At 73.4% G+C, this 41,933-nt stretch carries 40 protein-coding genes; 13 read left to right on the forward strand and 27 right to left on the reverse strand.

The genetic code is table 11. From position 1 onward, the window contains the following. Positions 1–67: 67 nt before the first annotated feature. From ACRYM6_RS19550 to flgB, 16 genes are all read right to left on the reverse strand, one after another. Complete coding sequence (locus ACRYM6_RS19550) at positions 68–580, reverse strand: flagellar basal body-associated FliL family protein (RefSeq protein WP_432544559.1); 513 nt, start codon at positions 578–580, stop codon at positions 68–70. A gap of 27 nt (positions 581–607) precedes the next feature. Beyond that, positions 608–1,645, reverse strand: coding sequence for an OmpA/MotB family protein (locus ACRYM6_RS19555; RefSeq protein WP_432544560.1), 1,038 nt, complete (start codon positions 1,643–1,645; stop codon positions 608–610). Then, a complete protein-coding gene (locus ACRYM6_RS19560) occupies positions 1,645–2,418 on the reverse strand; it encodes a motility protein A (RefSeq protein WP_432544561.1) in 774 nt (257 codons plus the stop codon). The genes ACRYM6_RS19555 and ACRYM6_RS19560 overlap by 1 nt, the downstream gene beginning before the upstream one ends. A gap of 3 nt (positions 2,419–2,421) precedes the next feature. Further along, positions 2,422–2,748 carry a flagellar FlbD family protein gene (locus tag ACRYM6_RS19565; RefSeq protein ID WP_432544562.1) on the reverse strand — a complete coding sequence of 109 codons (327 nt, stop codon included), beginning with the start codon at positions 2,746–2,748 and terminating at the stop codon, positions 2,422–2,424. Positions 2,749–3,001: 253 nt separating this feature from the next. Further along, positions 3,002–4,282, reverse strand: coding sequence for a flagellar hook protein FlgE (locus ACRYM6_RS19570; RefSeq protein WP_432544563.1), 1,281 nt, complete (start codon positions 4,280–4,282; stop codon positions 3,002–3,004). A 56-nt stretch (positions 4,283–4,338) separates the two neighbouring features. Further along, entirely contained in the window at positions 4,339–5,079 is a 741-nt protein-coding gene (locus ACRYM6_RS19575; RefSeq protein ID WP_432544564.1) for a flagellar hook capping FlgD N-terminal domain-containing protein, read from the reverse strand. An 88-nt stretch (positions 5,080–5,167) separates the two neighbouring features. Then, positions 5,168–7,156 (reverse strand): flagellar hook-length control protein FliK, encoded by a 1,989-nt coding sequence (gene fliK, locus ACRYM6_RS19580; RefSeq protein ID WP_432544565.1) that lies wholly within the window; start codon positions 7,154–7,156, stop codon positions 5,168–5,170. Further along, positions 7,153–8,265 (reverse strand): transglycosylase SLT domain-containing protein, encoded by a 1,113-nt coding sequence (locus ACRYM6_RS19585; protein WP_432544566.1) that lies wholly within the window; start codon positions 8,263–8,265, stop codon positions 7,153–7,155. Before ACRYM6_RS19585 ends, fliK begins: the two co-directional genes overlap by 4 nt. Beyond that, a complete protein-coding gene (locus ACRYM6_RS19590) occupies positions 8,262–8,714 on the reverse strand; it encodes a hypothetical protein (protein ID WP_432544567.1) in 453 nt (150 codons plus the stop codon). The genes ACRYM6_RS19585 and ACRYM6_RS19590 overlap by 4 nt, the downstream gene beginning before the upstream one ends. Further along, on the reverse strand, positions 8,711–10,033 hold the full coding sequence (locus ACRYM6_RS19595) for a FliI/YscN family ATPase (protein WP_432544598.1): 1,323 nt from the start codon (positions 10,031–10,033) through the stop codon (positions 8,711–8,713). The genes ACRYM6_RS19590 and ACRYM6_RS19595 overlap by 4 nt, the downstream gene beginning before the upstream one ends. A gap of 41 nt (positions 10,034–10,074) precedes the next feature. Further along, positions 10,075–10,803 carry a FliH/SctL family protein gene (locus ACRYM6_RS19600; RefSeq protein ID WP_432544568.1) on the reverse strand — a complete coding sequence of 243 codons (729 nt, stop codon included), beginning with the start codon at positions 10,801–10,803 and terminating at the stop codon, positions 10,075–10,077. A gap of 4 nt (positions 10,804–10,807) precedes the next feature. After that, on the reverse strand, positions 10,808–11,833 hold the full coding sequence (gene fliG / locus ACRYM6_RS19605) for a flagellar motor switch protein FliG (RefSeq protein WP_432544569.1): 1,026 nt from the start codon (positions 11,831–11,833) through the stop codon (positions 10,808–10,810). 3 nt (positions 11,834–11,836) lie between these two features. Further along, entirely contained in the window at positions 11,837–13,459 is a 1,623-nt protein-coding gene (fliF, locus tag ACRYM6_RS19610; protein WP_432544570.1) for a flagellar basal-body MS-ring/collar protein FliF, read from the reverse strand. Continuing rightward, a complete protein-coding gene (fliE, locus tag ACRYM6_RS19615; protein WP_432544571.1) occupies positions 13,459–13,896 on the reverse strand; it encodes a flagellar hook-basal body complex protein FliE in 438 nt (145 codons plus the stop codon). Before fliE ends, fliF begins: the two co-directional genes overlap by 1 nt. 5 nt (positions 13,897–13,901) lie before the next feature. Further along, entirely contained in the window at positions 13,902–14,297 is a 396-nt protein-coding gene (gene flgC / locus ACRYM6_RS19620) for a flagellar basal body rod protein FlgC (protein ID WP_432544572.1), read from the reverse strand. 52 nt (positions 14,298–14,349) lie between these two features. Next, positions 14,350–14,700 (reverse strand): flagellar basal body rod protein FlgB, encoded by a 351-nt coding sequence (flgB, locus tag ACRYM6_RS19625; protein WP_432544573.1) that lies wholly within the window; start codon positions 14,698–14,700, stop codon positions 14,350–14,352. A gap of 449 nt (positions 14,701–15,149) precedes the next feature. Here flgB and ACRYM6_RS19630 point away from each other — a divergent pair, with 449 nt between their 5' ends. Beyond that, on the forward strand, positions 15,150–17,240 hold the full coding sequence (locus ACRYM6_RS19630; protein ID WP_432544574.1) for a hypothetical protein: 2,091 nt from the start codon (positions 15,150–15,152) through the stop codon (positions 17,238–17,240). After that, positions 17,237–17,806, forward strand: a complete 570-nt coding sequence (locus tag ACRYM6_RS19635; protein ID WP_432544575.1) for a hypothetical protein — start codon at positions 17,237–17,239, stop codon at positions 17,804–17,806. Before ACRYM6_RS19630 ends, ACRYM6_RS19635 begins: the two co-directional genes overlap by 4 nt. Positions 17,807–17,926: 120 nt before the next feature. Here the strand turns inward: ACRYM6_RS19635 and ACRYM6_RS19640 are convergent, their stop codons facing one another. Together ACRYM6_RS19640 and ACRYM6_RS19645 are read right to left on the reverse strand one after the other, a co-directional pair. Continuing rightward, positions 17,927–18,856 carry a M56 family metallopeptidase gene (locus ACRYM6_RS19640; protein WP_432544576.1) on the reverse strand — a complete coding sequence of 310 codons (930 nt, stop codon included), beginning with the start codon at positions 18,854–18,856 and terminating at the stop codon, positions 17,927–17,929. A gap of 43 nt (positions 18,857–18,899) precedes the next feature. After that, on the reverse strand, positions 18,900–19,292 hold the full coding sequence (locus ACRYM6_RS19645) for a BlaI/MecI/CopY family transcriptional regulator (protein WP_432544577.1): 393 nt from the start codon (positions 19,290–19,292) through the stop codon (positions 18,900–18,902). Positions 19,293–19,405: 113 nt separating this feature from the next. Between ACRYM6_RS19645 and ACRYM6_RS19650 the strand changes: the two genes are divergently transcribed. The 5 genes from ACRYM6_RS19650 to ACRYM6_RS19670 all read left to right on the forward strand — a co-directional run bounded on the left by ACRYM6_RS19650 (position 19,406) and on the right by ACRYM6_RS19670 (position 26,719). Next, positions 19,406–20,842, forward strand: a complete 1,437-nt coding sequence (locus tag ACRYM6_RS19650) for a cytochrome ubiquinol oxidase subunit I (protein ID WP_432544578.1) — start codon at positions 19,406–19,408, stop codon at positions 20,840–20,842. Between the two features lie 11 nt (positions 20,843–20,853). Further along, positions 20,854–21,888, forward strand: coding sequence for a cytochrome d ubiquinol oxidase subunit II (cydB, locus tag ACRYM6_RS19655; RefSeq protein ID WP_432544579.1), 1,035 nt, complete (start codon positions 20,854–20,856; stop codon positions 21,886–21,888). Continuing rightward, positions 21,885–25,211 carry a thiol reductant ABC exporter subunit CydD gene (gene cydD, locus ACRYM6_RS19660; RefSeq protein WP_432544580.1) on the forward strand — a complete coding sequence of 1,109 codons (3,327 nt, stop codon included), beginning with the start codon at positions 21,885–21,887 and terminating at the stop codon, positions 25,209–25,211. Before cydB ends, cydD begins: the two co-directional genes overlap by 4 nt. A gap of 89 nt (positions 25,212–25,300) precedes the next feature. Continuing rightward, positions 25,301–26,017 (forward strand): hypothetical protein, encoded by a 717-nt coding sequence (locus tag ACRYM6_RS19665; RefSeq protein WP_432544581.1) that lies wholly within the window; start codon positions 25,301–25,303, stop codon positions 26,015–26,017. Between the two features lie 9 nt (positions 26,018–26,026). Further along, complete coding sequence (locus ACRYM6_RS19670; protein WP_432544582.1) at positions 26,027–26,719, forward strand: M15 family metallopeptidase; 693 nt, start codon at positions 26,027–26,029, stop codon at positions 26,717–26,719. Positions 26,720–26,737: 18 nt separating this feature from the next. Here ACRYM6_RS19670 and ACRYM6_RS19675 read toward each other — a convergent pair whose 3' ends face one another. The 9 genes from ACRYM6_RS19675 to ACRYM6_RS19715 all read right to left on the reverse strand — a co-directional run bounded on the left by ACRYM6_RS19675 (position 26,738) and on the right by ACRYM6_RS19715 (position 37,334). Then, entirely contained in the window at positions 26,738–27,292 is a 555-nt protein-coding gene (locus ACRYM6_RS19675) for a Uma2 family endonuclease (RefSeq protein WP_432544583.1), read from the reverse strand. Positions 27,293–27,350: 58 nt separating this feature from the next. Continuing rightward, positions 27,351–27,911: a glycosyltransferase family protein gene (locus ACRYM6_RS19680; RefSeq protein WP_432544584.1), complete on the reverse strand. Its 561-nt coding sequence runs from the start codon at positions 27,909–27,911 to the stop codon at positions 27,351–27,353. Positions 27,912–28,058: 147 nt separating this feature from the next. After that, positions 28,059–29,246, reverse strand: coding sequence for a Fic family protein (locus ACRYM6_RS19685; protein ID WP_432544585.1), 1,188 nt, complete (start codon positions 29,244–29,246; stop codon positions 28,059–28,061). A gap of 78 nt (positions 29,247–29,324) precedes the next feature. Then, positions 29,325–32,180 (reverse strand): S8 family serine peptidase, encoded by a 2,856-nt coding sequence (locus ACRYM6_RS19690; RefSeq protein ID WP_432544586.1) that lies wholly within the window; start codon positions 32,178–32,180, stop codon positions 29,325–29,327. Between the two features lie 193 nt (positions 32,181–32,373). Further along, positions 32,374–32,736, reverse strand: a complete 363-nt coding sequence (locus ACRYM6_RS19695) for a hypothetical protein (protein ID WP_432544587.1) — start codon at positions 32,734–32,736, stop codon at positions 32,374–32,376. Beyond that, positions 32,733–33,134 carry a flagellar export chaperone FliS gene (fliS, locus tag ACRYM6_RS19700; RefSeq protein WP_432544588.1) on the reverse strand — a complete coding sequence of 134 codons (402 nt, stop codon included), beginning with the start codon at positions 33,132–33,134 and terminating at the stop codon, positions 32,733–32,735. The genes ACRYM6_RS19695 and fliS overlap by 4 nt, the downstream gene beginning before the upstream one ends. 148 nt (positions 33,135–33,282) lie before the next feature. Continuing rightward, positions 33,283–34,770: a flagellar filament capping protein FliD gene (gene fliD, locus ACRYM6_RS19705; RefSeq protein WP_432544589.1), complete on the reverse strand. Its 1,488-nt coding sequence runs from the start codon at positions 34,768–34,770 to the stop codon at positions 33,283–33,285. A 124-nt stretch (positions 34,771–34,894) separates the two neighbouring features. After that, complete coding sequence (locus ACRYM6_RS19710; protein ID WP_432544590.1) at positions 34,895–36,100, reverse strand: flagellin N-terminal helical domain-containing protein; 1,206 nt, start codon at positions 36,098–36,100, stop codon at positions 34,895–34,897. Positions 36,101–36,434: 334 nt separating this feature from the next. Beyond that, a complete protein-coding gene (locus tag ACRYM6_RS19715) occupies positions 36,435–37,334 on the reverse strand; it encodes a sigma-70 family RNA polymerase sigma factor (protein WP_432544591.1) in 900 nt (299 codons plus the stop codon). A gap of 245 nt (positions 37,335–37,579) precedes the next feature. Here ACRYM6_RS19715 and ACRYM6_RS19720 point away from each other — a divergent pair, with 245 nt between their 5' ends. The 6 genes from ACRYM6_RS19720 (at position 37,580) to ACRYM6_RS19745 (ending at position 41,896) form a co-directional block, all read left to right on the forward strand. Further along, complete coding sequence (locus ACRYM6_RS19720; RefSeq protein ID WP_432544592.1) at positions 37,580–37,927, forward strand: hypothetical protein; 348 nt, start codon at positions 37,580–37,582, stop codon at positions 37,925–37,927. Positions 37,928–38,031: 104 nt separating this feature from the next. Further along, positions 38,032–38,523, forward strand: coding sequence for a flagellar protein FlgN (locus ACRYM6_RS19725; protein WP_432544593.1), 492 nt, complete (start codon positions 38,032–38,034; stop codon positions 38,521–38,523). An 11-nt stretch (positions 38,524–38,534) separates the two neighbouring features. After that, positions 38,535–39,932 (forward strand): flagellar hook-associated protein FlgK, encoded by a 1,398-nt coding sequence (gene flgK, locus ACRYM6_RS19730; RefSeq protein ID WP_432544594.1) that lies wholly within the window; start codon positions 38,535–38,537, stop codon positions 39,930–39,932. 26 nt (positions 39,933–39,958) lie between these two features. Next, on the forward strand, positions 39,959–40,852 hold the full coding sequence (gene flgL, locus ACRYM6_RS19735) for a flagellar hook-associated protein FlgL (protein WP_432544595.1): 894 nt from the start codon (positions 39,959–39,961) through the stop codon (positions 40,850–40,852). Between the two features lie 63 nt (positions 40,853–40,915). Beyond that, positions 40,916–41,317: a flagellar assembly protein FliW gene (fliW, locus tag ACRYM6_RS19740; RefSeq protein ID WP_432544596.1), complete on the forward strand. Its 402-nt coding sequence runs from the start codon at positions 40,916–40,918 to the stop codon at positions 41,315–41,317. 171 nt (positions 41,318–41,488) lie between these two features. Continuing rightward, positions 41,489–41,896: a flagellar assembly protein FliW gene (locus tag ACRYM6_RS19745; protein ID WP_432544597.1), complete on the forward strand. Its 408-nt coding sequence runs from the start codon at positions 41,489–41,491 to the stop codon at positions 41,894–41,896. Positions 41,897–41,933 lie beyond the last annotated feature (37 nt).

The following is a 41,933-nucleotide window of genomic DNA, read 5'->3' on the forward strand; positions in this document are numbered from 1 at the left end:
CCGGCACCCCCCGGGCTCGGGGGGTGCCGGCCGTCCGGCGGTCAGCGGGTGGTCGCCCGGGAGGGCGTCACTGCATGACGAAGCTGGTCAGGTAGATGCCCATGACCTCGGGGACCTCGGCCCCCTCCTCGTCGTGCGTGGTGTACGCCTCGACGATCTTCGTCTGCAGCTCGTTCTTGAGGTGGTCGCGCTGCTCGGCGTTCTCCAGGTCCTTCATCGACAGGTTGGAGAACTGGGAGATGATCAGGTCGAACGCCTTGGAGCCGTCGAGGGCGTCGCCGCCGCTGCCGTGGCCACCCTCACCCTCGGCCGCGGCGACCCCCTGCAGGGCCACCCCGATCTTCAGGTAGTGCCCGTCGGCGAGGTTCACGCTGATCGGGTCCAGCGCGGTGACGGTGCCCGGGGTCAGCGTCGGGGTCGGGGTCGCCTCCGAGGCGGCGGCGGTGTCGCCCTTGGTGAGCAGGAACACCCCGGCACCGGTCCCGCCGGCCAGCAGCACGGCCGCGGCCGCGCCGATGATGATGAGCTTCTTGGCGCCGCCGGGCTTCGCCTCGCCGTCGGCCTTGTCCTTCTTGGCCATGGTGGCCTCCTTCGCGGTGGTGTCGGGTCAGTGGGCGACGTTGGACGCCAGGTTCGGCGAGATGCCCGCCGAGATGTCGGCGGTGGCGTCGCCCGTCTCGACGGTGCCCGTCGAGGAGGCGTCGGTGCTGCCGGTGGTGGTGTCGGTGGTGCCGGTCAGTTCCTGCGGGCCGTCGCCGGTGCCGGTCTGCTGCGCGACCTCCGGCAGCAGCGCCTTGACGGCGTCCGAGCTCGGCGAGGCGACGACCAGGTCGACGCGGCGGTTGCCGGTCAGGGCCTTGGGGTCCTCGGCCGGGTACAGCGGGCGGGAGTCGGCGTAACCGGTCCCGGACAGGCGCGCCACGGGCAGGCCGGCGGCGGCGAAGCGCTGCACGACGGTCATGGCCCGGGCCGCGGACAGGTCCCAGTTGTCGCGGTAGCGCGCGCTGCCGCTCAGCGGGAGGTTGTTCGTGTGCCCCTGCACGGCGACGTCGTTGGGCAGCGTCGCCAGGATCGGCGCGATCGCGTCGAGGACCTCGCGACCGGTCTGCTCCACCTCGGCGGAGGCGTTGGCGAAGAAGACGTTGTCGGCGACCAGGCCGACGACCAGGCCGTCGGCGGTGATGCGGTACGTCACCTGGTCCTGGTTGCCGTCGGCGGCCAGGGCCGCGTCGATCCGCGCCTCGATCTCGCGGTAGTCCTGGACCTCCTGCTTGGCGGCGTTGAGGTCCGCGGCGGTCTGCGCGGTGCGCGCCCGCTGCAGGACCTCGCGGTCCTCGCTGGAGATGCTCTGCTGCAGCGGCTGCCCGGTGGAGTTCGGCGCGATGTCGATGGGCATGTCGCCGTTGGTGGCCTCCAGGATCCCGGCGCTGCCGGACACCGCCTGGTTGCTGCTGCTGGTGCCCTTGGTGAGGCCGTCCTTGAACTGGGCGAACTTCAGCTGGTCGACCTGGCTGAGGGCGAAGAGGACGATGAACAGCGCCATGAGGACCGTCAGCATGTCGGCGTAGGCCACCAGCCAGCGTTCGTGGTTGGCGTGCTCCTCGTGCTCCTCGTGCTTGTGGCGCCGCTTGTGCGCTGCGGACATCAGGCCGCCTTCGCGTCCGGGACCGTGGTGCCCGGGGGCAGCAGGCTCTCGAGCTTCTTGGCGACCGAGCGCGGGTTGGAGCCGGCCTGGATGGCGAGGATGCCCTCGACGACCAGCTCCATCTGCGCGGTCTCCAGCGCCGACAGGCGCATCAGGCGGCTCTGCATCGGCAGGTACAGGATGTTGGCGCTGGCCACGCCCCAGAAGGTCGCGACGAACGCGCCGGCGATCATCGGGCCGAGGGCCGCGGCGTCGGACAGGTTCGCGAGCACGACGGTGAGCGAGATGACGGTGCCGCAGATGCCGACGCTGGGGGCGTAACCACCCATGTCGCCGAAGATCTTCGCGCCCTGCTTGTCCGCGGCCTTCTTGGCCTGGATCTGGGCGGTGAGGATCTCGTACAGCTCGTCGGGGTCGGTGCCGTCGATCGCGGTCTGGAGCCCGTTGCGCAGGAACTCGTCGTCGACCTCCTTGATGGCGTCCTCCAGGGCCAGCAGGCCCTCGCGGCGGGCGCGCTCGGCCATCTTGACGATGACGCCCACGGTCTCGCCGGCGTTCTTGGGCTTGCCCAGGAACGCCTTCTTGACCTGGTTGATGGCGCCGATCCCGTCCTTCAGGATGCCGCCCATGACCCCGACGCCGATGGTGCCGATGATCACCAGGACCAGCGGGCCGGGCAGCAGGATGTCGGAGAGCGAACCGCCCTCGTGGCTCTGCGTCCAGAGGACGGCGGCGACGGTGACGACGAGGCCGCCGATGAATGCGAAGTCCATGGCTCACGGCCTCCTGCGGTGCAGCGGGACCGGGGCCGGCAGGTCGCCGTCGGTCGTGCTGGTGGTCTGGTGGTCGGTGGAGAGGTCCTGCGGGTGCGCGGGCAGCTCGAGGACGTCGGCCGTCCCCGTCTCCTCCAGCGAGTGCGCGGTCGCGACGACGCGCGCGCGGAAGGCCATGACGCGCTCGATGACCTCGCCCAGCGGCTCGGTGACGACGAACTTCGCGCCGTCGACGAGCGTGATGACGGTGTCAGGGGTCGAGTCGACGCGCTGGATCAGATCGGGGTTCACGGCGAACACCGACCCGTTGAGGCGAGTCACGAGGATCACGTGTGGTCCGTCCTTGGCGATGGAGGCGGGGGCGCCCGTCCGTGGGCTGGGTGTTTCCACCCAGTCCATCGGCGGTGCCGGCGTGGACCTGAGAGGGGGTTGCACCATGCACCCGTTCGTGCTAACGGGCCACCGGATGTCACTCTCCGCGACGGAACCCGGGAAGCAGAACACCCTCTCGGAGCGGTTGCTCCGAGAGGGTGTCGGCAGCTGCGGGCCCGGCCTTGACCGGGCTCGCAGCGGTGGTTCAGCGTCAGCGCTTGAGGTTGACCAGCTCCTGCAGGACGTCGTCGGAGGTCGTGATGACCTTCGAGTTCGCCTGGAAACCGCGCTGGGCGAGGATGAGGTTGGTGAACTCCGCCGACAGGTCGACGTTCGACATCTCCAGCGAACCGGCGAGGATGCCGCCGCGGCCGGCCTGGCCGGCGATGCCGAAGACCGGGTTCCCCGAGTTCGTCGAGACGCTGTAGAGGGAGTTGCCCTCCTTGCGCAGACCCGCGGCGTTGTTGAACGACGCGATGGCGACCTGGCCCAGGGACTGCTTGTACCCGTTGGAGTACGAGCCGGTGATGACGCCGTCGGTGCCGAAGGAGTAGCTGGTCAGCGTCCCGATCGGGGCGCCGTTCTCGGTGCCCTGGATGGAGCTGGTGCCGGAGGTGCCGACGTAGCCGGACAGGCCCTTGAGGTCCAGGGTGATGGTGTGCGGGACACCCGCTGCGTCGTTGAACGTCACGTTCGGGTAGACCCGCGTGGCGGCAGGGGCGCCCGGGGTGGCTCCGCCGAAGTTGAGGGTGGTGACGGCAGTTCCCCAGTCACCGGCGCCGCTGTTGGCGCTCGGGTCCCAGATCTGCACGTCCCACTCGTTCGACTTGGTGTACGTCCCCGAGGCGTACGTGCCCTTGTTCTGGAAGCGCACCTGGACGGTCGTCAGGTTGCCCTGCTCGTCGTAGCCCTTGAACGTGGTCGTGGGAGCCGGGGGCGTCTTGCCGCCGACCGGGGTGTTGTCCAGGTTCCCCGTGATGGTGCCGGTGGTCGTCGCCTTGGCCGGCATCACCGTGTCGGAGGGGATGACCAGCTTCTGGATCTGGCTGTTGGTGTTGATGTCCCCGTTGGCGTCCGGCTTCCAGCCCATGACGTAGGCGCCGTCGTTGGTGACGACCGACCCGTTCGCGTCGAGGGTGAAGGAACCGTTGCGGCTGTAGAAGACCCCGTCGCCCTGCTGGACGGCGAACATGCCGTCGCCCTGCAGCATCAGGTCGGTCGACTTGCCGGTCGCCTGCGCCGAGCCCTGGGTCATGTTCTGGGTGATCGCCTGGACGCGGACACCGAGGCCGACCTGCGAGGGGTTGGTGCCGCCGTTGGCGTCGGTCGGCGCGCCGGCGGCCTTGGTGAGCTGCGACAGCGTGTCGGCGAAGACGACACCGGAGCTCTTGAACCCGGCGGTGTTGACGTTGGCGATGTTGTTGCCGACGACGTCCATCATCGTCTGGTGCGAACGGAGGCCGCTGACGCCGGAGAACATGGAGCGGAGCATGCTTCAGACCTTTCGAGGGGGCTGACGGGGAGGTACGGGAGGGACGAGCGGGCGGATCAGGCGGACTGCGAGGAGCCCGTCGGACCCGGGGTTCCGGTGGTTCCGGAGTTCGGGGTGGTCCCAGGGGCCTGGGAGGTCCCCGTGGCTCCGGAGGTTCCCGTGGCACCGGGGGTGCTCGAGCTTCCGGAGGACGCGGTGGGCGAACCGGTGGAGGTGGGCGAACCGCCGGCGGTGCCCGCGGGGGCGGTGGTGCCCGCGGCCGGGGCCTTCACCTCGGCCGCCGCGTTGACCGCGGCGGCGTCGATGGTGCCGACGCCGGTGACCTTGGACAGGACGACGCTGACGCCGCCGACGTTCAGGACCGGCTCGCCGTTGGTCCCACCGGCCGAGCCCTGGGTGAACGAGACGGACTTGACCTCACCGCTCACGACCTTGCCGTTCGGGTCGGTGTAGGACACGTGCTGCCCGACCAGGGTGCTGGCCTGCAGCTTGTTCTGCGCCGCGACCATCGTGCTGGACTGGGTGGCGACGTCCTGCATGGCCTCCAGCGCGGAGAACTGCGCCGTCTGGGCCATGAAGGCGGTCGTGTCGGCCGGCTTGGACGGGTCCTGGTACTTCAGCTGGGCGACCAGGAGCTTGAGGAACATGTCCTTGTCGTCCTTGGTCTTCTTCGTCGCCGCGGCCGAGGTGTCGGTGGCGTTGGCGGTCTTGGTCGCCGAGGCCGCCGCGAGGGCGTCGGAGTTGGCCGTGAGGGAGGCGTAGAAGCTGCTCGCCCCGCTGGCCGCATCGATCGTCATGCCTACTCCTTCGGTCGAACGGGTGAGGAGCTGTAGCCCGAACGGGGAACCACCGCGTCCGGACGGGTGGATCGGGGCCTGGAGCGGTTCAGACGCTCAGGTCCACGCGGCCGTCGGCCGCGGCGGCGAGCTCGCGGGCCGCGCGGCGCTCGGCGGCGGCGGCCGAGAACGCCGACCGGGCGCTGTGGCCGGCGCTGTGCTGCCCGGACGAGCCCTGCTGGCCCGAGGACCCCTGCTGGCCCTGACCGGTCTGCGCGTCGGCCGAGCGGCCCTGCTGGGAGCTGCCGGAGTCGGCCCGCACGTCGACGGTGGTCTGGGTGAAGCTCGTGGTCGCCAGTTCCCGCTGCAGGTCGCCGACGGCGGCCTTCAGCGCGTGCCGGGCGGCCTCGGAGGCCCCGGCGAGGGAGACGTGCAGCGCTCCCCCGCTGACCTCGGCGGTGACCTTGACCGGGCCCAGGCCCTCGGGGGTGACCTCGACGGTCATGCGGTGCACCGCGTCGGAGTGCGGGAGGTCCTCGACCTTGCCGGCGACCCCGTGCGCGAAGGCGGCCGGGTTGGTCAGCGGCAGCGGCGCGGGCGGGGTGGAGGCGGTCGCGGTGGCCGGGGCGGTCACGGTGGCGGTCCCGGTGACCGAGGGGGCCTGCGCGGGCACCAGGACGGTGGCCGGGTCCACGGCGGCGGGCCGCACCGGCGTGGCCGCGGCGGTGACCGGCGCCGCGGCCGGCGCGGCCGGGGCGGTGGCGGTGGCCGGTGCGGTCGGCAGCGGCTGGGCCGGGGCCTGGTCCGCGCCGCGGGCGGCGGACGGGAGGACCTGCGGGGCCGGGGCCTGCTGCCCGGTCTGCTGGCCGGGCTGCTGCCCGCTCTGCTGGCCGGGCTGCTGCCCGCTCTGCTGGCCGGTCTGCTGCCCGGTCTGCTGGCCGCCGCTCTGGCCGGGGGTCTCCCCCGCACCGGCGGGGACCGCGACGGCGGGCGCCGCGGTGTCCACGGCCACGGGCCCGGCCGGGGTGGACGGGGCGGGCTGGCCGGCCGGCGCGGCCGCGGCGGCCACGACGGGCGCCGCGACGGGCGCCGCAGCGGTCGCGGTCGCCGCCGGGGTGGCCGCGGCGTCCGGCCGCGCGTGCTGCGGCAGGCCGGTGACGGCGGTCTGCACCGCGGCGGGCACCGCGGCGGGGGCGGCGGGCGTCGAGGTGACGGTCGCGCTCGCGATCGCCGCGGCGACGGGGTCGGCGGTCCCGGTGGCCCCGGCCGGCGCGGTGGGCGCGCCGGGCGCGACCTGCTGCGCGGCAGCGGGACCGGCGGTGAGCGGGGTGGCCGCGGTGGCCGTGGCGGTCGCAGCGGTGGCGGTCGCGGTGGGCGCGGCGTCGACGAGGGGCTGGGTGGTCGCGAGGGCCGGGGTGGTGGCCCCGCCGACGGTGGCCTTCTCGACGGTGACGGGCGGGCCGGCGGCGGTGAGCGGTGCGGCGGTGGGCGCGACGCCGGTCGCGGCGGCGGTCGTGACCGGGGTGGCCGTGGTGGCGTCGGTGGTGCCGTCGGTGGTCCCGCTGTCGGCGGCGACCTTCGGGGTCAGCGCGGCGCGCAGGGCCGCGGGCAGCCCGAGCAGCGCGGGGTCGACGGGGATGGCCGGGGCCGGGGTCGTCCCGGTGCCCGCGGTGGCCTGCTCGTCGGTGTCGACGGCGGCGCCGTCCTCCTCGGCGGCGGTGCGGCCGGGGCGGGCCGGGCGGGCGGTCCCGGTGCGGTCCGTCCGCTCAGCGCGGTCGGCGCGGTCGGCCCGGTCGGCGCGGTGCTCGTGGGCGCGGTCGGCGGCCTTCTCCTGCGCGCGGTCGGTGCGGGCGGGGGCGTCGGGGCGCGCGTCGTCGGCGCGGCCGGTGCGGACCGCGCCGGCCGGCTGGTCGCGCTCGGTCCGCGCGGGGCGGTCCTCGCGGGGTCCGCGCTCGTCGCGGGCGGCGGTGCGCAGGTCCTGGACGGCCTGCCCGAAGGAGTCGGCGAAGTCGGCGTCGAAGCCGGCGGTGGGGCGGGTGGCCTCGCGGGGGGCGCCCACCGGGAACGGCAGGGCGGTCACGGACAGGTTGGCGCTCACGCGGCACTCCCGAGGTCGGCGGTGATCTTCTTGACGTAGTTCTGGGTCTCGGCGAACGGCGGGATGCCGCCGTGCTTCTTCACGTTGCCGGGCCCGGCGTTGTAGGCGGCCAGGGCCAGGGGGACGGACCCGAAGGTCTTCAGCTGCGTGGCGAGGTACTTGCCGGCGGCGTCGATGGAGGCGAACGGGTCGCGCGGGTCGATGCCGAGGCTGCGGGCGGTGGCGGGCATGAACTGCATCAGGCCCGTCGCGCCGGCGGGGCTCTTGGCGTTCGGGTTGAACCCGGACTCCTGCTTGGCGACGGCCCGCAGGAGGCCGGCGGGCAGGCCGTGCTGCTGCTCGGCGGCGGCGAAGGCGGCCTCGTAGGGGGCGGACTTCGCGGTCGCCTTCGCGGCGGTGGCCGACAGCGAGGCGGGCCGCACGTAGGAGGAGGAGTCGGCCTGGGTGCTCGCCACGCCGGTCAGGGCGCCGGCGGCCAGGGCGACCCCGGCGGCGGTGGTGCCCACGCCGGTCGTCAGGGCGGTCCCGAGGCGGCGGATGGTCATGGGCGTCTCCCAGACCTTGGAGATCTTCACGACGTCCCCCGCCTTCGGCGCGTGCAGCATCTTGCCGTCGCCGACGTAGATCCCGATGTGGTGGCCGTTCTCCAGGACGACGAGGTCGCCGGCCCGGGCCTGGGCCAGGGACGGCACCTCGGTGCCGACCTTGGCCTGCTGGGCCGCGGTGCGCGGCAGCGTGAGGCCGACCTGCTTGCCGGCGTACTGGACGAGGCCGGAGCAGTCGAAGCCGGCCGGGGTGGTGCCGCCCCACTTGTAGGGGGTGCCGGTGTACTGCTGGGCGACGGCGAGCAGCTGCTGGCCCGCCGAGGAGTCGTTGAGGGAGCGCAGGCCGCGGCCCAGGACTCCGGCGGCGCCCGAGGCGCCCGACCCGGTGGTGGACAGCACGTCGGCGAACGCGGACGAGGCCCCCGGGGCGGACGTGGCGGAGGAGGCGGACGAGGCGAGCACCGGGGTGGCCGTGGCGAGCGTCTGCCCCAGGGCGGTGCCGGTGAACTGCGCGATCCGGGCCTCGATGGCGGCGATGCGGGACTGGATCTCGGCGACGCTCACCGGTCACCGCCCTCGAGCTGGGCGCGGCGGCGGGCCCTGGCGGCGAACTCGGCGACCGTGCGGTCGTCGAGGGCCTTCTGGTCGGCGCGCAGCGCGGCCTCCTCCTGGGCCTGCTCGTGGCGCTCGACGATGCGCTCCAGGGAGCGCTCGGCGCGGCGGGCGCGGGCCCAGGCGGCCTGCTTCTCCCCCAGGTCGATCTCGGCGCGGGCCACGAGGGCGCGGGTGTTCTCCAGGTCGGCGACGAGGGCGGAGCGGCGGGCCACGGCGGCGGTCCAGGCGGCCATGGTCTCGTCGGTCAGGTGCGCCTCGCCGAGCTCGCGGCGCACGCGGGCGGCGCGGCGCTGCTCGTTGCGCAGCACCGCGTTCGCGGCCGCGACGTCGACCTTGATCTGGTCGGCCTGGACCTTGCGGAGCTTCAGCAGGGCCAAGATGGCCTTGGCAGCGCTCACCGGGCACCTCCGAAGCTCTGGACGAGCTGCTGCAGCTGGGCCCACGCCTGGTCGGCGGGGGTGATGTCGTGGATGTCCTGGCGCAGGAACGCGTTGATCGCCGGCAGGTGCGCGACGGCCGCGTCGACCTCGGGGTTGGCGCCGGGCTGGTAGGCGCCGACGTCGATCAGCTCCTTGGCCTCGCGGTGGGCGGCCATGACGCGGCGCAGGGCGGTCGCGGCGCTCTTCTGCTGGGGCGTGGTGACGCGGCCGGCGACGCGGGAGACGGAGTCGAGGACGTCGATGGTCGGGAAGTGCCCGGCGGTGGCCAGGCGGCGGTCCAGGACGACGTGGCCGTCGAGGATGGAGCGGGCGGTGTCGGCGATGGGCTCGTTGTGGTCGTCGCCGTCGACCAGGACGGTGTAGATCCCGGTGATGGAGCCGGTGACGCCGGGCCCGGCGCGCTCCAGGAGGCGGGGCATGAGGGCGAACACGCTCGGCGGGTACCCGCGGGTGGCGGGGGGCTCGCCGACGGACAGGCCGATCTCGCGCTGGGCCATGGAGACGCGGGTGAGGGAGTCCATCATGAGGACGACGTCGGCGCCCATGTCGCGGAAGGACTCCGAGATCGCGGTGGCGGTCAGGGAGGCGCGCAGCCGCAGCACGGGGGCCTCGTCGGAGGTGGCGATGACGACGACGGAGCGGGCCAGGCCCTCCGGGCCCAGGTCGTCCTCGAGGAACTCGCGGACCTCGCGGCCGCGCTCGCCGATGAGGGCCAGCACGGACACGTCGGCGGAGGTGCCGCGGGCGATCATCGACAGCAGCGAGGACTTGCCGACGCCGGAGCCGGCGAAGATGCCGAAGCGCTGGCCGCGGCCGGCGGGCACCAGGGTGTCCAGGGCGCGCACGCCCAGCCCCAGCGGGGTGTCGACGCGGCCGCGGGTCAGGGCCGGCGGCGGCGTGGCGTGCAGGGCGGCGCGGGGGGCGGCGACGAGGGGCTCGCCGCCGTCGAGGGGGTTGCCCATGGCGTCGACGACGCGCCCCAGCAGGGACGGGCCGACGGGGACGTCGGAGGGGCGGCGGGTGGCGACGGCGGGGGCGCCGGCGGCCAGGCCGGTGAGGTGCCCCAGCGGCAGGCAGCGCAGCTTGGAGCCCTCGGCGGCGACGACCTCGGCGGGGATGGAGCAGCGGTGGTCGCCGAGCAGGATCGTCTCCCCCACGGCGGCCTCGAGGCCGGCGACCTCGACGGAGAGCCCGACGATGCCGCTGACGCGGCCGATGACCTGGGGGGCGGCGGCCGTGGCGGCGCGGGCGACCTGGGGGGCCAGGAGCTCGCGCACGCCGGCGGCGAGGCGGGTGCTGAGCAGGTTCGTCGGGGCGTTCACGCCTGGACTCCGTCCAGGCCCTCTCCGACGAGGGCACCCAGGGCGCGGGAGATGCTGGCGCGCAGGCCGGCATCCACCTCGGTGTCACCCTGGCGGGCGATCGCGTCACCCGGTGCGATGGCGGGGTCGGGGAGGAAGCTCACGAGTTCTGTGTCGGACGATGCGTGCTTCCCCTTGAGGGCGTCACCCGTCAGGGCGCTCAAGTCGTCCGGGTGGACGCGGACGGTGACGGGCTTCTCGGCGTCCAGGGGCTTGAGGGCGCGGCGCACGGCCTCGCCGACGGGCGAGTCCATCAGCTGCACCTCGCGGTCCAGGACGGCCCCGGCGAGCTCGAGGGCGAGCTCGAGGACGGTGTCGGCCAGGGCGCCGATGGCGGGTTCGCGCTCGGCGCGCAGGGCGTCGCCGGCGGCCAGCAGGGCCTCCTCGGCCCGGCCGCGGGCCGCGCGGCGCTCCTCGCGGTCCAGCCGGGCCGCGGTGTGCGCGGCCTCCTTCTGGGCCTCCAGCTCCGCGGCGGCCTTCTCGGCGCCCTGGCGCATGCCGGCGGCCCAGCCGGCGGCGTAGCCCTCGGTGCGGGCCCGCTCGCGCAGCTGCGCCAGTTCCTCGGTGTCCTCGCGCGGGGCGAGGTCGAGGCCCACGAACCCGCGGGCGGAGGTGCTCGTCGCGGCCGGGACCGCGACGAACACCCGGGGGTCGCGCGTGGGGGCGGGCCGGGTGTCGGCCCGCACGAAACTACGCGACGAAGTCATCGTCACCGCCACGGGTCAGCACGATCTGGCCGGACTCCTCGAGCTGGCGGATGATCGCGACGACCTTCTGCTGCGACTCCTCGACCGCGGACATGCGGACCGGGCCCATGAGCTCGATCTCGTCCAGGAGGTTCTCCCGGGCGCGCTCGGAGACGTTCTTGAGGATCTTGTCCCGGACGGTCTCGGTGACGCCCTTGAGGGCGGTGGCGAGGTCGGCGGTCTCCACGCCGCGCAGCACGAGCTGGATGGCGCGGTCGTCGAGGGTGGTGATGTCCTCGAAGACGAACATGAGGCCGCGGATCTCCTCGGCCAGCGCCGCGTTCTTGGTCGCCAGGCCCTCCAGGATGGAGCGCTCGGTGCCGCGGTCGGCGCGGTTGATGATGTCGACCAGGGGCTGGACGCCGCCGACGGCGGTGTTCGTCTTGGCCTGCAGCACCGTGGAGGTGCGGCGCTGGACGACGTCCTCGACGAGGCGGACGTACTCGGAGCTGGTCGCCTCCATGGTGGCGATGCGCAGCGCGATGTCGGCCTGCATGTCGGCGCTGAGCCCGCCGAGGATCATCGAGGCCTGGTCCGGGCGCAGGTGCGCCACGACCAGGGCGATGGTCTGCGGGTGCTCGCCGGTGAGGAACGTGAGGATCTGCTGCGGGTCGGCCTGGTGCAGGAACTGGAAGGGCTGCACCACGGCCGCCTCGGCGACGCGGCCGAGGACCTCGGCCGCGCCGTCGGCGCCCAGGGCGCCCTCCAGGAGGGACTGGGCGAAGTCCAGGCCACCGAGCCCGCCGCGCAGCGGCGAGGCGATCATCCCGTGGAACTCCTCCAGGACGACGCCGGCGACCTCGGGGCTGACCGTGCGCAGCCGCAGGATCTCCGCGGTCAGCTCCTCGATCTCGGCCGGGCGCAGGTGGGAGAGCACCTTCGCGGCGTTCTCCTGCCCGACCTGCAGGAGCAGGACGGCGGCCTTCTGCGCCCCGCTGAGGGGGGCGACCTCGAGCTCGGTGGACACCACGGGTCAGGACCTCCGATCGGCGAGCCAGCCGCGGAGCAGTTCCGCGACTTCCTCGGGCTGGCGGGAGACGAGTTCGACGACCTCGGTGCGACGGGCGGCCGCGGCCTCCAGGGCCGGGTCGACCGGTGCTGCTTCGATCGCCACAGGCTTCTCGACAGCGGGGGCGATTTCCTTGAGGTCGTCCGCCGGGGCGGTGATGTCGCCCAGCTGCAGCGGGTCGACGTCCAGGACGTCCACCTGCTCCACCTTGCGGCGGCGGAAGGCGACGAGGATCACGATGAGCATGATCAGGACGAGCAGGGCCAGGGCGCCGGTCTTGGCGTAGCCGATGAGGGCGTTCTGCTCCTCGGCCTTCTCGGCCTCGGCCAGGGCGGCCGCGGCGTCGGTGGCGGCGGTGTCGTCGAAGGCGGTCTTGACGACGGTGATCTGGTCCCCGCGGGCCGCGTCCACGCCGGCGGCCTGGGTGGCGATCTGGGTGACCTGGTTGACGTCCGCGGCGGCCGCGGCGCCCTGGGCGCCGGCGTTCAGCACGACCGAGACGGTCTGCTTGGTGACCTTGCCGGGGGCCTGCTTGATGACCGTGTTGGTCTCGTTGATCGAGTTGTTGCGGGTGCTGTCTTCCTTGGCGTAGCCGCCGTCACCGGTGGTGCCGGTGTCGCCGGGGACCTGGATGTTGTCCGGCCCCAGGACGCCCGTGGCGGCACCGCCGGCGCCGGAACCCTCGTACGTCTCGGTGCTCTTCGACTCCGCCAGCGGGTCGATCTGCTGCGGCTGGGTGTACTCCTTCGACTGGACGGTCTTGTCGTCGAAGTCGAGCGTCGCCTTGACCGTGGCCTTGACGTTGCCCTTGCCGTAGATCCCCTCGAGGTAGTCCTGCAGCTCGGAGGAGGCCGAGGCGTTGTAGTCGCTGGTCTTCTCGTTCTGCGCGGTCGAGCCGGACCCGTCGGTCGACAGGGTGTTGCCCTCGCCGTCGATCACGGAGACGTTCTTCGGGTCCATGCCCGGGACGCCGCCGGCGACGAGGTTGACGATCGAGGTGACGTTGTCGTTGGACAGCGACGCGCCCGGCTTGAGCTTGACCAGGACCGAGGCGGTCGTGGGGTCCTGCTCGTCGAGGAAGACGTCCTTCTCCGGGATGGCCAGCTGGACCACGGCGGAGTCGACGCCCGCGAGGGAGCCGATGGTCTTGGCCAGCTCGCGCTTGAGGTCCTGCTGGTAGGCCTGCTGCTGCACGAACTCCGAGGCGGTGACGCCCTGGGTGGCCAGCAGCGAGCCGGTGCTGTCCTCGGTCTCGGCGGGCAGCCCGGCGCCGGCCATGGCCAGGCGCTCGGCGTCGACCTTGTCGGCCGGCACGAGGATGGACTTGCCGCCGTCGGCGATCTGGTACTGCACGCCGTCGGCGGTCAGCTTCTCGGTGATCGCGCTGGCGTCGGTCCCCGACAGGTTCGAGAACAGCGGCGCGTAGGACGGCTTGGAGGCCCACTGGGAGAACAGCACGGCCCCGCCGATGAGGGCGGCGACCACCGCGATGACGACGGCCTTCTGGCCGATCGTGAACGTCCGGAAACCGGAGACGAAGTTCTTGGCGTTCTCGACGATCGCCGCGCTTCCCTTGGCCTTGGCCATCAGACCTGCATCCTCAAGATCTCGTTGAAGGCTTCGACGGCCTTGTTGCGGACGGCGACGGTGAGCTGGGTGGCCAGCTGGGCCTCGTTGCTGGCGATCATGTAGTCGTGGACGTTGGTGAGGTCACCGGTGGCCGCCTTGACGGCCAGGTCGTCCGACGTGGACTGCAGCCCCTGCAGCTTGTCCAGGCCCCCGGACAGCAGGCTCGCGAACTCGGTGCCGGGGGTGCTCTGCACCCCGGAGCTCGCGCCGACCCCGGTGACGCCCCGGGCCTGGACGGGCGAGACCGTCCCGGTGTACGAGGTCCCGGTGCCGCCGCCGATCGAGCTGGTCATCTGCGCGTTGTCGGTGTCGGCGATGCCCTGCCCGTAGCCGGTGGCCAGCGTGCCGAGGGCGCCGGCGACGTTCCCGACGCCACCGATCGATTCGATGCTCACCTACCTCACCCCTTCCCGAGCTGCAGCGCGGAGGTGTAGGCGTCCTTCGCGGCGGTGATCGTCTGGAGGTTGGCCTGGTAGGCGCGCTGGGCCATCATCAGGCTCGTCATCTGGGTGCTCATGTCGATGTCGGGGTACTTGACGTAGCCCTGCTCGTCGGCCAGCGGGTTGGTGGGCTCGTACACCCGCCGGCCCTCGGCGCTGCCCTTGACGATGCCGGCGACCTGGGTGCCCTTGCCGTCGGCGGCCTCGGAGGCGACGACGTACTTGGCCTCGTAGGCCGGGTCGCTCGTGCGGGTCGCGGTGTTGATGTTCGCCAGGTTGTCGCTGACGGCGTCCATCCACTTGCGGTTCACGGTGACGCCGGTGCCGGCGATGCCGATCGCGTCGAAGATGCTCATGGGTCTGCTCCGGATGTCAGGTCAGGGGGACGGGGATCGGGGGTTCAACCCGTCATTGGCTGCTCATCGCGGTGCGCAGCATCGAGTACTTGGAGTTCAGCGCGCTCAGCACCGTCTGGTAGCTGAGGTTGGTCGAGATGTTCGAGATCGTCTCCTCGTCGAGGTTGACGTTGTTGCCGTCCTCGCGGGTCGGCTCCAGCGACTTCCTGGTGGAGATCTGCGCGGTGGCGGCCGCGGGGGCCGAGCCGCCGGCGACCGCGCTGGCCAGCGCGTCCTCGAACTGCACCTTGTTGGCCAGGTAGCCCTTGGTGTTGATGTTCGAGATGTTGTCGGCGATGGCCCGCTGCCGCGCCTGCAGACCGTTCAACGCGGTGTGCAGTGCGACGCTGGTGAGATCGGACACGGGGCCACCCTCCGGGTTTCGAACGTCGGTTCGTGCTGGTGATGTCGACGGGGCTCAGGCTCTTGAGGCTCAGACACTCCTTCGGCCCACCAGCCCCGCGGCTTGAGCCCGGATCGGTGCGCCGTGCCGGTGCCGGCACCGGTTCCCCGGCGCTCCCCCGGACGGGGTCGTGAGCTTCACCCGGACGGCGGTACCGCTGTCCCGCCGGGCACGTTCGGTGCGCGTGCGCGGCGGTGCCGGGGCGGGCGGCGACCGGGACGACCACCCCATCGGCCCTGCGCGCCGATCCCTTGACCACCGCACGTGCCCTCACGGTGCGTGGACCGGCTGGGCCGGACGGGTGACGCACGTCCGGCCGATCCAGCCCCTCAAGCTCCGCGGCCGGGCTGCCGAGGTAGACGGCAGCGCACACCCGTCACCTCCCACCAGACGACAGGAACCGCCACCCCATGGACGACGCAGAACGCTCCACCGCCACCGGCGAACCCGGCGAGCTGTCCCTGCTGGCCGACGAGGCCGCGCAGCTGGCGGCGACCGAACCGGCCGAGCACCGCGCCGGTGTGCTGCGGGAGCTGACGTCCGCCGTCCGGACCGAGGCCGACGGCGGGGACGGGCGGCTGGGCCGCTGGGCCGACGCCGACCTGTTCGACCTGCTGGACGTCGACGGCGCCGTCGCCGCCCCCACCGTCGAGCGCCGCAGCGTCCTGCGGTCGGGGTCGCTGCGCACCGTCCTGGTCTTCGCGCCGATCATGGTGACCTGGATCGGCCTGCTGTTCGCCGGCCGCGCCTACGGGGCCATGAGCGCCGCGGGCGAGGCCGACGGCGGGGAGTCGTTCCTGCAGCTGTGGCTGGACGGGTTCGGCGGGCGCACCTTCTTCTCCCTCGACCGCGTCGCCGAGCTGGCCGTCGCGCTCATCACCGCCGCGATCGTCGCGGCCGTCATGACCGACCGCCGCCAGCGCCTGGACGAGGTGTCGGCCCTGCAGGCCGACGAGTCCCACCGGCAGCTCCTGCGCGCCTTCGCCGCCCGCGCCACCCTGGTCCTGGCCCCGCACCGCAGCAACGCCGCCGAGCAGCTCGGCGCGCACTTCGAGCGCGGCCTGACCGAGCTGGGCCGCCTGGTCTCCGAGACGATCCGGCTGCACGCCGACACCAGCGAGCTCGTCGCGACCGTCCGCTCCTCGGCCCAGCACGCCATCACCGCCGCCGAGGCCGCCAACGCCGGCGGCGCCGACGTGGCGCGCGCCGCGACGCAGCTCAGCGGCGCCGTCACCGAGGCCGTCTCCCGCCACGGCGAGCTCATCGCCGCCGACCGCGACCAGCACACCCGCACGCTGGCCGCCTCGACGCAGACCCTCACCGAGCACCTGGAGCAGGTCCGCGCCGGCACCGCCGAGGCGCTGCGCGAGGGGCTGCAGGGCCGCGACCGCGTCCTGTCCGCCGTCGAGGGCGTCTCCTCGGCCGTGGAGGCCCTCAGCACCCAGACCCGCGAGTCGATCACCGAGCTGTCGACCGCCGCGGCGACCATGAGCAGGCACTCCGCCGACTTCGGCGAGGCCGTCACCGGCCACGTCGCGGCGCTGTCGACCACCGCCCGCGAGTCGGTGGAGACGATGCACGCCACCGTCGCCGAGAGCGTCCAGAAGGTGACGACGATGACCGGCGAGGCGTTCAGCGAGCACGTCGCCGCCTCGGCCGAGCAGGCCGCGGTGACGATGGAGACGCTGCGCCGCGACGTCGAGCGCACCTCCGAGGCCGCCGAGGCCGCCCTGGGCACCGCCAGCCGCGTCCTGGCCACCGCGGCCGAGGCCGCCGACCGCCGCGCCCGGCACGAGGAGCGGCTCGCGGACCTGCTGGCCACCCAGAACGAGGTCCTGGACTCCTGGCGGGGCATCGAGAACCGCCTGGTGGAGGCCGCCCACGACATGCGGTCGGTGCCGCGCTGGCTGGAGACCGTCCAGCACGAGCACGCCGACGCCACCGGCCGCGCGCTGCGCAGCATCGGTTCCACGCTGCGCGACGACGTCTCCGGCGCGGTGTCCCAGACGCTGGCGATGGCCGGTGAGGACCACGTCCGCCAGGTCAACCGCGCCTACCGCGACGCCTCGCGCACCCTGACCCAGGACCTGACCCAGACCCTGAACCACGAGCTGGGCAGCGTCGTCGACCAGGTGATGGACCAGCTCTCGCACCAGGTCGAGGCCCTGCCGGAGCGGATCGCGCTGGCCTCGGCCCGCCAGCAGCACCACCAGCAGCAGCACCAGCAGCAGCGCACGGCCGTCCGCCCGCCGGCCCCGGCGCCCGTCCAGCACGCCCCGGCTCCCCAGCGCCGCCCCGAGCCGCGTCCGGAGGTCCGGCCCGAGCCGCGCGCCGAGCGCGTGCCGGTCCCCGCGGCCGAGCCGCAGCGCCGGGTGCACCGCACCCCCGAACCCGAGGTCCGTCCCGAGGTCCGTCCCGAGGTCGAGGAGCAGTTCGTGGCCGTCGCGCCCCGCACGCTGCAGGACCTGGCCGCCCGTCGCTACGCGCGGGTCGGGCAGTGAGGCGCGCGGTCCGCGGCGCCCGCGCCCTGCGCGGTCGCGGCGAGAACGCCACGGTCGGCCTGGCCGGGTGGGTCTTCGCCGACGCCCTGCTGGCCCTGACGATCATCGGCCTGGCCGCCGGCGGGGCCGTGGCGGCCGGGTCCGAGGAGCCGCGGCCGGTCGCGGCCACGGTCGCCCCGGCCCCGGCGCCGACCCCGGTGCCGACGGTCACGGTGACCGCCGCGCCCGCGCCGGTGCCCTCGATGCCCGCGGGCGTCGCGCAGGCCCCGGTCGTGCTGCAGGTCAGCGTCGACGGCTCGAACGACGACACGATCCGCTCCTCGGTCGCGGCCGCGGTGGGTGAGCTGGCCGCCCAGGGCCGGCGCGCCGCGTTCGTCCTGACCTTCGGGACCGCCGGTGACCCCGGGGCCGGGACGGCGCTGGCCCGCCGGGTCAACGCCCAGCTCGACGTCGCCGCCCCGGGGGTCTTCGCCGGGTCGGCCAAGCGCGACTTCTGGCGCGCGGTCAACGCCCAGTCCCCCCGTCCCGGGGTCGTGCAGCTGGAGGTCTACCTCCTGCAGCAGTAGCCCTCCGCGCAGCAGCCCTCCGCGCAGCAGCCCTCCGCGCAGCAGCCCTGCGCGCAGCAGCCCTGCGCGCAGCAGGCCCCGAGCCCACCGGCTCGGGGCCTGCTGCCGTTCCCGGGTCCCTCAGCGCGCGAGCGCGCGGTAGCTCAGCTGCAGCCACGGCACGGCGACGGCCACGGTCGGCACGCCGAGGACGACCCCGGCGGCGGCGTAGGTCAGGACCGACACGCCGCGGCGGGCGGGGCGGGCGGCCAGTCGCCGGACGCGGGCGAGCGCGGCGGAGCCGACGGGCATCTCGGCGTCCCCCCCGGGCTGGCCGGCCATCGAGACCAGCGCGCGGGCCAGCGGCAGGGAGCCGGTGCGCCGGCGGGCGGCGTCGTCGGCGAGCATCTCGACCAGCAGCCGCACCGAGTCCAGCGCCGCCTGGCTGGAGACGAACCGCGGGAAGGCGGCGTGCAGGGCGGTGAAGCCCTCCAGCACGAGGTCGTGCCGGGCGCGCAGGTGGGCCCGCTCGTGGGCCAGGACGGCGCGGACCTCCTCGGGGGTCAGGGAGTTCAGCATGGCGTCGGAGACGACGACGCGGGAGCGGCGCCCGGGCACGCAGTAGGCGACGCGGCCGGGGCCGGTGAGCACGCGGACCCCGGTCTCGGACAGCAGCGCGGCGTCGACCTCGGAGACGGACTCCTTGCGGTGCAGCAGGTCCACCAGGTCGCGGTGCCGCCGTCGGCGGCGGCGGGTGCGGACGCCGACGAGGGTGGCGACGATCCAGAAGCGGACCGTGACGATGGCGACGAGGGTCGAGCCGAGGCCGATGAGGGTGGTCTGGACGAAGCCGTGGCGGGCCAGGAACGGGAACCCGGGTTCCTCGGTGAACAGCAGCGACAGCGAGGCCAGCCCGGCGCCGAGGGTGGCCAGCACGGCGGCCAGGGCGACGGCCTGCCACAGCACGAGGGCGGCGCGCGGGACCTGCCAGGTCCACCGGGCGCGCGCCAGCAGCGCCGGGACGGGACCCGCCAGGAGCAGCGCCAGTGCTGCGAACCAGACGGCTGTCACCCGGGAGAACCTACGGGGTCGGCCACGGGGCCCGCACCGCGCGTCAGGACGCCGGGGTCGCGTCCCCGCGGTCGGGGCCGGTGAGGGCGTCGAGGGCCTCGCGCAGGGCGGCGGCCTCGGCGGGCGAGACGCCGCCGATGAAGTGGACCAGCGCGGCCTGGCGGTCGTCGACGGTGGGCACTCCCCCGAGGGCGTCGAGCATGAGCTCGGCGACCATCTGCTCGCGGGTGGCGGCGGGGGTGTAGCGGAAGGCGCGGCCCTCGCGCTCCTGGCGCACGACGTGCTTCTTGGCGAGGCGGTCCAGGACGGTCATGACGGTGGTGTAGGCGATCTTGCGGTGCTCGGCGAGCTGCTCGTGGACCTCGCGGACGGTCAGCGGGCCGTCGGCCGCCCACAGCCGGTCCATCACGTCGCGTTCGAGTTCTCCCAGGGCCACGGCGGGATGTTACGTCAAGCACACCGGTGAACGCGACCCGTCGTACTACCGATGGACGTACTACACTCGGTCGTAAGTACGACAGGACGTCGTAGAGGAAGGCAGGACCCGCGGTGACCATCGAGGCGCTGACCCGGCTGCAGTTCGCCGTGACCACGCTGTACCACTACCTCTTCGTCCCGCTGTCGATCAGCCTGGCGCTGTTCACCGCGCTCCTGCAGACCGCCCACCTGCGCCGCGTCGCCCGCGGCGGCGACGACACCTACGGCCGCCTGTCGCTGCTCGTCGGCAAGCTGCTCATGACCACCTTCGCCGTCGGCGTCGTCACCGGCCTGGTCCAGGAGTTCCAGTTCGGCCTGTCCTGGAGCGCCTTCGCCCGCTTCTACGGCGACGTGTTCGGCCCCACCCTGGCCGTCGAGGGCATGCTCGCCTTCTTCCTCGAGGCCACCTTCCTGGGCCTGTGGTGGTTCGGCCGCGACCGGCTGCCCGCCCTGGTCCACCTCGCCACCATCTGGGTCGTCGCGATCGGCACCGCCATCAGCGCCTTCGTCATCCTCGCGGCCAACTCCTTCATGCAGAACCCCGTCGCGTACACGATCGACGAGGAGACCGGCCGGGCCCGGCTGGGGAACTTCTTCGAGCTGCTGACCAACGAGCTGAACCTCGCCGCCTTCCCGCACACCTACGCCGGCGCGGTGATGGCCGGCGGCGCCCTCGTCATGGCCGTCGGCGTCTGGCACCTGCTGCGCGGGCAGTACGCCCGCGGCACCGCCGAGTTCGCCGCGTTCCACACGCTCTCGCGCTTCGGGGCCTGGGCCACCCTGGCCGGCGGCGCCCTCGTCGCCGTCAGCGGCGACCTGCTCGGCAAGGTCATCACCGAGGTCCAGCCGATGAAGATGGCCGCGGCCGAGGCGCTCTACCGCACCACCAGCGGCGCCCCGTTCTCGATCTTCTCCTACGCCCCCCTCGGCAGCGACGACCCCACGTTCTCCGTCGAGGTCCCCGGCTTCCTGTCCTTCCTGGCCAAGGGGTCCTTCACCGCGCAGGTGCTCGGGCTGAAGGACCTGCAGGACGCCTACTCCGCGCAGTTCGGCCCCGGTGACTACACCCCCTCCATCCCGGTCGCGTTCTGGAGCTTCCGGCTGATGATCGGCGTCGGGATGTTCGCCGCGCTCGTCGCCCTGGTCCACCTGTGGGTCACCCGCCGCGCCCGGGACCTCGACCCCGACCCGCGCCTGGCCCAGGGGCTGCTGTGGTCGGTCGGCCTGCTGCCGCTGCTGCCGCTGTTCGCCAACTCCTTCGGCTGGATCTTCACCGAGACCGCCCGCCAGCCCTGGCTGGTGTTCGGGTTGTTCAAGACCGCCGACGGCGTCTCCCCCGGCCTGAGCTTCGCCGAGATCGCCGCCAGCCTGGCCGCCTTCACCCTCGTCTACGGGGCGCTGGCCTACGTCTGGGTCAAGCTCGCCGTCCGGCTCGTCCGCAAGGGCCTGCCCGAGCTGCCCACCCCCGCGCCGGCGGGGTCCGACGACGAACTCGCCACGAGCTACTGAGAGGCACGACCGTGGACCTGCCCGTCTTCTGGTACGCCGTCACCGTCCTGGCCTGGGTGCTGTTCTTCGTCCTGGAGGGCTTCGACTTCGGCGTCGGCTTCCTCGGCCCGCTGCTGGGCCGCACCGAGGCCGAGCGCGGCGCCGCCGTGCGCACCGTCGGCCCCGTCTGGGACGGCAACGAGGTGTGGCTGGTCGCCGCGATCGGCGTCACCTTCGCCGCGTTCCCCGACTGGTACGCCGCGCTGCTGTCCGGCCTGTACCTGCCGATGATCGCCCTGCTCCTGCTGCTGGCCGTGCGCGGCGTCGCGATCGAGTTCCGCGGCAAGCACGACACCGCCACCTGGCGGCGCCGCTGCGACGCGGCCCTGGCCACCAGCTCGCTGCTGCTGGCCGGGACGTGGGGCGCCGTCCTGGGCGTCCTGGTCTCCGGGCTGGCCCTGTCGGCCGACGGGGAGGTGCACGTCGACGGCTGGGGCGGCGGGCTCGGGCGCTCCCTGGAGCCGCTGTTCGGGCCGTGGGCCGTGCTCGGCGGCTTCGCCGGGGTCCTGCTGACCACCGTGCACGGCGCCACGTTCCTGTCGCTGCGCACCACCGGCGTCCTGCGCGAGCGGGCCCGCCGGCTCACCGTCGCCACCGCCCCCGCCCTGACCGTCGTCGCGCTGGCCCTGTTCATCGCCGCCGGTCACGCCGCCGTCGCCGGGGTCGCGGCGCTGCTCGCCCTCGCCGCGGTCGCCGCCTGGCGGCGCTCGGAGGCCCTGGCGTTCGCGGCGACGACGCTCGCGGTGGCCGGTACCGTCGTGGCGGTGTTCACCGCCCACCTCGGCCAGGGCTCGTTCGTCCTCCTGCGCAGCACGCTGTCGCCCGCCGGTGACGTCACCCTGCGCGCGGCGGCCGCCTCCGACGGCGCGCTGCAGCTCATCACCGTCGCCGGGCTGGTGATCCTGCCCGGCGTGATCGCCTACCAGGCCTGGTCGTACTGGGTGTTCCGGCGCCGCGTCGCCACCGGCTTCCCCGCCGCCCGCCGCCGGGTCCGCGTGGGCCGGTGAGCTCAGAACGCCCCCGCGGCCCGGTCGACCCCCGGCTGCTGCGGCACGCCCGGCCCGCCCGGGCCGGGATCGCGGCCCTGGCCGCCGTCGAGGTCGCCGCCGCGGGCCTGCTCGTCACCCAGGCCCTCGCGCTGGCCGACCTCGTCGTGGCCCTGCACGACGGCACCGACCCCGGCCGCGGGCTGGGCCTGCTGGCCGCCACCGTCGCCGGCCGCGTCCTGACCTCCTGGGCCACCGCGCGCCTGGCCCAGCGCACAGCCACCGCCGTCCGCGACGACCTGCGCACCCGCGTCCTGGCCCGCGCCCTCGCCCTCGGTCCCGCCTGGGTCGAGCGCTTCGGCCGGGGCCGGCTCAGCGCCGTCCTCACCCAGGGGCTGCCCGCGCTGGACGGCTGGTTCACCCGGTACGTCCCGGCGCTGGTGCCCGGGGTGCTGCTGCCCCCCGCGGTGCTGGTGCTGCTCGCGCTGGCCGACCTGCGCTCGGCGCTGACGGTGCTGCTGACGCTGCCGCTGGTCCCCGTCTTCGCCGTCCTGCTCGGCAAGGCCACCCAGGCCCGCGCGGACCGGCAGTGGCGCACCCAGCGCACCCTGGCCGCCCACTTCCTCGACACCGTCCGCGGCCTGCCCACCCTGCGCGCGCACCGGCGCGCGCAGCGGCAGGTCGCCGCCGTCGCGGCCACCACCGACGCCCACCGCCGGGCCACGATGTCGGTGCTGCGGGTCGCGTTCCTGTCCTCCACCGCCCTCGACCTCGTCGGCACCCTGTCGGTGGGGCTGGTCGCCGTCACCGCCGGGATGCGGCTGGCCGGCGGCACCCTGGACCTGCACACCGCCCTGCTGGTGATCCTGCTGGCCCCCGAGGCCTACCGGCCGCTGCGCGAGGTCGGCGCCCGGTTCCACGACTCCGCCGACGCGGCCTCGGTCGTCGCCGACGTCGACGAGGTCCTCACCGCCGTCGTGCCCGAGTCCGCCGACCCGGCCGGGGAACCGGCCGGGGAACCGGCCGGCGGGCTGCGGCTGCGCGGGGTCGCCGTCGCGCGCGCCGACGGCTCGCCCGTCCTGGAGGGGTTCGACCTCGACGTGCCGCCCGGTGAGCTGCACGCCCTCGCCGGGCCCAGCGGGGCCGGCAAGACGACCGCCGCCCGGGTCGCGGCCGGGGTGCTGGTGCCCTCGGCCGGTTCCGTCGCGCACCCCCGGGGGCGGGTCGCCCACCTGCCCCAGCGCCCGGAGTTCCCGCACGCCACCACCGTCGCCGACGCCGTCCGGGCCGGGCGCGAGGCCCCCGACGAGCTCGTCGGCTGGGCCCTGGCCGCCGCGGCCGCCGCCGACCTCGACCCCGGCACCGCGCTCGGCGAGCACGCCGCGGGCCTGTCCGCCGGGCAGCGTCAGCGCGTCGCGCTGGCCCGCACCTTCCTGTCCGTGCCGCTGGGCAGCACCGTCCTGGTCCTGGACGAGCCGACCGCCCACCTGGACCCCGCCGGTGAGGACGCCGTGGTGGCGACGCTGCGCGCCCTGGCCCACGAGCACGGCTGCGCCGTCCTCGTCGTGGCCCACCGCCCCGCCCTGCTGGCGGCGGCCGACCGCACCACCACCCTGACCCGGCCCGCCGCCGAGGTCCCTGCCGAGGCCCCCGCCGAGGCCCCCGCCCCGCGACCGGTCCCCCGCACCGGGACCACCCCGGCCGTGCCGCCGGTGAAGGGGCGCCGGCTGGGGGCGCTGGCCGTGGTCACCGGCGTCGCCGCGGTGCTAGCCGCCACCACGCTCACCGCCGCCGCGACCTGGCTGCTCGTCACCGCCGCCGACCGGCCCCCCGTCCTGACGCTGTCGGTGGCCGCCGTCCTGGTGCGCGCCAGCGCCACCGCCCGCCCGCTGCTGGTCTACGCCGAACGCCTCCTGAGCCACGACGTCGCGTTCTCCCGGCTGGCCCGCTGGCGCTCCGACGTCGTCGCCGCCCTGATCCCCCGGTTGCCGGGGCCGCTGTCGCGCCGGCGGTCCGGCCGGGCCGGGGAACTGCTGGTGCAGCTGGCCGACGACGTCGACGCCCGCGTGGACGGGCTGCTGCGCGCCCGGCACCCCGCGACGGTGACCGCCTTGGCCGTCGTCGTCGCCCTGGCCGCCGCGGCGGTCCTGGACCCGCGGCTGGCGCTGGCCGCGCTGCCCGGGCTGGCCGTGGCCGGGCTGCTGGCCCCGGCGGTGGCCGCCGCGGCCGAACGGCGCGAGCAGGCCCACCGCGAGGACGTCGGCGCGCTGGCCAGCGCCACCGTGGAGACCCTCGACGCCGTCGAGGACCTGCAGACCCTCGAGGCGGCCGGGCCGCTGGAGGTGGTGCGCCGCAGGCAGTCCGCGCTGGCGGGGGCCGAGCGCCGGCGGGCCCGCGCCGCCGGGGCGACCGCCGCGCTGTCGGCCGCCGGGACCGGGCTGGTGGTGCTGGGCCTGGCCACCGCCGCCGGCACCTCGCAGGCCCCGCTGGCCTGGGTCGCGGCCGCCGTGCTGGCCGGGGTGAGCGTCGCCGACGCCACTCGCGCCCTGCCCGAGACCGCCCGCGCCCGCGAACGGGCCCGCCGCGCCGACGCGCGCGCCGCGGCGCTGCTGGCCACTCCGGTCACGGCCGTCGAACGCGCCGACCCGCGGCCGCTGCCCGCGCCGCGCGAGCTCGTGCTGAGCCTGCGCGGGCTCGTCGCCGGCTGGGACGGGCCGTGCCTGCGGGGGGTGGACCTGGACCTGGCCGCCGGGGACGTCGTCGCGGTCCGCGGCCCGTCGGGGTCGGGGAAGTCGACGCTGGCCGCGGTGCTGCAGCGGTTCCTGGACCCGGCGGCCGGGTCGGTGCTGCTGGACGGGGTGGACGTGCGGGAGCTGGCCGGGGACGACGTGCGGTCGTTGGTGGGCCGCGTCGGCGACGACGAGCACGTCTTCGCGACGTCGCTGCGGGAGAACCTGCTGCTGGCCGCGCCGGGCAGCGGTGACGAGGCGCTGGTGGAGGTGCTGCACCGGGTGCGGTTGCAGGACTGGTTCGCGGCGCTGCCGCACGGGCTGGACTCCCGGCTCGGCGACGGCGGGGCGCCGCTGTCCGGCGGCGAGCGCCGGCGCCTGGCGATGGCCCGCTCGCTGCTGGCCGACGTGCGGGTGCTGGTGCTCGACGAGCCGTCGGAGGGGCTGGACGCGGCGACCGGGGCGCGCCTGGTGGCCGACCTGCTCGACGCCCGCGCCGACCGGGCCGTGCTGCTGCTGGCGCACCGCGAGGAGGGCGTGGACCGGGCGGGCCGGGTGTACGACGTGCGGGACGGGCGGCTGGTCCCGGTGCCGGAACTCACCCGATCGGCCTAGCCCGTTCGGTTCACCGTTGGTTCATCCGTGGTTAACCTGTGGTCCCGCCCAGCGCCACCGCGCCGGGCTCGATCGGGGGGTCACCCACCGTGCTCGAGGTCACCATCTCCCCACGCCGGCTGCTGCTGGGCCTGCTCGCGGTCGTCGCCGCGCTCACGCTGACCAGCTACGCGTTCCTGCTGCTGACCGTGGGGCTCGGCGTCGACGCGCCGGTCGTGGTCTCGGCCCGCAAGTTCTTCGACGTCAACGCCGAGACCAACCTGCCGTCCTGGTTCTCCGCCGTCCTGCTCACCGTGACGGGCCTGGTCACGTGCGACGCCGGCCGTCGCGCGTTCGCCGGGCGGCAGCCGTGGCGCTGGCACTGGACGGTGCTGGGCGCGGGGTTCTGCTACCTGTCCCTGGACGAGCTGGTCGGGCTGCACGAGCGGTTCGTCGGGCCGATGACCGCGCTCGTGGGCGACGGGGGCGTCTTCAAGTACGCCTGGGTCGCCGCGGCGCTGCCGGCCGTCGCGGTCGTGGCGGTCCTGTACGCCCGGTTCCTGGCGGCGCTGCCGCGGCGCACCGCGGGCCTGGTCCTGCTCGGCGGGGCCCTGTACGTGGGGGGCTCGGTCGGCCTGGAGATGGTGGCCAACGCGCTGTCGGACGCCGGGCTCAGCGAGCAGGGGCTGCTGCTGGGCACCCTGCAGACGCTGGAGGAGGCCTGCGAGATGGCCGGCCCCGCCCTCTTCCTCGCGGTCGTGGCGGGTCTGCCCCGCGCTCGGACCGTGGACGTGTCGGCACCCCGCGTCCGGGTGACCAACGGCTAACGTTCGGTGATGGGCCGTCTGCGCGTCGCCGTCCTCGCCCTCGTCCCGCTGCTCGCCGGCTGCGCGGCACCCGCCGCCTCGGCCCCCGGGGCGGCGGTCGAGGTCCCCCGGCAGTCCCGGTCGCTGCGCACCCCCGCGCTGCCGGCGTTCACGTCCACGACCGCGCCCGTCACCGCCGCCGACCTGTCCGCGTCCTGGCGGCCCGGCTGCCCCGTCGGGCCCGAGCGGCTGCGCGTCGTCACCGTCTCCACCGTCGACCTCACCGGCCGCGCCTCCACCGGCCGGATCGTCGTGCACGCCGACGTCGCCGGGCCCGTCACGGCGATCTTCGCGCAGCTGTACGCGCTGCGGTTCCCCGTGGCGCGGATGGAACCGGTCGAGGCGTTCGGCGGCTCCGACGACGCCTCCATGGCCGCCGACAACACCTCGGGGTTCAACTGCCGCGCCACCACCGGCGGCACCGGCTTCTCCGAGCACTCCTACGGCACCGCGATCGACCTCAACCCCGTCGAGAACCCCTACGTCAAGGGGACCACGGTGCTCCCCGAGGCCGGCCGGGCCTTCGTGGACCGCCGCCCCGCGCCGGGCGTCGTCCTCGCCGGGGACGCCGTGGTCCACGCCTTCGCCGAGCACGGGTTCTCCTGGGGCGGGGACTGGCGGTCGCTGAAGGACTACCAGCACTTCTCGGTCTCGGGCGACTGAGCCGGGCCCGCGGGCCGTTCAGCCCAGCAGCGCGTCCACGTCGACGCGCACCGTCGCCACGCCCACGTCGAGGTCGGCGACGTCACCGCGGCCCAGCGTCGCGGTCGGGGTGAGGATGCCGTCCACCAGCGCGTACGCGGTGACGCGCTCGTCGCGCGGGTCGACGATCCAGTACCGGGGCAGGCCGGCGGCAGCGTACTTCGCGCTCTTCCAGACCAGGTCGTCGCCGCGGTTGGAGGACAGGACCTCCACCACCAGCTCCGGGGTGCCGGTGAAGCGAGCGCCCGATCCGGCGCGCGCGGTGGCGAGGTCGTACACCACCACGTCGGGGATGAACTCGTCCCGGCCGGGTTTCCACGCCCACGCGGTGTTGACCCGGTGCGTCGCCGGCAGGACCGCCTTGATCAGCCAGGTCAGTTCCAGGGCGATGAGCTGGTGCTGCTCGCTGGGGCTCGGGCTCACGACGAGACGACCGTCGATGTACTCCGCACGCGGGTCCTCCGGAAGGCTCTCGTACTCCTCCCAGCTGAGGGACCGCCCCACGGTGGACAGCGTGGTCGGCTGCTCGGTCACGGGACACCTCCTCCGGGTCGCGCCCAGCCTAGCCGCGCACCCCGCGCGGGCGCCCGGGTCAGACCCGGTCGAACACCCCGCGCTGCGCCGGCAGGCTCGCCGTGGTCGCCACCGGCTGCCGCACGGTCAGCAGCGCGCTCGGCACCTCCGCCAGCTCTCCCGCGCGCGCCGGCGCGCCGCTGCCGTTGCGCAGCAGCCGCGCCGAGCGGTGGGTGCCGCGGACGACGTCGTCGACGCGCACCGACATCGCCGGGAGGTCCACGGCGTGGCTCAGCAGCTGCCGCAGCGCCTCCGGCGAAGCCGTGACCCGCTCCCCCGCCAGCACGCACAGCGCCCAGTCGGCGCCGACGTGCGCCAGCGCGGCCTCCTGGGCCCGGTCGCGGTCGTCGGCCCAGAAGCCGGAGACGACGGTGACCGCCGGGTGCAGGGTCGCGTCGAAAGCGGCGCTGCCGGGCGCGAGGTGGTCGGCGGTGTCGTAGACGACGACCTCGTCGGCCACGTCCACCAGCCCCCGCAGGTCCTGCTCCAGGGCCGGCGCCAGGGTCGCGGTGTCGGTGGTGCCCTGCAGCACGAGGCACGCGGCGAGGGTGGTCCGCGAGGTGGTGCGGGTGCTGGTCATGGTCGTTCCCGTCGGTCGTCCGTGGGCGCCTGTCCACGCCTTCGACAGAGCATCGGCCGGAACCGCCGGAGTGTTTCGTGCGTCACACACTCTTTACACGGTGTTGACGTGCGTGCCGTCTCCTGCGGGGGACGCGCACGGGTGCGGTCAGGCCCGCCGGCCGGCGCGCCGGGCGAACTCGTCGAGGGCGCTGAGGATCTCCGGCGCCTGCCAGCGCCGGTCGCGCCGCCGGCCGGAGAACTCCACGACGACCCCGGCGCCGGTGAGCGTGGCCAGCGCCTTCGCCGCGTTGACCGTCGACACCCCGACCTCGCGGGCGACCGTGTCGACGTCGAGGACGGGCTGGCGGAACAGCAGGTCCAGGACCGACCACGCCGCCGCCCCCTGCCGGGCGCGCACGACCGACCGCCACCGCTCCCGCACGTCGGCGAGGTCGGCCAGCAGCTCGCGGCCGTGGACGACCGCGTGCTCGGCCGCGGCCGTGAAGCACCGCACGATCGGTTCCACGTCCCCGGCGCGGTAGGCGGTGAGGGCGGCGACGTACCGCTCGCCGTCGCGCAGCAGACCGGCGGAGACCGGGACGACGGTCTGCCGGACCAGGCCGCGGCGGCGCAGCAGGACGTGCACGAGGGCGCGGCCGGTGCGGCCGTTGCCGTCGACGAAGGGGTGGACGGTCTCGAACTGCGCGTGCACCAGGGCGGCGTGGACGAGGGCCGGGACGTCCCGCCGCGCCGCGAAGGTCATCAGGTCCTCGATCGCGGCCGGGACCGCGTCGTGGTGCGGGGGCACGAACTCGGCCTGGTGCGGGCCGTACCCGCTGCCCCCGATCCAGACCTGCTCGCGCCGCCAGGTGCCGGCGTGGTCGGGCGCGGACTCGGCGAGCAGGTCGCGGTGCATCGCCAGCACGGCGCCGGCGTCGAGCTCCGCGGTGGCGATCGCCCGTTCCATGGCCCGCACGTTCCCCAGCACCAGGCCGGCGTTGCGGGTCGCGTCCTGGGCGTCGAGGGCCGCGACGGCCAGCGCCCTCGCGCCGGAGGTGATGTTCTCGATCTGGGAGCTGGACGCGGACTCCGAGCGCAGCAGCAGCGCGGAGAAGGGCACGGGGTTCCCCGCGCTCTCCGCGTCGAAGCGGGTGACGAGCCCCGCCGCCCGCTCGGCCTCCGCGAGCAGCCCCAGCGGCAGCACCGGGTCGAGGTGGGCGACGGGCGGCAGGACCGCGGCCCGGTACTCCCCCGTGTGGGACTCCCGCACCCGGCGGGAGACGAGGTCGGCGGGGACGCGCGAGGTCCAGGGGTGCGCCTCGTGGCCGATCGCCACCCAGCCGCCCGTCACCACGGACCGAGGTTACCAACGGATGTGCGTTGATCCGTCGTCAACGAGCCGCTCTGCTGATGGATCGGACGGTTCCCTTGCTCACAGGTGCGCCCCCGCGCAGGACGTCTCGCACGCGCTGGTGGCGAAGGCCGCCGACGGGTCACCGAGGTCGGTCCGGCGCACCAGCGCCAGCCCGTCGCGGGACCGGGTGGTCGGGGCCGGGGACGCCGTCGTGGACGAGGTCGTCGACGCCGAGGGCGTGGACGGCGCCGAGGTGGACGACGACGGCGTGGAGGATGGAGCCGAGGGCGCCGACGTGGGACCGCCCGTGGGCGCGGCGCCGGTGGGCGAGGCCGACGGCGCGGAGCCGGCGGGGGCGGCGTACGTCAGGGCACCGGGCAGGACGCTGCCGTCGGCCGGGTCGGCGCTGCCGTTCGGGAACAGCGTCACGTCGTAGCTGCCGGCGACGCGCGCCGGGACCCGCACCTGCAGCTGCGACGGGTACGCCGAGACGATCGTCGCGGTCGCGGAGTCACCGATCCGGACGGTCCCCACCTGGTCCAGGTCGGTGCCGCGGATCGTGACGAGGGCGCCCCCGGCGGTCGAGACCGTCGACGGGCTCAGCGAGGTCACCGCGAAGCGGCCGACGGCGGGGAAGGTGCTGGTCGGGGCCGGCGTGGGCGCCGCCGAGGGCGGGGCGGACGGGACCGACGGCGCGGCGGTCGTCGAGGGCGTGCTGGAGCTGGACGGACCGGCCGTCGGGCCGCCGGGGGTGGTGGCGGGGCTGCTCGGGGTGCTCCCAGCGGTCGGGTCCGTCGTCGCCGTGACGCTGGGCGCGGACGTCGGCGCGGTGGTGGGCGCAGCGGTCGGGGCCGTGGTGGGAGCCGTGGTGACCGTCCCGGTCGGCTGCTGGGACGGCGCGGTGGTCGGCGCCGTGGTCGGCGCGGTGGTCGGCGCGGCCGAGGGGGCGGTGCTCGACGGGGAGGACCCCGGCGCGGTCGTGGTCGCACCGGGCGTGGGGGCGCTCGTGCCGGTGGAGGTGCCCGACGGCGCGGGCGTCGTCGCCGTGGTGCTCGGGGACGCGCCGGCCGACGTGCTGGGCGAGACGGTCGGGGTGCTGGCCGGGGTGTCGGAGACGATGAGCGGCGCCGCCCACGGCCGGGTCAGGGCCGTGCCGTCGCGCAGCAGCTGCGCGGTGACGAGGTACTCCCCGTCGGGCAGCGCGGTGCCCAGGGAGAACGACTGCGACACCGAGGAGGTCGTCCCCAGGTCCACGTCGAACTCCCCGCGGGTGTCGGTGGTGTACGGCGTGCCGCCGACGGTGACGTCGAGGCCGGACACGCCCCACAGGTCCCCGTCCTCGCGGCTGAGGATCCCCACCCGCAGCGTGTGGACCCCGGTGGTCGGGCCGCCCTGCACGCTGATCACCGGGTTCTGGGTGCTGCCCGCGACGGTGCCGGCACCGCTGAAGCGGTACGCGACCTCCGCGTCGGCGCTCAACTGGGCCAGGGACAGGCGCCCGCCGCTGACCGACAGGGCCGGCAGGTTCGGCTGGGCCACGGTGTCGGCGAGCAGCGCGGCGCGCAGCGAGCGCATCCGGTCGACCGGGGTGCCGGTCGCGGGGCGCACCGAGGCGTACATCGCGACGCCGGCGGCGACCTGCGGGGCGGCGATCGAGGTGCCGCTGACGAGCTGGAAGCTGCCGTCGTTCGTCGGGACGAGGACCAGCTTCCCGGGGGCGAACAGGTCCACGCTGGTGCGTCCGAACGCCGAGCTGGCCGCCTTGGAACCGTCGGCCGCGAGGGACCCGACGGTGAGGACGTTCTCCTCGGTGAGGCTGGCCGGGTACATCGGGACGGTGTCGCGGTCGGCGTTGTCGTTGCCGGCCGCCGCGACGACGAGGACGCCCTTGCTCGCGGCGTACTGGACCGCGGTCTGCAGGTTCGCCAGGGCCGTGCCGGTGACCGCGCCGCCCCAGGAGGCGTTGATCACGGTCGCGCCGTGGTCGGCGGCGTAGCGGATGGCCTGGGCGCCGAGGTTGACGTCGACGCCGTGCCCGGTCCCGATGACCAGCGGCATGATCTTCGCGTCGGGGGCGACGCCCGCCGACCCCTGGCCGTTGCCGGCGCGGGCGGCCGCGGCCCCGGACACCGAGGTGCCGTGCTCGCCGCCGCTGCCGTTGTCGACGTCGGCGGTGCCGGTGACGAAGTTCCAGCCGTGGCAGTCCCCCGTGATGCCGTCACCGTCGCCGTCGGACCCGCACGCCGGGTTGTTCCACAGCGCGGCGGCGAGGTCGGGGTGGTCGGAGTCGTAGCCGGTGTCCACGACGGCGATGACGGTCCCGGCCCCGGTGGTGGCGGTCCACCCCTCGGGGGCGTCGACGTCGACGCCGGCGACGGCGGCCTGTCCGAAGGCGTTGGAGCCGGTGTTCTCCAGGTTCCAGCCGTACGGGCTGTACATCGGGTCGTTGGGTCCGGCGGCGACCTCCCCGCTGGCGGAGTCGGCGACGTCGGTGACGCCGGGGACGGCCCGCAGGTCGGCGGCCGTGCCCGACGTGGCGACCAGCGCCGTGCCGTCGGCCAGCATCTGCGCCGACCGGACGCCCGGGACCTGCCCCAGCGCGGTCAGCAGGTCGGCGTCGACCTCACCGGGGACCTGCTGCAGGACAGGCGCTCCGGGCTGCGACACCGGGCGGGAGGAGTCGTCGGTGACGTACCAGGTGCGCCCGACGTGCAGTTCGAGGTGCCCGGACGGGCCCAGGCTCGCCGTCGCCGCGGCGTGCAGCTGCGCGTCGACGGCCGGCAGGCCGCTCGCGCCCGCCAGCGGGTCCGAAGCCCGCACCACGAAGCGGTGCAGGCCGTCCCCGGGCCCGAAGCCGTCGGCGATCGCCACGGAGGCGCCCGAGAAGACCGTGAACGCCCCGGCCCCCAGGGCCAGCGAGGCCACCCCCGCCACTGCCGGAACCCACCCGCGTCGTGCCACAGCGCCCACCCCGGTCTCTCGATGATCTCCGTCGGTGAAGGCATCGGGTGCGAGAGGGGTCCACGTGATGAGCCGAGCGGGTCACGGCGATCGGGTGAGCCGGGAAACACCGAAGGGTGGGCACCGACCCGTGGGGTCGGAGCCCACCCTCTGAGTGGTGGATCGTTCAGAACGCCTTGTCGAAGAAGACGGGCGGGCGCTCGGCCCGCTCCATCTTGCTTAGCGCCCGACGCTGGTTGCGCACCTGCACGAGCGCCTCGGCGAGGCGCTCGCTGACTTCCAGGTGACGCTGCAGCAGCCGACGCGCCCGGTCGCTGAACTCCATCGGCAGCGGCCCCTGCAGGCTGGGTGCGATCCAATCCTGCGGGTTCAGCAGCTCCTCGGGAACGTTCTCGTCACCGTCGTGCATCCGGGCGAGCAGATCCTCGGCCTCAGCGACACCGACCTCGACATCGGCCAGCGCCGCACCCCACGCGTCGCGCCAGCGGTCGCCGGACATCCCCTCGACGGGGCCGACGGGAGTCGTCACCGGGCGGCCGGAACGCCGGTCAGGCTCTCCAGCGCCGCTTGGCGCCACGCCTCGGCCAGCGGCTCGACCGTCTCGACGCGGACGACGGCGGTGCGGTCGGCGTCACCGGACATGTTCGCGGCGACGAGCTCCTGCACCATCCAGGTGTAGAGAGCCATCAGGCCGGGGCCACCGTCCCACTTTTCCACGTCGAGGCCGACCTGCAGCTCGCGGATGATGTCCTGGGCGTGGATGAGGTTGGTGTGGGCGGTCTCACGGTCGCCGGCGCGCTGGGCGTCCTCGCCGCGCTTGAGGTCGAGCACAAGACGGTCCCAGAGCATGACGAGCAGCGTGGCCGGACTGGCGGTGGAGAGGCTGTCGCTGAGGTAGCGGCCGGCCCGGGGGCTGCGAGACGTCATAGCGGTCATGCGAGATTCCTCCGTGGGTGTGCGGGATCTGCCCCTTCATCGGCAGCCCGGCCCGCGAGTCAAGGATTTACCCGCACACGCGAAGAGGGCCGGTCCGACGCGTGCGCGTCGGACCGGCCCTCCCGTCGTGGTGCTGCGATCAGCCCAGGCCGGCCAGCTGGCCCGCCATCCAGGTGGACTGGCTCTGCAGCTTGCCCAGTGCCACTTCCAGAGCACCGTAGTACTTCTGGTAGTAGGCCCGCTTGTCCGCCAGCCGGGTGTCCCAGTCCGCAATCCGCTTTGTCAGGTCCCCGATGGAGGAGTTCTGACCGCTGATGGCCGAGGTGATGGTTCCCGTGACCGAGTCGGTGGCGCTCTTGGCGACCCGAGCGATCCGCTCGACGATCCCGTCCGGGCGCGCCGGCTCGCCCACCTTGGGCGCCGGCAGCGAGGCACCCGAGACGAGCGCCTGGACACCCACCGGGTCTTTGGCGTGGGCCTCCAAGAACTTCGCCTTGTCGAACGACAGACCGATGTTCGACGTGGTCGCCTTGGTCTTGTCGATCTGGAGTCCGAAGGTCGCCGCGGACGAGTTCCCTCCGACGGCGCTGGTCACGGCATCGACGATCTGCGCCTTCAGCGCCCGCAACGCGCTGTCACCCTTGAGGGTCCCGCCACCGGTCACCTTGCCGTCCGCGCCGACCGCGCCGGGGCGCGTCTGCAGAGTGATGTCGCTCAGGGCGGCGTTGGCGGCGTCGACCAGCGACTGCATCGCGGAAGCGATCGCCTCCGGGTTCGAGGTGACCCCGACGGTGACGCTGCTCGCCTCCTTGGTGACGGCGAGGGACACGCCCGGCATGACGTCCTTGAACGAGTTCGAGGACGAGGTCACCGTGATCGGGTTGGTCTTGCCGATGGTGATCTCTGCGTCCTGCGCGGGGCTCAGCTCATCGATCCCCTGCGCCTTCTCGACGGTCGACAAGGCAGCGTAGTCACCCGGAGCGAAGGTAATCTTCCCCGGCGTAGCCACGGTCCCCTCCGGCCTGCCGCTTCCGGTGTGAGGGACGAGCTTGAAATCGCCCTTGGACCCGGAGTCGGTGGAGGTGATCTGCAGGCGGTACTTGTTGTCGGACACGCGGATGGCGACGGCCTTGATGCCGAACTGGCCCGCCTCGTTGATCGCAGCTGCGACCTGGTCCAAGGTACCGGTGTTCGGCTTGAGGGTGACGTACGACCCATCGGACTTCACGACGTCCAGCGGGTAGCTGAGCGTCGACGGGTCCACCTTGCCGTCGGTGAGAGCGAACTCCTCGCTGACGGCCGTGCGAGCCGACGCGAGCTTCACGACGTTCACGGTGAGCGATCCACTGCCGGCCTTGCTGTCCGTCGTCACGGTGACCGCCTCGTTGGAGGACGTCGCCTTGACCGGGCTCCAGGCCGTGGCCTTCTGCAGCGCTTCGGCGGCCGTCTGCAAGGCCGTCATCTTGGTGTTGACCGACTGGTAGCCGGCCACCTTCAGCTGGGCAGTGCTGACGGTGCTCTTCAACCGCGTCTGGGTGGCGGCGTCCGCGGAGACGAGCGAGTTGATGATGCTGGTGGTGTTGAGGCCGCTGACGAGACCGTCAACGGTGGACGAGATGCTGGACATCAGACCCCCCTTTCCGGTGGGTTGTCGCATCGGGACATGACAAACGGGGGCACCGGGGATACCGGTGCCCCCGCTTGGGTGAGGTCCGTTCAGCTACCGCCGGCGGGCCTCAGAGAAGCGATGATCAGCCGCGCAGCAGGGAGAGGATGTTCTGCGAGGAGGAGTTCGCCTGCGCCAGCATGGAGGTGCCGGCCTGGGACAGGATCTGGCTCTTCGAGAACTTGGTCATCTCCTTGGCCATGTCGGTGTCGCGGATGGCCGACTCCGATGCGGTGATGTTCTCGATCGAGACGTTGAGGCTGTTGATCGCGTGCTCGAAGCGGTTCTGGATCGCACCAACAGATGCACGGGCAGTCGAAACGCTCTTGAGCGCGTTGTCGATTTCCGCGATAGCAGTCTGAGCAGAGCCCGGGCCCGTGAGGTTACTGGTCTGAAGACCGAGTCCGGACGAGCTGAAGCCGCTAGCCGAAGCGTACGTGGTGTCAGTCCCGGCAGTGGTGACACTGCCGGTCATGTTGCCGAAGGTGTTGTCCGTCTTACGGAATCCGACGGTGATAGCACCCGAGGCGCCAGCCGTGGGCTGGGTCACCGTCAGGTTTGCCGCACCCGTGCTGGCCAGGTTGAACTTACCGGCAAGCGCGGTCCCGTTCGCACCAGTGGTGAGGTCCGCAAGCAAGTCCGTTGCGTTGGTCGTCGTGGTGGTAACCGTCAGCGTGACCGACTTGGATCCATCGGCAATGGTGATCTTGTCACCGGCGGCATAGGCGAAACCGGCCGTAGCAGTGTACTGGGTCGGGACGCCGTTAACCTGCGCGGTGACAGGCCCGAAGACCGAGGAACCGAGGTTGATGTTCAGCCGGTCGTTCGCCGAGTTGTTGGCCCCAATCTGGAACGAGCCGTTGTAGCTGCCGTCGAGCAACTTCTGGCCACCGAAGGAGGTGGTGTTCGAGATGCGGTCGAGCTCGCTCTTGAGCTGGCTGAACTCGGTGTTGGCTGCAGCCTTGGCGTCCGCATCCTGCGAACCGGAGTTCGACGCCTGGACGGCCAGGTCGCGCATGCGCTGCAGGATCGAGGTGGAGGTGCTCAGGGCGCCGTCAGCGGTCTGGGCGACGTTGACGCCGTCCTGCGCGTTGCGGGCGGCCTGGGTCATACCGTTGATCTGCGAGCGCAGGCCCTCGGAGACGACGAGGCCGGCGGCGTCGTCAGCGGCCTTGTTGATGCGGAACCCAGAGGACAGCTTCTCCAGCGAAGAGCTCTGCGCCTTGTCGGTGGCGGCGAGGTTGCGGTAGCTGTTGACGGCCGCGATGTTGTTGTTGATGCGAAGACCCATGATGACGATTCCTCCGTGATGTGGGGTCTGACGTGTTTCGTGTCTGCCATCCGTGGCTTGACACTCTCTTCATCGGCTCGTGGGTCCGGGACCTGAGCCCTTCGTCCCGTGGCAAACGGGTGACCCTTCTCGATCACCCGCACCTCGACCACCTGGAGTCCCTCCAGGCACGACGGTCGCGGCGGCCCACCAGTCGACGTGGCTCCGCGAACGGAACCCCGCACCTCCATTCAAGCACGCAGGGTCACGGCTTGTCGCGGTAAGTGAGGAACGAGCGAGGCCCCGCTCCGACGGGGTCGGAACGGGGCCTCGGTCGAGCAGGCGACGCGGACGGTCAGGCTGAGCGGCGGGCCGGCTGGACGCCCACCGAGGCGAAGGCCGACAGCGCCAGGCGCGAGCGGAAGTCGCTCTGCGTCCCGACCGCGGCGTAGTACGCCTCCTTGCGCTTGACCGCAGCACCGGAGCCGGCGGCGCGGGCCACCATCTCGGGCGACAGGTGGGTGTTCATGCCGTCGCGCAGCAGCACCAGGGCCTCGGCGCGCATCTGCGAGATCCGCGACTCGGACACCTCCAGCTCCTCGGCGATGTCAGCCATGGGCCGTTCCTGGATGAAGTAGCCCTCCACGACGACCCGCAGCCGCTCCGGCAGGCAGGCGATCGCCGAGCGCAGGTAGCCCAGGCGCTCGCGGTGCAGCAGCTCCTGCTCCGGGCCGGGGGTGTGCGTGGGCAGGTGGTCGTCGAGGGAAGCGCCGTCGGCGGTGAAGCCCTGCATGGACAGGACCATGGAGCGCTGCGCCTCGTCGCGGGTCTCGGTGACCTCCTTCTCGGTGACCCCGAGGGAGGCGGCGAGCTCGGCGCCGGTCGGCGTGCGGCCCAGCTCGGCGGTGAGCTTGTCCTCGGTCTGGCTCAGCTTGCGCTGCCGGCTGCGGACCCCGCGCGAGGCCCAGTCGGCGCCACGCAGGTCGTCGAGGATCGCGCCGCGGATGCGGGTGTTCGCGTAGCGGTTGAAGGGGACCCCGGTGTTGGGGTCGTAGGCCTGCGAGGCCTGGAAGAGCGCCATCAGCCCCGCCGAGGTGAGGTCGTCGCGGCTGACGTGCGACGGCAGACGGCCGATGAACTCGCTGGTGATGTAGCCGACGAGCGGCAGGTTCTTCTCCACGAGCGCGTGGCGCTCGGCGGCGGTGAGCTCGACCATGGGGAGCTCCCGGGTGGCGAAGGCGGTGTCTGCGGTCACACCCCCCTTCTCGGCAGACACCCGCCCCGGACTTGAGCGCCGAACGGGTGACACTCCCGCCGCCCGGCGTTGCTCCGGACGGGTGGGAGGGCGTCACGGGCCGTCGTGGACCGCCCCGACCGGGTGACGCCCGTCTCGAACGGCGCAGTGTGCTTCAGCGGAGGGGTTGAACCAGCCGAGACTAGGCGGAGCGTTCCACCGCGACCGGTGGTGCGCCTGTGTTTCGTGGGGCTGGAGGGAACGTCGTGAAGCCGTTGTGGCAGGTCGTCCGCGACCTGGAGTTCGCGCACAAGAAGGGGCGCCTGACGCCGTCCTTCATCGACCACTACGCCGACGTGAACGGGGAGCGCATCAGTGCGCTCTATGCGCTGTGCGCGAAGAACTTCCTCGACGTCGAGCATGAGATCGGCCGCAACGACCACATCGCGCGCGAGCGCGAGCACAGCATCGACCAGGCCGCGGTCAACCGCGCCCTGGAGGAGGAGGCGCGCGTCCTGCACCAGGAGCTGCGCACCGCCCGCGAGGACGGCCGGCCCTACTACCTGCGCAAGCCGACGAAGAACGCGCAGTTCATCAAGAAGGCGGGGAGCTGACCGACCCCGTCACCGGGTTCGGTCCCCGCGGCGCTCAGCTCGTGGTAGCGGCCGCCGATGGACGGCTCGAGCACGACTGACGATCGGATCGGGGAAGGACACGCATGGGCCTGGCTGAGGTCTCCGGCATCCTCTGGAAGGAGCGGGAGCTCCTGGAGCTGCTCCTGTTCAAGCTCGAGGAGGAGCAGCTCGTGCTGGCCAGCGGCCGGACCCGCTGGCTGGCGCACGCGACCCGCGAGGTCGAGTTCGTCATGGAGCAGATCCGGACCACCGAGCTCCTGCGGGCCGTCGAGGTCGATGCGGCCGCCCCCGAGCTGGGCCTGGAGCCCGGCCCCAGCCTGGGCGCCATCGCCGAGGCCGCCCCCGAGCCGTGGGGTGAGCTGTTCAAGAGCCACCGGGACGCGTTCCTGACGCTCACCGCGGAGATCCAGGACCTCGCCGACGCCAACCGCGACCTGCTGCACGCCGGCTCCCGCGCCCTGCGTGAGACGCTGCTCGGGCTGGACAAGCCCCTCGACACCTACACCGCCCGGGGCAAGAACACGGTCGAGTCGACCGGCGGATCCCGCGCCCACTTCGTCGACAAAGCCATCTGAGAGGACCCCCGATGAGCACCTTCTCCGGCATCAACACCGCCCGCCGCGCGCTGGGCGCCGCCCAGCTCGGCATGGAGACGACCGGGCAGAACATCGCCAACGTCAACACCCCGGGCTACTCCCGCCAGCGGGTCGAGCAGTCCGCGAGCGTGCTGAACCAGACCGGTCAGTTCACCCAGAAGCACGTCCCCGGCGACGGCGTCGTCGTCAACGGCCTGAGCCGGGTCTCCGACGCGCTGGCCACCGCCACCGCCCGTCAGGACTCCGCCGCCGCGCAGGAGCAGGCGACGGCCGCCACCATCTGGTCCGGCGTCGAGAACGTCCTGGGCGACACCGGCGCCAGCGGCCTGAGCGAGAACCTCAAGGACCTGTCCTCGGCGTGGAACGACCTCGCCTCCAAGAGCGGCACCGACGGTCTCGCCGGCGCGCAGTCGCTGGTGATCACCCGTAGCCAGACGGTGGCGACGCAGGTCGTCGGGATGAACAGCCAGCTGGAGGAGCAGTACGACCAGCTGGGTCTGCAGGCCGACACGCTCGCCACGCAGGCCGGCACCATCGCGAAGAACGTCGCGAAGCTCAACGCCGGCATCCGCGAGACGCTGGCCAACGGCGCCTCGGCCAACGAGCTCATGGACCAGCGCGACCAGCTGCTCAACCAGCTCTCCGACCTCACCGGTTCCCGCGTGGTGAACCGGGAGAACGGCACCGTCGACGTCCTCGTCGGCAACGCGGCCCTGGTGACCGGCGACGTCTCCCACGAGCTGACGGTCGGCGTGCAGGTCAGCACCACCGACAAGACCGCGGTCGCCGCCGGGGCGCAGAAGATCGGCAACCAGCTGGTCCTCAGCATCGGTGGCCAGGTCGCGGAGCCCGCGGCCGGTTCGCTGAAGGCCACGCTGGATGGCGCCAACAAGACCCTGGTCGACCAGAAGAGCGACCTCGACGACTTCGCGACGACGCTGACGAACACGGTCAACAAGGCGTACGACGGCACGTTCTTCCAGAGCGTGGCGAGCGGCTGGGACGCCGGCGCCCCGGGCTACACCACCGCGAAGGTCGACGCCTCCCAGCTCACCGTGGCCGTCACCAGCGGCCTCCGCGACAGCAGCGGCACCTCGGCCGACCGCACCTACGCCAAGGCGGTCTCCTCCGCCTTCGCCGGGGTGAAGTCGGAGTGGCGCACCAACGTCACCAACCTCGCCGCCTCGACCCAGTCCGCGTCCAACCGCGCCGAGCTGTCCGCGCAGGTGTCGCTGAAGTCCAGCGCGGTCCGCGACGGCGTCTCGGGCGTCAACCTGGACGAGGAGATGACCAACCTGGTCGCCTACCAGCACGCGTACTCGGCGGCCGCGAAGGTCCTCACCACCATGGACGAGGCCCTGCAGTCGCTCCTCAACATGGTCCGCTGACCCTCTGACGACCGAAGGAACTGATCATGCTCGGACGCGTGACCCAGCGCAGCATCGCCACGAACGCGCTGACCAACCTGCAGAACACCCAGACCCGCATGGCGAAGCTGCAGGACCAGATCACCAGCGGCACCTCGCTGCCCAAGGGGTCGGAGGACTCCGTGCGGGCGGCCGCGGCCCTGCGGCTGAACGACCAGATCGCGGTCAACACCGAGAACGGCCGCAACCTCGACGAGGCCCGCGCGTGGATGACCACGCAGGAGCCCGCGCTGCAGAGCACCACCAACGCGCTGCAGAAGGTGCGTGAGCTGGCCGTCCGCGCGAACAACGGCGCCCTGAGCGAGACCGGTCGCCAGGCCATCGCGGCGGAGATCACCGCGCTGAAGGAGACGATCCTCGGCGACGCGAACACCCCGTACCAGGGTCGTGCGGTGTTCGGCGGTACCACCGCCGGTGCGACCGCCTACGCCGGCAGCACGCCCTACGCCTACGCCGGTGACTCCGGCGCCGTCGAGCGCACCATCTCCCCCGGCGTGAAGATGACGGTCAACATCCTCGGCGAGACCGTCTACGGCACGCAGAACGGCGCGAACCTGTTCGCCGAGCTGGACACCCTGGCCGCGAACGTCACGGCCGGCAACACCACCGCGGTGGCCGGTGCCCTGAGCACGATCGACGGGCGCATCACCAGGGCCACGAACGCCATGGCCACCATCGGTGCCCGCACCAACCAGCTCGACCACGCCGAGGAGGTCAACGCCAACCAGCTCGCCTACCTCGAGGCGCAGCTGAACGACGTGCAGGGCGTCGACCCGGCCAAGGCGTACGTGGAGTTCACCCAGCAGAACGTGGCCTACCAGGCCGCGCTGCAGGTGACGGCGAAGACGGTCCAGACCTCCCTCCTGGACTTCCTCCGCTGAGTCACTCCCGCCTCGAACGTCCCGACCCCACCTCCTGCCCCCGGAGTTCCTAGAGTGACCCTCATGACCGACTCGCCTGTGTCCGCCCCGGTGATCGAGTTCGTCTCGCCCCTCATGGGCCTGGCCGAGCACTCCGCCTTCCACCTCGTCCCGCTCGACGAGGAGGGCTCGCTGTACTCGTTGCGCGCTGCGGACGGCGCGGGTGTCCGGCTCGTCGTTCTGGCCCCGGGGAGGTTCTTCCCCGGGTACGCGCCGGAGATCGACGACGAGACGGTGGCGGCGCTGGACCTGCGGGACGCTTCGGAGGCGGCGGTCCTCACCGTGGTGAACGTGGGGGACGACCCCGCGACAGCCACGGTCAACCTGCTGGCCCCCATCGTGATCAACCACCGCACGCTGCGGGCGGCGCAGACCGTCCTGGTCGGCACGGACCTGCCGCTGCGGGCCCCCCTGCTGGCGGCCTGACACGCCGCGTCGAGCCCCGTCCCGAACGCCCCGCCGGCCCTCCGGCGGGGCGTTCGGCGTTCCCGTGGGACGACACGAACACCGCGACGCACAGCGACATTTCCGCTACTGTCAGTACTGGCCGAGCCGTCGGGAGAGTGCTCCCGGGCTACTGCAGATGAAGGGATCGACGTGAGCATCGCTTCCGACACCAAACCCAAGATCGAGTTCGTCACTCCCCTCATGGGGTTCGATCAGCACACCGCCTTCGAGCTGGAACCGCTCGACGACGACGGCATGTTCTTCACCATGCGCTCGACGTCGGACCCCGACCTCGCGCTGGTGCTGGCCGACCCCATGCCCTTCTACCCCGACTACGACGCCACCATCGACGGTGACACCGCCAAGTCGTTGCAGATCGAGGACGAGAAGGACGGCGCCATCCTGGCCATCGTGAACATGGCGCAGGGCAAGGACAAGGCGACGATGAACCTGTTCGCCCCGATCGTCGTCAACCCCAAGTCCCACCGCGCGGTCCAGGCCATGCTCTACGGCGAGGACCACCCGCTCGACGCGCCGCTGACGCCCCCGGCCAGCTGACACGTGGGACCGGGGCGGCCCAGCGGGGCGGCCCGGG

Source organism: Kineococcus rugosus (assembly GCF_050871975.1).
Taxonomy (GTDB): Bacteria; Actinomycetota; Actinomycetes; order Actinomycetales; family Kineococcaceae; genus Kineococcus.

Bases quoted from the DNA above. Each gene is read 5' to 3' on its own strand.
- ACRYM6_RS19550 (WP_432544559.1), bottom strand. From the start codon at position 580: ATGGCCAAGAAGGACAAGGCCGACGGCGAGGCGAAGCCCGGCGGCGCC.
- ACRYM6_RS19555 (WP_432544560.1), bottom strand. From the start codon at position 1,645: ATGTCCGCAGCGCACAAGCGGCGCCACAAGCACGAGGAGCACGAGGAG.
- ACRYM6_RS19560 (WP_432544561.1), bottom strand. From the start codon at position 2,418: ATGGACTTCGCATTCATCGGCGGCCTCGTCGTCACCGTCGCCGCCGTC.
- ACRYM6_RS19570 (WP_432544563.1), bottom strand. From the start codon at position 4,282: ATGCTCCGCTCCATGTTCTCCGGCGTCAGCGGCCTCCGTTCGCACCAG.
- ACRYM6_RS19575 (WP_432544564.1), bottom strand. From the start codon at position 5,079: ATGACGATCGATGCGGCCAGCGGGGCGAGCAGCTTCTACGCCTCCCTC.
- fliF (WP_432544570.1), bottom strand. From the start codon at position 13,459: ATGGCCAAGGCCAAGGGAAGCGCGGCGATCGTCGAGAACGCCAAGAAC.
- flgC (WP_432544572.1), bottom strand. From the start codon at position 14,297: ATGAGCATCTTCGACGCGATCGGCATCGCCGGCACCGGCGTCACCGTG.
- ACRYM6_RS19630 (WP_432544574.1), top strand. From the start codon at position 15,150: ATGGACGACGCAGAACGCTCCACCGCCACCGGCGAACCCGGCGAGCTG.
- ACRYM6_RS19670 (WP_432544582.1), top strand. From the start codon at position 26,027: ATGGGCCGTCTGCGCGTCGCCGTCCTCGCCCTCGTCCCGCTGCTCGCC.
- ACRYM6_RS19680 (WP_432544584.1), bottom strand. From the start codon at position 27,911: ATGACCAGCACCCGCACCACCTCGCGGACCACCCTCGCCGCGTGCCTC.
- fliS (WP_432544588.1), bottom strand. From the start codon at position 33,134: ATGACGTCTCGCAGCCCCCGGGCCGGCCGCTACCTCAGCGACAGCCTC.
- fliD (WP_432544589.1), bottom strand. From the start codon at position 34,770: ATGTCCAGCATCTCGTCCACCGTTGACGGTCTCGTCAGCGGCCTCAAC.
- ACRYM6_RS19710 (WP_432544590.1), bottom strand. From the start codon at position 36,100: ATGGGTCTTCGCATCAACAACAACATCGCGGCCGTCAACAGCTACCGC.
- ACRYM6_RS19725 (WP_432544593.1), top strand. From the start codon at position 38,032: ATGGGCCTGGCTGAGGTCTCCGGCATCCTCTGGAAGGAGCGGGAGCTC.
- flgK (WP_432544594.1), top strand. From the start codon at position 38,535: ATGAGCACCTTCTCCGGCATCAACACCGCCCGCCGCGCGCTGGGCGCC.
- flgL (WP_432544595.1), top strand. From the start codon at position 39,959: ATGCTCGGACGCGTGACCCAGCGCAGCATCGCCACGAACGCGCTGACC.
- fliW (WP_432544596.1), top strand. From the start codon at position 40,916: ATGACCGACTCGCCTGTGTCCGCCCCGGTGATCGAGTTCGTCTCGCCC.